General features: G+C 63.2%; 48 protein-coding genes and 3 tRNA genes (2 of these 51 cut by a window edge). 15 read left to right on the forward strand and 36 right to left on the reverse strand.

Annotated elements, in window-relative coordinates:
• The 7 genes in view from EC912_RS10220 to EC912_RS10250 are tightly spaced (at most 54 nt apart) and all read right to left on the reverse strand, a layout consistent with a single transcriptional unit that may run on beyond the window.
• Positions 1 to 791: the beginning of a hypothetical protein gene (locus EC912_RS10220; protein WP_132143568.1), read on the reverse strand. 1,594 nt of this gene lie to the left of the window's left edge; 791 of the gene's 2,385 nt are visible here — the first part of the coding sequence; it begins with the start codon at positions 789 to 791; its stop codon lies off the left edge, out of view.
• Entirely contained in the window at positions 788 to 2,017 is a 1,230-nt protein-coding gene (locus EC912_RS10225) for a DUF3142 domain-containing protein (RefSeq protein WP_132143570.1), read from the reverse strand. The genes EC912_RS10220 and EC912_RS10225 overlap by 4 nt, the downstream gene beginning before the upstream one ends.
• Positions 2,018 to 2,071: 54 nt before the next feature.
• Positions 2,072 to 2,674, reverse strand: a complete 603-nt coding sequence (locus EC912_RS10230) for a response regulator transcription factor (protein ID WP_132143572.1) — start codon at positions 2,672 to 2,674, stop codon at positions 2,072 to 2,074.
• Positions 2,671 to 3,816, reverse strand: coding sequence for a sensor histidine kinase (locus EC912_RS10235; RefSeq protein WP_132143574.1), 1,146 nt, complete (start codon positions 3,814 to 3,816; stop codon positions 2,671 to 2,673). The genes EC912_RS10230 and EC912_RS10235 overlap by 4 nt, the downstream gene beginning before the upstream one ends.
• A complete protein-coding gene (locus tag EC912_RS10240) occupies positions 3,813 to 4,991 on the reverse strand; it encodes a sensor histidine kinase (protein ID WP_132143576.1) in 1,179 nt (392 codons plus the stop codon). The genes EC912_RS10235 and EC912_RS10240 overlap by 4 nt, the downstream gene beginning before the upstream one ends.
• A 39-nt stretch (positions 4,992 to 5,030) precedes the next feature.
• Positions 5,031 to 5,813: an ABC transporter permease gene (locus EC912_RS10245; protein ID WP_165973563.1), complete on the reverse strand. Its 783-nt coding sequence runs from the start codon at positions 5,811 to 5,813 to the stop codon at positions 5,031 to 5,033.
• A complete protein-coding gene (locus EC912_RS10250; protein WP_132143580.1) occupies positions 5,813 to 6,736 on the reverse strand; it encodes an ABC transporter ATP-binding protein in 924 nt (307 codons plus the stop codon). The genes EC912_RS10245 and EC912_RS10250 overlap by 1 nt, the downstream gene beginning before the upstream one ends.
• Positions 6,737 to 6,942: 206 nt before the next feature.
• Here EC912_RS10250 and EC912_RS10255 point away from each other — a divergent pair, with 206 nt between their 5' ends.
• From EC912_RS10255 to EC912_RS10270, 4 genes are all read left to right on the forward strand, one after another.
• Positions 6,943 to 8,442: an aminotransferase class III-fold pyridoxal phosphate-dependent enzyme gene (locus EC912_RS10255; RefSeq protein WP_132143590.1), complete on the forward strand. Its 1,500-nt coding sequence runs from the start codon at positions 6,943 to 6,945 to the stop codon at positions 8,440 to 8,442.
• 69 nt (positions 8,443 to 8,511) lie between these two features.
• Positions 8,512 to 8,844 (forward strand): PsiF family protein, encoded by a 333-nt coding sequence (locus tag EC912_RS10260; RefSeq protein ID WP_132143592.1) that lies wholly within the window; start codon positions 8,512 to 8,514, stop codon positions 8,842 to 8,844.
• 226 nt (positions 8,845 to 9,070) lie between these two features.
• Complete coding sequence (gene upp, locus EC912_RS10265) at positions 9,071 to 9,700, forward strand: uracil phosphoribosyltransferase (protein WP_132143594.1); 630 nt, start codon at positions 9,071 to 9,073, stop codon at positions 9,698 to 9,700.
• A gap of 149 nt (positions 9,701 to 9,849) precedes the next feature.
• A complete protein-coding gene (locus EC912_RS10270) occupies positions 9,850 to 12,642 on the forward strand; it encodes a lamin tail domain-containing protein (RefSeq protein ID WP_132143596.1) in 2,793 nt (930 codons plus the stop codon).
• Between the two features lie 113 nt (positions 12,643 to 12,755).
• Here EC912_RS10270 and pip read toward each other — a convergent pair whose 3' ends face one another.
• Positions 12,756 to 13,712 carry a prolyl aminopeptidase gene (gene pip / locus EC912_RS10275; protein ID WP_132143598.1) on the reverse strand — a complete coding sequence of 319 codons (957 nt, stop codon included), beginning with the start codon at positions 13,710 to 13,712 and terminating at the stop codon, positions 12,756 to 12,758.
• A gap of 61 nt (positions 13,713 to 13,773) precedes the next feature.
• Complete coding sequence (locus EC912_RS10280) at positions 13,774 to 15,156, reverse strand: FAD-binding oxidoreductase (protein ID WP_132143600.1); 1,383 nt, start codon at positions 15,154 to 15,156, stop codon at positions 13,774 to 13,776.
• A gap of 122 nt (positions 15,157 to 15,278) precedes the next feature.
• Between EC912_RS10280 and serA the strand changes: the two genes are divergently transcribed.
• The 3 genes from serA (at position 15,279) to EC912_RS10295 (ending at position 18,803) form a co-directional block, all read left to right on the forward strand.
• On the forward strand, positions 15,279 to 16,514 hold the full coding sequence (gene serA, locus EC912_RS10285; protein WP_132143602.1) for a phosphoglycerate dehydrogenase: 1,236 nt from the start codon (positions 15,279 to 15,281) through the stop codon (positions 16,512 to 16,514).
• Between the two features lie 375 nt (positions 16,515 to 16,889).
• On the forward strand, positions 16,890 to 18,323 hold the full coding sequence (locus EC912_RS10290) for an N-acetylmuramoyl-L-alanine amidase family protein (RefSeq protein WP_165973564.1): 1,434 nt from the start codon (positions 16,890 to 16,892) through the stop codon (positions 18,321 to 18,323).
• Positions 18,324 to 18,326: 3 nt separating this feature from the next.
• On the forward strand, positions 18,327 to 18,803 hold the full coding sequence (locus EC912_RS10295) for a hypothetical protein (RefSeq protein WP_132143606.1): 477 nt from the start codon (positions 18,327 to 18,329) through the stop codon (positions 18,801 to 18,803).
• A 60-nt stretch (positions 18,804 to 18,863) separates the two neighbouring features.
• On the opposite strand, the gene EC912_RS10300 is transcribed toward EC912_RS10295, so the two are convergent.
• From EC912_RS10300 to thrS, 9 genes are all read right to left on the reverse strand, one after another.
• A tRNA-Pro gene (locus EC912_RS10300) sits at positions 18,864 to 18,940 on the reverse strand.
• Between the two features lie 58 nt (positions 18,941 to 18,998).
• Positions 18,999 to 19,355 (reverse strand): MerR family transcriptional regulator, encoded by a 357-nt coding sequence (locus tag EC912_RS10305; protein WP_132143608.1) that lies wholly within the window; start codon positions 19,353 to 19,355, stop codon positions 18,999 to 19,001.
• The gene (gene ihfA, locus EC912_RS10310) at positions 19,336 to 19,635 is read right to left on the reverse strand and encodes an integration host factor subunit alpha (protein WP_036140472.1); all 300 of its coding nucleotides are present in this window, start codon (positions 19,633 to 19,635) and stop codon (positions 19,336 to 19,338) included. Before ihfA ends, EC912_RS10305 begins: the two co-directional genes overlap by 20 nt.
• A 1-nt stretch (position 19,636) precedes the next feature.
• Positions 19,637 to 22,018 carry a phenylalanine--tRNA ligase subunit beta gene (gene pheT / locus EC912_RS10315; RefSeq protein ID WP_132143610.1) on the reverse strand — a complete coding sequence of 794 codons (2,382 nt, stop codon included), beginning with the start codon at positions 22,016 to 22,018 and terminating at the stop codon, positions 19,637 to 19,639.
• A gap of 66 nt (positions 22,019 to 22,084) precedes the next feature.
• Positions 22,085 to 23,077: a phenylalanine--tRNA ligase subunit alpha gene (gene pheS / locus EC912_RS10320; RefSeq protein ID WP_132143612.1), complete on the reverse strand. Its 993-nt coding sequence runs from the start codon at positions 23,075 to 23,077 to the stop codon at positions 22,085 to 22,087.
• A gap of 118 nt (positions 23,078 to 23,195) precedes the next feature.
• Positions 23,196 to 23,555: a 50S ribosomal protein L20 gene (gene rplT / locus EC912_RS10325; protein WP_132143614.1), complete on the reverse strand. Its 360-nt coding sequence runs from the start codon at positions 23,553 to 23,555 to the stop codon at positions 23,196 to 23,198.
• Positions 23,556 to 23,571: 16 nt separating this feature from the next.
• Positions 23,572 to 23,769 (reverse strand): 50S ribosomal protein L35, encoded by a 198-nt coding sequence (gene rpmI / locus EC912_RS10330; protein ID WP_046966439.1) that lies wholly within the window; start codon positions 23,767 to 23,769, stop codon positions 23,572 to 23,574.
• Positions 23,770 to 24,072: 303 nt separating this feature from the next.
• Positions 24,073 to 24,615, reverse strand: coding sequence for a translation initiation factor IF-3 (gene infC, locus EC912_RS10335; protein WP_132143616.1), 543 nt, complete (start codon positions 24,613 to 24,615; stop codon positions 24,073 to 24,075).
• 29 nt (positions 24,616 to 24,644) lie between these two features.
• Positions 24,645 to 26,546, reverse strand: a complete 1,902-nt coding sequence (thrS, locus tag EC912_RS10340; protein ID WP_132143618.1) for a threonine--tRNA ligase — start codon at positions 26,544 to 26,546, stop codon at positions 24,645 to 24,647.
• Positions 26,547 to 26,800: 254 nt separating this feature from the next.
• Between thrS and EC912_RS10345 the strand changes: the two genes are divergently transcribed.
• Positions 26,801 to 27,808, forward strand: coding sequence for an NAD-dependent epimerase (locus EC912_RS10345; RefSeq protein WP_132143620.1), 1,008 nt, complete (start codon positions 26,801 to 26,803; stop codon positions 27,806 to 27,808).
• Between the two features lie 212 nt (positions 27,809 to 28,020).
• On the opposite strand, the gene recD is transcribed toward EC912_RS10345, so the two are convergent.
• The 9 genes from recD to uvrB all read right to left on the reverse strand — a co-directional run bounded on the left by recD (position 28,021) and on the right by uvrB (position 41,221).
• On the reverse strand, positions 28,021 to 29,904 hold the full coding sequence (gene recD, locus EC912_RS10350) for an exodeoxyribonuclease V subunit alpha (protein ID WP_132143622.1): 1,884 nt from the start codon (positions 29,902 to 29,904) through the stop codon (positions 28,021 to 28,023).
• Positions 29,901 to 33,569 (reverse strand): exodeoxyribonuclease V subunit beta, encoded by a 3,669-nt coding sequence (recB, locus tag EC912_RS10355; protein ID WP_207906814.1) that lies wholly within the window; start codon positions 33,567 to 33,569, stop codon positions 29,901 to 29,903. The genes recD and recB overlap by 4 nt, the downstream gene beginning before the upstream one ends.
• Positions 33,566 to 37,021, reverse strand: coding sequence for an exodeoxyribonuclease V subunit gamma (gene recC / locus EC912_RS10360; protein ID WP_243649221.1), 3,456 nt, complete (start codon positions 37,019 to 37,021; stop codon positions 33,566 to 33,568). Before recC ends, recB begins: the two co-directional genes overlap by 4 nt.
• A 67-nt stretch (positions 37,022 to 37,088) precedes the next feature.
• On the reverse strand, positions 37,089 to 37,508 hold the full coding sequence (locus tag EC912_RS10365; RefSeq protein ID WP_132143624.1) for a CopD family protein: 420 nt from the start codon (positions 37,506 to 37,508) through the stop codon (positions 37,089 to 37,091).
• Between the two features lie 102 nt (positions 37,509 to 37,610).
• Positions 37,611 to 37,766, reverse strand: a complete 156-nt coding sequence (locus EC912_RS10370) for a PhnA domain-containing protein (RefSeq protein WP_132143626.1) — start codon at positions 37,764 to 37,766, stop codon at positions 37,611 to 37,613.
• Between the two features lie 14 nt (positions 37,767 to 37,780).
• Entirely contained in the window at positions 37,781 to 38,299 is a 519-nt protein-coding gene (locus EC912_RS10375; RefSeq protein ID WP_132143628.1) for a hypothetical protein, read from the reverse strand.
• Complete coding sequence (locus EC912_RS10380; RefSeq protein ID WP_132143630.1) at positions 38,296 to 38,859, reverse strand: hypothetical protein; 564 nt, start codon at positions 38,857 to 38,859, stop codon at positions 38,296 to 38,298. Before EC912_RS10380 ends, EC912_RS10375 begins: the two co-directional genes overlap by 4 nt.
• 183 nt (positions 38,860 to 39,042) lie before the next feature.
• A tRNA-Val gene (locus EC912_RS10385) sits at positions 39,043 to 39,117 on the reverse strand.
• Between the two features lie 76 nt (positions 39,118 to 39,193).
• Entirely contained in the window at positions 39,194 to 41,221 is a 2,028-nt protein-coding gene (gene uvrB / locus EC912_RS10390; RefSeq protein WP_132143877.1) for an excinuclease ABC subunit UvrB, read from the reverse strand.
• Positions 41,222 to 41,372: 151 nt separating this feature from the next.
• Here uvrB and EC912_RS10395 point away from each other — a divergent pair, with 151 nt between their 5' ends.
• Both EC912_RS10395 and EC912_RS10400 read left to right on the forward strand, forming a co-directional pair.
• Positions 41,373 to 41,927: a GspH/FimT family pseudopilin gene (locus EC912_RS10395; protein ID WP_165973565.1), complete on the forward strand. Its 555-nt coding sequence runs from the start codon at positions 41,373 to 41,375 to the stop codon at positions 41,925 to 41,927.
• Positions 41,928 to 41,964: 37 nt separating this feature from the next.
• A tRNA-Asn gene (locus tag EC912_RS10400) sits at positions 41,965 to 42,041 on the forward strand.
• 58 nt (positions 42,042 to 42,099) lie between these two features.
• On the opposite strand, the gene map is transcribed toward EC912_RS10400, so the two are convergent.
• Positions 42,100 to 42,846: a type I methionyl aminopeptidase gene (gene map / locus EC912_RS10405; protein WP_132143634.1), complete on the reverse strand. Its 747-nt coding sequence runs from the start codon at positions 42,844 to 42,846 to the stop codon at positions 42,100 to 42,102.
• A 389-nt stretch (positions 42,847 to 43,235) separates the two neighbouring features.
• Here map and EC912_RS10410 point away from each other — a divergent pair, with 389 nt between their 5' ends.
• Positions 43,236 to 43,421 carry a hypothetical protein gene (locus EC912_RS10410; RefSeq protein WP_132143636.1) on the forward strand — a complete coding sequence of 62 codons (186 nt, stop codon included), beginning with the start codon at positions 43,236 to 43,238 and terminating at the stop codon, positions 43,419 to 43,421.
• Positions 43,422 to 43,454: 33 nt separating this feature from the next.
• Here the strand turns inward: EC912_RS10410 and ppnN are convergent, their stop codons facing one another.
• From ppnN to grxD, 6 genes are all read right to left on the reverse strand, one after another.
• On the reverse strand, positions 43,455 to 44,855 hold the full coding sequence (gene ppnN, locus EC912_RS10415) for a nucleotide 5'-monophosphate nucleosidase PpnN (protein ID WP_132143638.1): 1,401 nt from the start codon (positions 44,853 to 44,855) through the stop codon (positions 43,455 to 43,457).
• Between the two features lie 164 nt (positions 44,856 to 45,019).
• A complete protein-coding gene (locus EC912_RS10420; RefSeq protein ID WP_132143640.1) occupies positions 45,020 to 48,370 on the reverse strand; it encodes a TonB-dependent receptor in 3,351 nt (1,116 codons plus the stop codon).
• A 271-nt stretch (positions 48,371 to 48,641) separates the two neighbouring features.
• Complete coding sequence (locus tag EC912_RS10425) at positions 48,642 to 50,354, reverse strand: lysophospholipid acyltransferase family protein (protein ID WP_132143642.1); 1,713 nt, start codon at positions 50,352 to 50,354, stop codon at positions 48,642 to 48,644.
• A 251-nt stretch (positions 50,355 to 50,605) separates the two neighbouring features.
• Positions 50,606 to 51,202, reverse strand: a complete 597-nt coding sequence (locus EC912_RS10430; protein ID WP_132143644.1) for a YhgN family NAAT transporter — start codon at positions 51,200 to 51,202, stop codon at positions 50,606 to 50,608.
• Positions 51,203 to 51,239: 37 nt separating this feature from the next.
• A complete protein-coding gene (locus EC912_RS10435) occupies positions 51,240 to 52,013 on the reverse strand; it encodes an SDR family NAD(P)-dependent oxidoreductase (RefSeq protein WP_132143646.1) in 774 nt (257 codons plus the stop codon).
• On the reverse strand, positions 52,010 to 52,333 hold the full coding sequence (gene grxD, locus EC912_RS10440; protein WP_132143648.1) for a Grx4 family monothiol glutaredoxin: 324 nt from the start codon (positions 52,331 to 52,333) through the stop codon (positions 52,010 to 52,012). The genes EC912_RS10435 and grxD overlap by 4 nt, the downstream gene beginning before the upstream one ends.
• A gap of 106 nt (positions 52,334 to 52,439) precedes the next feature.
• Here grxD and EC912_RS10445 point away from each other — a divergent pair, with 106 nt between their 5' ends.
• Complete coding sequence (locus tag EC912_RS10445; RefSeq protein WP_132143650.1) at positions 52,440 to 53,018, forward strand: superoxide dismutase; 579 nt, start codon at positions 52,440 to 52,442, stop codon at positions 53,016 to 53,018.
• 249 nt (positions 53,019 to 53,267) lie between these two features.
• Here EC912_RS10445 and EC912_RS10450 read toward each other — a convergent pair whose 3' ends face one another.
• Together EC912_RS10450 and purE are read right to left on the reverse strand one after the other, a co-directional pair.
• Positions 53,268 to 54,368 carry a 5-(carboxyamino)imidazole ribonucleotide synthase gene (locus tag EC912_RS10450; protein ID WP_243649236.1) on the reverse strand — a complete coding sequence of 367 codons (1,101 nt, stop codon included), beginning with the start codon at positions 54,366 to 54,368 and terminating at the stop codon, positions 53,268 to 53,270.
• 50 nt (positions 54,369 to 54,418) lie between these two features.
• Positions 54,419 to 54,934: a 5-(carboxyamino)imidazole ribonucleotide mutase gene (purE, locus tag EC912_RS10455; RefSeq protein ID WP_132143654.1), complete on the reverse strand. Its 516-nt coding sequence runs from the start codon at positions 54,932 to 54,934 to the stop codon at positions 54,419 to 54,421.
• Between the two features lie 71 nt (positions 54,935 to 55,005).
• On the opposite strand from purE, the gene EC912_RS10460 reads away from it, so the two are divergent.
• On the forward strand, positions 55,006 to 55,296 hold the full coding sequence (locus EC912_RS10460; RefSeq protein ID WP_132143656.1) for a Trm112 family protein: 291 nt from the start codon (positions 55,006 to 55,008) through the stop codon (positions 55,294 to 55,296).
• A 77-nt stretch (positions 55,297 to 55,373) separates the two neighbouring features.
• On the forward strand, positions 55,374 to 57,671 hold the full coding sequence (locus EC912_RS10465; protein ID WP_132143658.1) for a DUF1631 domain-containing protein: 2,298 nt from the start codon (positions 55,374 to 55,376) through the stop codon (positions 57,669 to 57,671).
• A protein-coding gene (gene nadC, locus EC912_RS10470; protein WP_132143660.1) for a carboxylating nicotinate-nucleotide diphosphorylase crosses the window boundary here: on the forward strand, positions 57,668 to 57,671 show its 5' portion. Its footprint extends 872 nt past the window's final position; the window shows 4 of its 876 coding nt (coding positions 1-4); it begins with the start codon at positions 57,668 to 57,670; the stop codon falls past the right edge of the window. Before EC912_RS10465 ends, nadC begins: the two co-directional genes overlap by 4 nt.

Here is a 57,671-nt window from a genome sequence, read left to right on the forward strand (position 1 = left end):
TTATCGTTATACAGATCGGCCCATTCGCAGGGCTCGCCCTTAACGACCAGGTACAGGCGCGCCTCTTCACCGAAACTGGCGACCGCCAATCCCTGATTATCCGAACCTCCGGCCACGGCACGCGAGCGGGCCTCTCCAAACGCCTTCGCCGCCGCGTCGCGCTCTTTCGCGAAGTCCTCGATTTCTTCTGCCCGTACCGCACGCAGCGCGTGGATCTCGCCGAGCATATAAGCCGCCCACACGCCACGCAGCATCGAACTGTCGGCCGGCATGGCCACGACGGTTTCGAAGGTGGTCTGCGCCTGGTCGAGTGCGTCCGTGTCACCGAGATGACAGACACGGCGAGGGCTGGCCTGGTCCTCCGTATCGGTCCCTTCGACGGGTGTCGGAGTGACGCCACTGCATTCGCCGACCCCAAGACGGTAATCGATCGCGCCCGCCACGTAGCCGCGCACGTCCGCCGGAAGGTCGCCACTGTCCTTCATCGATGCGGCGCCCGATTCGGATTGACGCAATGTCTTGACGCGTTCTTCCTGTGCCGGCGTCAGGTCCGGCATGGCCGGCGGCTTCGCATCGTTGAACCGGTAAGGAGCGTCCTCGACCGCCACCAGTTTGTCCGTCGCCGGCAGCAGATGCTGCGCTTCGAAAGCAAACGTGTTCTGCGGCACCGTCTTGAGCGTGCTCGCACGGTCGTCCAGCAACTGGCTGGGGAACATCGGACCGCAGGCCCACGCAACGGCGCCTCCGAACAGGAGGGCGACAGCGATGGCGACTGATTTGCGTCGGATCATGAGGGGCTACTTGGCAAGGGACGGGAAGCGTCGCGACGGTCGTTCGCGACGGCGGAGGAAACGGACGGCGGGGCACAACGTATCCAGCCGATCGTGCGCTGGGTATGTGCACGCAGAAAACGCGAATCGCCGGTGGCGAGCTGTACGGCGTGGCCATCGCGGCGCAACGCGTAACCGCCGATGCCATCGGCCAGCGGGCAGCCGTCCGGCAACGCGACTTCGGCCGGCGCCACGGCATCGATGTCGCCATCGTTACGCAGCACGACATCCATCGCGCCGGGAGTGGCGCTTTCGCTGAAAACGGTCGCGATCCGGCCTTCGACATACTCGCCGCGCATGACCGCCCGCCAGGTCGACAGGCTCCAGGCGCGTCGATCGTCGGTCGTCGGAAGGCGAAACCACACGATGCCTGCAAGACCGCGCGGCGGGTCGTCGCGAAGCGAGCCGAGAAGCAGGGCGACATCGCGTGGCGCGGCGGAAAGCTCGGCTGACGACGCACCCGGCGCCAGTCCCGCCTTCTCGCTTTCCACCGCCAGCATGCGCCCCTCTCCGTCCCAGCTGACGCGAGAACCATAGGTCGGCAACGCCACGCGGAAAGGCTTGTGCATTCGGCTGGCGAAATCGTCCACCCAGCGCCGCGCCAGCACGGGATCGAATAAGCCGGCCTTCGGCGATTGCACGGCATGCACCTGCAATACGACTTCGTCGACCGATGCGGTCACGGCATCCAGCTCGCCCGACGAAAGCCAGGTCGGTAACGCCGTGATGGACAGGTGCACGCCGGGAAGGCGCGATTTAAGCGTCGACAGGAAATGCGCATACGCCGGAAGCCGGGCCGTCGCGCAGTCGTAGTCGATTTCCATGCCTGCGATCTTGCCGCTCCACTGCCGGCTCAGGGCAGCGATGCGGTCGACGAAGGCCGGGCGATCCATATCGGCAAGGCGGCCATCGATACGCACAACCGCGACGACTGGCCGCCCGCTCGCAGCCAGTGCGCCGAGATCGGGCGCGAAGATATTCAGCTGCCCATCGCCATCGGCCTGCGCGACGAGAACGCGCCACCGGCCGACGATGTCTTTCGAATCGGTTACCGCCAGGCGAAGCGCAGGCGTCCATTGGCGCTGCCAGATATAGGCGTCCTGCGTCAGCGGCGGCGCTACGCCATGACACGCGGCAAGCAGCGCCGCGATAAAGACGATGACGATCGAGCGCAAGCTGCGCGACATGCCCACTCCCTGGAAGCCCCTTGGCCCTGCCGCGTATTCTATGCCATCACGGGCTCACAGCCAGCCTTTCTGCCGGGCCAGCCGATACGCCTCGATACGGTTAGCCGCACCGAGCTTGCCTATCGCCTCGGAAAGATAGTTGCGAATCGTGCCGTGCGAGAGATTCAGCTGGGTCGCGATGTCGTTCGCCGACTGCCCCTCGCCCGCCAGGCGCAGTACCTGCCGCTCGCGATCGTTCAGCGGGTCGGCTTCCGACCAGGCTTCCAGTGCCAGCTGCGGGTCGATGGCCCGGCCGCCGCGATGCACCGTGCGGAGGGCTTCGGCGAGATTCTCGGCCGGTGCGTCCTTCAGCAGGTATCCGCCCACACCCGCGTCCAGCGCACGGCGCAGGAAGCCCGGACGCGCGAACGTCGTCACGATGATGACCTTGATCGGCAGTTCCTGGCGCCGCACACGCTGGGCGATTTCCAGACCGGTCAGCCCGGGCATTTCGATATCCGTGACCAGGACGTCGGGCTTCAGCCGCTGCAATTCGCGCCACGCGATCTCTCCATCGGCAGCCGTACCCAGCACCTCGATATCCGACTCCAGATTCAACAACGCCGAAAGTGCACCGCGCACCATCGCCTGATCTTCGGCAAGCAATACACGGATCATGCGGCGTTCTCCCGTGATATCCGCGGCGCCGTATCGGCGACGGGCATCGTGATATCCAGCGTCGTACCTTTGCGCGGCGGCGAATCGATGCGCAATGCGCCGCCTGCCGCGCGGACGCGTTCGCGCATACCGTTCACTCCGTTGCCGTGCGCGGCGAGTCCGCCGCAACCGTTGTCGACAATCCGTACTGACATGGTGTTCCCTTCAAACGTTACGAGGACGCGCGCATCGGTCGCGCGCGAATGTCGATGGATATTGGTGACAGCCTCGCGCACCACCAGCGACAACGCAGCTTCGGTAGCCTGCGGCAGGTCGATGGAGTCGGGCAGTTCCACTCTCAGCGAAATACCCGAGGCTTCGAGCATCAGACGCGCGGAAACGAGTTCGGAGCGAAGATCGCCCACGCGCAATCCGGTGACCGCGGCGCGCACTTCGCCCAGCGTATGCCGTGCGACGCGCTCGACTTCCTCCATCTCCTGACGGGCACGTTCCGGATCGGCCAGCGCAAGACGCTTCGCCAGTTCCGACTTCAACGTAATCAGCGACAGCGTATGACCCAGCAGATCGTGCAAATCGCGCCCAATGCGTTCGCGCTCGGCCAGCGTGGCGAGCCGGCGCACTTCGGACTGGGACAGACGCAGCTCGAGATCCCGTCGGGCCGAACGGACATAGACATAGTTGCCCAATCCGCCCAGGAAACCGCCCAGGACCACGACCACCATGCGCGCTTGATCCGTATGCAACAGCAACGTTAGTCCGCCCACCACCACGAACGTTATACCCGCGGCCGTCAGCCATATCCGCAAACGGCCGGTGTAGCTAGGAATCATGCAGCCGTAAAGCAAATACCCCAATCCGACCGGATTGATATCCCACAGGACCAGACCGAGCAATCCGATAGCGATCGCATGCATCGGCAATTGCCGGACCGGCCCGGTGAACGTCCGCAGATAGCAGTACAGAAAAACGGGGATCGTCGCGATCGTCGGGCCAAACCAGCTCCAGGCGAATCCCCGCGCCATCAGCGGCGCCTGAATCAGCGCGATAAGCCAGAAAACCTGTACTCCCGCCTGCCAGCGAAGATACGGCGCGCCCAGGCTGCCAAGCAGCGAATCGGGCGTGGGCGTCGCGATGCGCATCATGACGCGAGTCGTTTTTCGTCGGGCAACGCGGAGGGTGCCGGCGCGGCCAGGCGGTCGGCGACAGTCAGCGGAATGGAAACGCGAATCCGCGTGCCTTGTCCACGCGCCGATTCGACGACGAGCGTTCCCGACATCGCACGCACGCGCTCGCGCATGCCACACATGCCATTGCCTTCGACCGTCGCGCCACCCTTGCCGTCATCGGCGATGCAGAAACGCAGTTCGTCGTCGCCCCATTCGATCTTCGCTTCCGCACGATTCGCGGTCGCGTGCCGGTGGATATTCGTCACCGCTTCGCGCAGCACCAGTGCCAGTCCGGCTTCCACACGCGCCGGCAACGCGGGCACGTCGCTTTCGTACTCGAAATGTACCAGCGAGGCATTGAGCAACAGTTTCGCGGATGCCAGTTCCGCCGCCAGGCCGGTCGCACGGATACCGGTTACCGCAGCGCGCACTTCGGCGAGCGCGTGACGCGTGACCTGCTCGGCTTCTTCCATCTCGCGCCGCGCGGCTTCGCCATCGCGATCGAACAGGCGCCGCGACAGTTCCAGCTTCAACGCGATCAACGACAGCGTATGGCCGAGCAAATCGTGCAGATCGCGGCCGATGCGTTCGCGCTCCGCCATCGCTGCCAGACGGCGCACTTCTTCGTGCGACAGTTTCAATTCCGCGTCTTTTTCGGCATTCACGCGATACATGACATTGCCCATGCCTACCGATAGCGCCACGAGGCTCATGGTGATCATCACGGGCATGGGCCAGTTCAGCAGGAAGGCCTCGATAACGAAGACGACGACGGCGACGAACATATACGCGATCGAACGCCGCGTCCGGGCACTGAACGCCAGATAGGCGCAGGCGAAAATCACATAGCAGCAACCACCGCTCGAATTCCAGTTCATCGTCACCAGCCCGAGCAGGACCATGACGAGGGCATACCAACCGATGTGCCGCAGGGGGCGAACGTATGCGAGAAAGTAGAGCACCATGAAAATCGGAAAACTTATCGCGGTGGCAACGATCCAGCTGACGCTGACCGTCCGCTGGAACAGCAGGTCGCCAAAGATCCAGACCGCCCAGATCAGGTTGAACAACTGAACGTAGCGCAGCTTCCCCTGCCGCCTGTGCCGCTCCACAAGCGAGTCCGGCGAGAAGGTGAACCACGAAGCGGCCATGGGGGAAGTTTCCGAGGAAAGTCGACGAACCATGCTACTTCAACCGTACCGGCGCAGGCGGCGCGCGGCGAGCAGGACGAAGGCAACCGTGTAGATCGCCAGTACGCCGATATGTCCCCACTCGCCGCCCTGCCCCAGACCGATCGCGGACAGCGCCAGCTGGTTCAGATGATAGCTCGGCCATACCGGCGCCAGCCGCTGGATAAAGGCCGGCAGCATCGACAGCGGAAACCACAGTCCCGACAGGAAGGCCATCGGCAGGTAGATCATGTTGATCAGGCCCGGCGCACCTTGTCCCTTGATCAGGCTTCCGATCAGCAGACCCATCGCGCAGAACGGAAGTACGCCAAGCAGCTGCACGACGAACAGCGTCGCGATCTGGCTGCCGCTCAGCTGCACATGCGCCAGGAACAGCGCCATGCACAGAAGGAAGACCGAGATGACCGTCGCGACACCCATCGCCATCGTCATCTTGCCGATCAGGTACGCTCCCGGCGGCATCGGCATCGCGCGTTTCAGGGTCAGCAAACCCGAGTCGCGCTCCAGCGCCAGCGACACGCCGAAGCCGAAGAGGCCCGGCGCCATCACGCCGAACACGCCATAAGCGGCCAGCAGGATACGCGGCACCTCGGGACCATTCGATCGCGCAAGAAAAATGCCGAACATCAGATAGAAGACCGACGGGAAAAGCAGCGTCGGAAGCAGGAAGCCCGGGTTACGCAGATAACGCAGGCATTCCGCCTTTGCCTCCTGCACGTAGGCGTTGAAGACGCGTCCCCGCGACATGGATGGGGGAGCGATAGGTGTGGCGATCGCGTTCATCAGGCAGCTTCCTTCTCGACAACGGGAACATCGTCGTTATCGCGGGTCAGTTCGGTGAATGCTTCGGCCAGGCCCGCACGCAGCACTTCGAGGTCGGTAAGCGCGGCGTCGGCGGCAAGCAATCGACGTACGACGTTTTCCGGCTGTGCGGTCGAAACGAACATGCGTCCCTGCTCGATATGGCACTCGGCGACACCCGGCCATGCGGCGACTACTCCGGTATCGAGCGATGTCGTGCAACGGATGCGGCGGTAGGCGACACGCGCCCGTAGCGCATCGACGCTGCCTTCGCTGATGACCTTGCCGTGGGCGATCACGCAGACGCGGTCGGCAAGCGCTTCGGCTTCCTCCAGATAGTGCGTCGTGAGCACCACGGAGCAGCCGTCGGCAACAAGCTGCCGGATCGCGGTCCACAGCTTCTGCCGCGCATCGATGTCCATGCCCACGGTAGGCTCGTCCAGAAACAGCAGCTCCGGGCGTCCGCACAATGCCATCGCGAACTGCACGCGCCGCTGCTGGCCACCGGAAAGCGCCGCGTAACGACGGCCGAGCAGATCGTCGACGCCGGCCATCGCGGCGGCCTCGCCCGTATCTCGCGGCGACGGGTAATAGCTGGCGGTCAGTTTCAGCAGCTCGCCCACTTTCAGCGTGGGCGGCAACGCGGCCGACTGGAGCATCACCCCGATGCGGCGGCGCGCTTCGATGTCCTGCGGGTCGCGACCGAATAACGAAACCGAGCCCGAATCCGCGCGATGCAGGCCCAGCAGCAGGCCGATGGCCGTGCTCTTGCCCGCGCCGTTGGGGCCAAGCAGTGCCAGCAGCTCGCCTCGGCGCAGGCCGAGATCGATGCCGTCCAGCGCCACGAGTTGTCCGTAGCGCTTGGTCACGCCGTCTAGCTGTGCAATGTATGAGTCGTTGTGCATGGTGTCCTCCCTTGCAACGCACCATATTCCTGCGCAAGCCCTTGTCCGTAGTCGCTTGCGTCATTGTGCGAATGTGACAAGCGTCACCCGGGGGTTACGCCGCTTGAACCGGAGTGATATGCTCAGGAAAGAAATCCTTTACATATATACACTTAGCGGCATAACGAGAGTATTCGTCGCCGCGTTCCAATGACGAGGAGTGGGTTATGGACGTGATCGGTCAGCTGCGCGAACTGCGCGATTTCGGCGGTACGCCGCGCACGCACGGTCTGGACGACGCGACCATCGAGCGCTTCGCGTCGATCGATGCGACGCTGGGCGAGGCCATTGCTGCCGCCGTCGAATACCACCGCGCGCTGCGTGCGGATATGTCCGACTTCCTTAAACTGGACGAAGCCGAGCAGATCCAGCGCGTCCAGGCAGGCATCGTCAATTTCTATCCCGAAGACGGCCTGAACCCGTATATGCCGGCTGCCGCCGGCGGCCCGTGGGTCGTTACGCTGAAGGGCGCCGTGGTGCACGACAACGGTGGCTACGGCATGCTCGGTTTCGGCCACAATCCCAAAGCCATCATCGAAGCCATGTCGGGCCCGCAGGTCATGGCCAATGTCATGACGGCGAACGTCGCCCAGCTTCGGTTCACCGATGCGCTGCGCCGGGAACTGGGCCATCGCCGGGGCGGCAGTCCGTACTCGCACTTCCTTTGCCTTAACTCCGGGTCCGAGTCCGTCACGCTGGCCGGCCGCATCGCCGACGTCAACGCGCGCCTGATGACCGATCCCGGCGCTCGTCACGCGGGACGTACGATCAAGCGTCTCGCCGTGAAGGGTGCGTTCCACGGCCGGACGGAACGCCCCGCCATCTATTCCGATTCGTCGCGTCGCAACTACCAGCAGTATCTGGCGAGCTTCCGCAACGAAGACACCCTGATCACGGTCGATCCCTATAACGTCGCGCAGCTGAAATCGGTATTCGCCGACGCCGAACGCAATGGCTGGTTCATCGAGGCCATGTTCCTCGAGCCGGTCATGGGCGAAGGCGATCCGGGCCGCGCACTTACGCCGGAGTTCTACCAGGCGGCACGCGAACTCACGATAGAGCACGGCACCCTGTTGCTGGTCGATTCGATCCAGGCAGGTCTGCGCGCGCATGGCGTGCTTTCGATCATCGATTACCCGGGCTTCGAATCGCTCGATCCGCCCGACCTGGAAACGTTCTCCAAGGCGCTCAACGCCGGCCAGTATCCGCTCTCGGTGCTCGCCGTCTCCGAGCGTGTGGCGGGCCTGTACCGCAAGGGCATTTACGGCAACACCATGACGGCCAACCCGCGCGCGCTGGACGTCGCCGTGGCCACCATGGCGGCGCTGACCGACGAGGTCCGGGCCAACATACGCGAACGCGGCAAGGAATTCGTCGACAAGCTCAATGCGCTTAAGGACGAACTGGGCGGCCTGATTACCCGCGTGCAGGGTACGGGGCTGCTGTTCTCCTGCGAGCTGGCCCCCGAGTTCAAGTGCTTCGGCGCCGGTTCCACCGAGGAATACATGCGCGAGCGCGGCGTCGGCGTCATCCATGGCGGCGTCAATTCGCTGCGTTTCACGCCGCATTTCAACGTAACCAGCGCGGAAGTGGACCTGATCGTCGAGCAGGTTCGCCATGCACTTCGGGAAGGTCCGCGTAAGGCGGCGGAATCCAAGGCCGCCTGACAGATTAGACCGATTCCGGCGTAGACTCTTCTGCGCCGGCATCGGCCGGCGCCATGGGAGAGGGTCGTCATGCGTTCGTATCTTCGTCTTGTCTGTACTACCGTTCTGCTCGCCGCCTCGGCCACCGCACTCGCCGCCCCGCAGGCCGCGCAGACCCAGCCCAAGAAAGAACTTACTCCGCAGCAACAGCGCATGTCCTCCTGCAACACGGAAGCCACGGGGAAGAAAGGCGACACTCGCAAAGAGTTCATGAGCCACTGCCTGAAGGGCGAAAGCACCACCGCCGCCCCTGCAAAAACGACCCAGCAGCAAAAGATGGTCACTTGCAACAAAGACGCATCGGCCAAGGCGCTGAAAGGCGACGATCGCAAGAAGTTCATGAGCACCTGCCTCAAGGGCTGACAAAACCAAGCGGTCGGCTCCCTGTGGGAGCGCGCCTGCGCGCGAAAGCCAACGGAGCGCGGATGCAATGAACAGCATCCGCAGCCGGGAACACGGGCTAGCGATGGATGCGATTCCGCTTCATCGCTCCGTTGGCTTTCGCGCGCAGGCGCGCTCCCACAGTCTCGGATTCCGTCGAAACGATCCGGCAATGGCACAATGCCGCTTTGCCCTGCCCGGTTCCCGCATGAAAATCGTCGAAGTTCGCCACCCCCTCATCCAGCACAAGCTCGGCCTCATGCGCCGGGCCGGTATCAGCACGAAGGAGTTTCGCGAACTAGCCTCCGAAGTCGCCTCCCTGCTGACCTACGAGGCCACGGCGGATCTCGAAACCGAGACGAAAACCATCGACGGCTGGGCCGGCCCGGTGGAGGTCAAACATATCAAGGGCAAGAAGATCACCATCGTGCCCATCCTGCGTGCAGGCATCGGCATGCTGCCCGGCGTCCTCGATCTCATTCCCTCGGCCAAGGTCAGTGTGGTCGGCCTGCAGCGCGACGAAGAAACCCTGAAGCCCGTGACGTACTACGAGAAGCTGAGCGGCCGGATGGACGAACGCACCGCCCTCATCGTCGACCCGATGCTGGCCACGGCCGGTACGCTCATCGCCACCGTCGACATGCTCAAGGCCGCTGGCGCAAAGCGCATCAAAGGCCTGTTCCTGGTTGCGGCACCGGAAGGGCTTGCGCGCATCGAAGCCGTGCATCCCGATATCGAGATCTACACGGCATCGATCGACGAACGCCTGAACGAACTGGGCTACATCCTGCCGGGCCTGGGCGACGCGGGCGACAAGATCTTCGGGACCAAGCAGTAAGGCCGGGAGCCACTCCTCACTTCCCTGTCACAAACTTACGGCAAACTTCGTGTTGCGGCGCCCGGTCAGGGGGAACGCGACGCGGGGATCCGTGCGCGCTGTTCCGGTTTCCCGCGAATCGATCGATCAAACATCGAGGGGACAATCGAATGCGTTCGAAACACACGTGGCGCGCCTCATGGGCGGCGCTGGCAGGACTGCTTGTCATATTGCCGCTGCAAGCGGCCGATCTCACCGTCAGCCAGTTCCGCCTTCGCGGCCCGGCGGGCGGCAATGACGAATTCGTCGAGGTCTATAACAGCGGCGTCACGCCGCTCGACCTCAGCGGTTACAAACTCAATGCGTCCAATGCGAGTGGCACGACCGGCACACGCCTGACCTTTCCGGCGGGCATCTCGGTCGCGCCGGGCTGCTATCTGCTGCTGGCCAATTCCGGCAGCGCCGGATATTCGGGCAGCGTCGTACCGGACCTGAAGTACGGCACGGGTGTCACCGACGATGGTGGCCTCGCACTGCTCTCCGCCACCGGCCAGATCGTCGACCAGATCGGCCTCAGCGCCGGTTCGGCCTATAAAGCCGGCACGCCGCTTGCCAGTCTCGGTAGTTCGAATACCGACCAGGGCTACGGCCGCAAGACGAATGCCGCGGGCGTTCCGCAGAACACTGGCGACAACAGTGCCGACTTCGTGAAGGTCGCACCCACCGTGCCGCACAACAGCGGATCGACCTGCGTTGCGCAGGGTCGCAGTCTGAGCATCGCGGACGCCACCGTCGGCATCACGAATGCCAGCGATGTCCGCATGCCGTTCACGGTCACGCTGAGCGAGCCTTCCCCCGCCGATATCACGGTTCATGCCGCGACCGCCGACGACACGGCGACTGTCGCCGCGGGCGACTACGATGCTGTCGATACAACGCTGACGTTGCCGGCAGGTACGACAACCGCAGCCTTCGATGTCGTGGTGCATGGCAAGTCGACGGCAGGTCCGGACAAAGCCTTCCGCGTCAATCTCGACAATGTCACTGGCGATGCGACCATCGCGAAGGGCGGTGCCATCGGCGCGATCCTCAACCAGATTCCGGTCAACGCGGAGATCTGGCAGATCCAGGGTCGCGGACAGATTTCGCCGTTGCTCGGAAAGCGCGTCACCACGCACGGCAATATCGTCACCGCCGTCGGTCCGGCCGGCTTCACCATCCAGACACCAGATGCGCGTGCCGACGACGATGCCCTGACCTCGAACGGCATCTATGTCTTCACCAGCACCCAGCCGACCGTCGCCATCGGCGATGTGGTCGACGTCGACGCTACGGTGGACAACTACTACAACCTGCCGGAACTGAAATCGGCCACGGTCACGGTCACCAGTAAACGTGCCCGCCTGCCGCGCGCCATCGCGTTCGGCAACCGGACGCCTTCGGCCGATCCGACTGCGCTTTCCTGCGGCGAGACGAACTTCCAGTGTTTCGTCGGCATGCGCGTCACGATCGACGACGGCATGATCACCACCGGCAACCGGCGCTTCAGCAGCGAGCCGTTCGCCGAGGTGTTCATTACCGCCAACGGACAGCGTTCGCTGCGCAAGCCGGGCGTCCGTTACACCGTTCCCGTTCCCGATGGCGTCACGCTGCCGAACTGGTCGGGCAACCCCGAAGTGCTGAAGATGAACACGGCCGACTTCGGCGCCGTGGCCGCCAATACACCCTTCGTCGCTGGCACGACGTTCCGTGCGGAAGGCGTGATCTCCTACGACTTCGGCGCGTATACATTCATTCCGACGAAGATCCAGATCGTGCATGCGGCGCCCCTGCCCCGTCCGGTCGATCCGAAACCGTTCTTCGCCGTACGCGTCGGCGCGCTGAATACCGAGCGTTTCTGCGATACGGAATTCAATACGACGTTTACCTGCAGCGGCGGCAGCACCGAGCCGACTGCCGATGAAGTGAAGCTCAAGACGCAGCGTCTTTCGGCCTATGTCGGCAGCGTGCTCAAACTTCCGGACATTCTTTCCGTCGAGGAAGTGAAGAGCCTCGCCGTCCTGCAAGGCCTGGCCAAGCAGCTTGGCGACGACTATCCGGCCCGCTACGAGGCGTACCTGATTCCGGGTCACGACCCGAGCGGTATCAACGTCGGTTTCCTCGTACGCAGCGACCGCGTACGCGTGCTCGGCGTGCGCCAGCTTGCCGCCGACGAGACCTGGCAGGACCAGGGTGGCACGTCGTTCATCCACGACCATCCGCCTCTGCTGCTGACCGCCGAAGTGCCGAGCGCCGGCCGCATGCGCGTCAACGTGATCTCAGTGCACACCAAGGCACGGCAGAACGTCGACAAGACGGGAACCACCGCCGACCGCGATCGCATGAAGCGTTTCCTGCAAGCCAAGTCGCTGGCGACGCAGGTGCAGGCATTGCAGACCGATCGTACGACGGCGCAGATTCCGCTGCTCGTCGTCGGCGACTTCAACTCCTATGAGTTCAGTGATGGCTTCGTCGACATGGTGAACCTGATCGCCGGCCGCTACGACGACACTCAGAACCTGTTGAAGCTGGGCGCGAACATCGTCAAGCCGGCGCTGTGGAACGCCGTGGAATCGGTGCCGCGCAACGATCGCTACTCGTTCCTGTTCACTGAGAAGTTCGGTGCGATCCAGGGCTATACGGGCACGAACGGCCGCGAGGTTCCGACGCATCAGGTACTGGATCACGCGCTGCTGAACAATGCCGCGCGTGCCCGCTTCCTGCGCATGCAGTATGGCCGCGCGGATCTGGACGCTCCGGTCCAGTCGCTGGACGATTCGGCGAAGGCCACCGACTGGCGCAAGGCGATCGGTGCGTCGGACCACGATGGCTTCGTGGTCGATCTGCTGGCGTTGCCTTTGGGGCTGGGGATTCTCCAGTCGCACGATCATGACGATCGCAATGGGTCGGAGCAGCATCACTGACGCAAGTCTGAAACGGCTTGCTTCGCAGGGATCGCGGTCAAGCCCGCTCCTACACAAGTCAGACGCAAGAAGGCCGCCCCTTGGCGGCCTTCTTCTTTATGCATATGGCTGGCTTAGCGCGCGAAGCGATCCGTCGCCTTCACCAGCTCGCTCGCAATACCCGGCTCGAATGCCGAATGACCCGCGTCCTGTACGACATGCAGATCGGCTTCCGGGAACGCGCGGTGCAGATCCCATGCGCTGCGCATCGGGCAGACGACGTCGTAGCGGCCCTGCACGATCACGGTCGGGATATGGCGGATGCGATCCACGTCGCGCAGCAACTGCCCGTCGACTTCGAAGAAACCGGCATTGACGAAGTAGTGGCATTCGATCCGCGCGAACGCGAGCGCGAATTCGTCTTCCCCGCTGGACGCGATGTGGCTGGTGTCCTGATACAGATAGCTGGTCGCGCCTTCCCAGACAGACCATGCGCGCGCCGCGGCGACACGGACAGCCGGATCGGCGTGAGTGAGGCGGCGGTGATACGCACTGATAAGGTCGCCGTGCTCGGCCTGCGGGATAGCGGAGAGATAGGTTTCCCACGCATCCGGATACAGCGCACTGCAGCCTTCCTGGTAGAACCACTCCAGCTCCGAGCGACGCAGCATGAAGATGCCGCGCAGCACGAGTTCGCTGACTTTCTCCGGATGGGTCTGCGCATAGGCCAACGCCAGCGTCGAACCCCACGAACCGCCGAAGACCTGCCAGCGGTCGATGCCCAGGTGTCCGCGCACGCGCTCGATGTCGGCGACGAGATCCCAGGTAGTGTTATCGGTCAGTTCGGCGTGCGGCGTGGACTTGCCGCAACCGCGCTGGTCGAACAGGACGATGCGGTACTTCTTCGGATCGAAGAAGCGCCGGCACTTCGGATTGGTGCCGCCGCCCGGGCCGCCATGCAGGAAAACGACCGGCTTGCCGTTCGGGTTGCCGCTCTGCTCGTAATAGACTGTGTGCAGCGGCGACACCTTGAGAAAACCGGTGTCGTAGGCTTCGATCTCGGGGTAAAGGCTACGCTGATCCTGTGCCATATCGTTCTTGAAAGTCTCGGGGGAACGGTAAGGCTAATGCCCCCGGCCCTCGATAGCCAACCTAAAGCAGCTTTCCGGGGTTCATGATGCCCGCGGGGTCCCATACGGCCTTGATGCCGCGCATCAGGGCGATCTCCGCCTCGCTGCGTACGCTGCCCAGGTACGGCTTCTTGACCAGACCGATGCCGTGCTCGGCGGAAATGCTTCCGCCGTGGCGTGTCAGCGTGTCGCACAGAAGCTTCGTCACGTGCTCGCACTGGGCCACGAAACGGTCATCGTCGACATCGGCCGGTTTGAGTACGTTGATGTGCAGGTTGCCGTCGCCGATGTGACCGAACCAGACCACGTCGAACTGCGGATACTCCGCATCCAGCAAGGCCTGCATGTCGCGCATGAAGTCCGGCACCGACGAAATACGCACCGATACGTCGTTCTTGTACGGCCGGTACTGCGCCAGGCTTTCCGTGATGCCTTCGCGCAGGCGCCACAATGCGGCGGCCTGCGCTTCACTGGAACTGATCGCGCCGTCCGTCACCCAGCCTTCGCCTAGACAGAATTCGAAAAGCTCCAGCGCCGCGGCCTGCTGGGCCTCGTCCTGCGCGTCGAATTCGGTCACGACGTAATAAGGCGATATCTCGCCGAAGGGTCGCTGTGCGCCGTGGGCCAGCACGTGATGCAGGGCGCGGTCGGTAAAGAACTCGAATGCACCCAGCGTCAGCCGATGGCGCGCCTCGGCGAACACGCGCATGAGCGCATCCATCGCGGGTACCGCCAGCAGCATCACCTGGGACGGCGGCGGCGGCGACGTAAGCGACAGCGTCGCTTCCACCACGATCCCGAGCGTACCTTCGGAGCCGATCACCAGATGACGCAGATCGTAACCCGAGGCGTTCTTGATGAGCCCGCGATTGAGATCCAGAAGCTCGCCCGTACCCGTGACCACTTTCAGACCGGCGATCCACTGCCGCGTATTGCCGTAGCGAATCACGCGGATGCCGCCCGCGTTCGTGGCGATATTGCCGCCGACCTGGCAAGAGCCGCGTGCCGCGAAGTCCACCGGATAAATCAGCCCGTGCTCGCGAGCCGCCTTATGCACAGCCTCCAGCGGCATGCCGGGCTGGACGGTCAGCGTGCGGTCGATGGGATCGAATGCCAGGACGCGATTCATGCGATCCAGGCTGACGACGATTTCACCGTTGGCGGCAACCGCGCCGCCGGACAACCCGGTGCGTCCTCCCGAAGGAACGACCGCGACGCCCTCCGCGAAGGCCCACAGAACGATGGCCTGAACCTCGTCGACCGTCGCCGGAAAGGCGATAGCCAGCGGTGCGGGATGCCAGCGACGGGTCCAGTCGCGCCCGTAATGCTCCAGGTCGCCGGAGTCGGTCGTCAGTTTCAGGTCGGGCAATGCACGGGACAGTTCGGCTAGGCGCGGATCGTTCATGCGGGTTCCGGATGGTTAGGGACCCAGCCTGCCAGTGGCGCGACCTTCCGTCCACTGCTGCGGTGCCGCATTCGTTCGCGGCATCTGGCATAGTTGCCCTTTCGTTCCCAGACTCGGCGGTCATGAAACGTACTTCCTATCCGAAAGAGGACATCAAGGTGCTGCTGCTGGAAGGTGTCAGCCGCAGCGCGCTGGATACGTTTCGCCACGCCGGTTATTCCCATATCGAGTTCCACGAGAAGGCCCTCCCGGAAGACGAACTGAAGCGGGCCATCGCCGATGCGCATATCGTAGGCATCCGCTCGCGCACCCACCTCAGCGAAGAGGTACTCGCCGAAGCCAAGCGCCTGATCGCGGTCGGCTGCTTCTGCATCGGCACGAACCAGGTGGACAACGTGACGGCCGAGAAGCTCGGCGTACCCGTGTTCAATGCCCCCTACTCCAATACCCGCAGCGTCGCCGAGCTGGTCATCGCCGAGACGATCCTGCTGATCCGTCGCATTCCCGAAAAGAATGCCGAATGCCATCGCGGCGGCTGGGCGAAGTCGGCCAGCGGCAGTTTCGAAGTGCGCGACAAGGTCCTCGGCATCGTGGGCTACGGCCATATCGGCACCCAGGTCGGCGTCCTTGCCGAAAGCCTGGGCATGCGCGTGATTTTCTACGACATCGAACCCAAGCTGTCGCTGGGTAACGCCCGCCCGGCCGCCAGCCTGGACGAGCTGCTCAAGCGAGCGGACGTCGTCACGCTGCATGTGCCGGAAACGCCCCAGACGAAACTGATGATCGGCAACGCGCAGTTGCAGCGCATGCGCGCCGGCGCGATGCTGGTCAACGCGTCGCGAGGCACCGTCGTCGACATCGAAGCCCTCGCGACCAATTTGCGCAACGGCCATATCTCCGGCGCCGCTATCGATGTCTTCCCCGTCGAGCCGAAAGGCAACGACGACCCGTTCGTCTCGCCGCTGGTCGGCATGGACAACGTGATCCTCACGCCGCATATCGGCGGCAGCACGCTCGAAGCCCAGGAAAACATCGGTATCGAGGTCGCGTCCAAGCTGGTGCGTTACAGCGATAACGGTTCGACGCTTTCGGCCGTGAATTTCCCCGAGGTCTCGCTGCCCGGCCATCCGGAAAGCCGCCGCCTGCTGCATATCCACCGTAATGTTCCCGGCATCCTGTCGCGCATCAATGATGTGTTTTCGCGCGCGAAGATCAATATCGATGGCCAGTACCTGCAGACCTCGCCGCAGGTCGGCTACGTCGTGATCGACGTGTCCACCAGCGAAGAGCATGCGGTGGCGCTGAAGGACGAGCTGGCGGCGATTCCCGATACGTTGCGGGCACGCGTCCTATATTGATACGGCATCGCGATAAGCGCGTAAATGAAGGCCCCGCCTATTGATTGGCGGGGCTTTTTTTTATCCACGGTGTTGCGCATTACGACTCGGATACCGAGGAAGGCCGGGCGTGGTGTCGCCCTCATGTGCACGGGAATTCGTCTTCGCGACGAAGCGGGCACTTGCCACTGAGCTGTCGCACTTGTGCCTCCTACGCTTATTTGCCACTTCGGCAAACGGAGGAGGGACAACAAAATGCACATTCATAGATATTCAGGGCCACTTACAAAGGCTTTCGTACAGGCTACCGACTTTAAGCCTCGGAAGGCCGTTCTCGGATTCTTGCTCGCGCTGGCATCCCTAGCCTGCATGTCTGTGACGGCTGAAGAGACTTCGATGTCGCAGCTGACCGAAGATCGCCGCGCCGAACTTGAAATCGCGCTTACTCATGACATCGGACGAACGGTAAATACGTCCCGCCATTTCAGCGAACAAGTGAAGGACATCAACCTCTTGATCTCCTTTGACATCCCCGAGAACGAGATAGTTGTCGAACTTGGCGAAGAGTACGGAATGCTCTCCAGAGGCTCCGAAATGGAGGACCTTGAAGATCTGATTTCAAACGATATCCGCTTTCAGCTCGAGGGAGTCGTATCGTTCGACCTGATCGACTTCCGTTTTGGCGGAAAGGATATGTACTTCTACTTTCCTGAAGAGCGTCCAGAGCCTGAGTCCAAGCCAGCCATGCAGGTCTCTACATTGACTGGTCCGCTGATGGAGTCACCCCCTCGGGTTGTCGTGACGGCAGGACACGGGGTATACCGCAACTATCAGTGGAACGACTGGCGCGCACAACGTGACGAACACAACGGAATAACAGAGGACTACCTGACGCCCGCATATGCCGACGTGCTTGAACAGCTATTGAAGCTGCGAAGCGGCGTGGATGTTTTACGGGCAAGGACATTCAGAGGACCGCCTCATTATTCGAACAGGCTCTGGGCTGATCTTTCAGCTCGGTACCACCTTCAGGCGCTGTATCCAGAGTTGCCAGCGATATGGCACTCGCTCCCGCAATCCACGGACAGTATGCGAGAACGCGATGAAGGCCTCAGAACTACGCCTCTCTACGCAAATCACATTGGAGCAAAAGCACTGATCAACCTGCACACGAACGGCGGAGAGACTTCAGCCACGGGCGTACAAGTACTTTTCCACGAGAAGAAAATCGAGAGCGCTAAACTAGCAGACAGCATCTTGTGTGCCATGAAGGAGCAGATTCACACGGATGACCGCTGGAAGGGCTATCGCGTTCCGGACAAAGGCCACGCCGTAAGAAACAAAGCCGAAACTCGTCTCGGAAACATGCCATCCGTGATTGTCGAGGCTGGATTCCATACGAATCCAAACGACGCCGAAATGTTGACTAACCGACGATTCCAACTGCTGTCGATGCGCGGTGTCGAGAAGGGGTATCGCCTCTACTCCGAAGGCAAAACCTGCGCCCCGCTTGAACTCAAGGAGATCGTCAGCGCGCCGGGCAACACTGGCAGCAAGGTGCCCGTCGCAGTGCATTTCAATGGCCATCCACAGTTTCCAGTCAGGGTGATCAAAGAGACACTGAGTTGCCCCGAAGGCTGGAGCTGTCTCAAGGAAAAAACTGATCGCTACGAACTACCCCAGCCCTCTCCGCTCGCCTACGAATCCAACTGCCCTTCGTACCAGTCGCAGGACACGGTCACAGCCGTGCAGAGGCTAACGATGATCGACACCGACGGTGTTATCACATCAGCAGAGCACAGCTTTGTGTGCAACAAGGGCGGAGCGTAACCCATGGTGCATATGATTCGCCCCACGATCGTTCGCGTTCATACTGGCCGCGCTACAGACCAAAAGGCATGTCGCTGGCCAATGGCCCTGCTGACTCTGTGTTTAACGCTTGCGGCTACCACAGCCTCGGCGACCGATCCAGAAGTCTCGGATTACGCGATCATGCATCCGAGGGAACTGGAGGCATTCCTGAGCAGTAAGCTGACCCACCGTGTGAAGCATCAGCAGTTCGAAGGGAAGAAGGACGATATGAAGGTTCACGCTAGACTCGAAGTCGAGCATCGCACCTTGTACATCGATCTGGATGAATCCCTGGGGCCTCTCGCGTCGAACCCAGGGGTCACCGAACTGCGCCGCGTACTCGCTATTGAAGCGGAGCACGTGCTGGCAGGGGACGTAGATACCCCCCGGATACTGTTCGAGTTTGGCCACGAAGGAGCGGAACAGTATTTGCAGCCGCGTCCTTCGCCGGAGAACTGACGATCTGCCGGGCACAAAAAAGGCGCCCATGGGGCGCCTTTTCTTGATTTCGTGCCGAAATGGTCGGGGTGGCGAGATTCGAACTCGCGACCACTACACCCCCAGCGTAGTGCGCTACCAGGCTGCGCTACACCCCGACAATACGGCAAGCGATCATTCTAACAGCTTCGCTATCCAGGGCGGAAGCCTTGCGGATCAGCGACGCAGCAGAGTAAGAACCTCTTCCAGTTCCAGACGTACCTGACGGACGATCTGGTGCGACATGCTAGCCTCCATACGCGCCTGCGGACCTTCCAGACGAGCACGTGCACCCGTGATGGTGAAGCCCTCGTCGTATAGCAACGAGCGGATCTGACGGATCATCAGCACATCGTGGCGCTGGTAATAGCGCCGGTTGCCACGTCGCTTGACGGGCTTGAGCGCGGGGAATTCCTGCTCCCAGTACCGAAGTACGTGCGGCTTTACCCCGCAAAGTTCGCTGACTTCGCCGATAGTGAAGTAACGCTTCGCCGGGATTGCCGGTAGTTCGGTGTTATTCCCTTGGTCCAGCATAGCCCTCGACCCGTACCTTCAGTTTCTGTCCCGGACGGAAGGTGACAACCCGTCGGGCAGAGATGGGAATTTCCTCACCGGTCTTGGGATTGCGACCGGGCCGCTGATTCTTCTGCCGCAGATCGAAATTGCCGAAACCCGACAACTTCACCTGTTCTCCACGTTCGAGCGCCTCGCGTACAACCTCGAAGTACGCGTCCACGAATTCCTTGGCCTCGCGTTTATTGAGGCCTACGTCGAGGAAAAGCCGCTCGGCCATTTCCGCCTTGGTCAGCGCCATCTTATCCTCGCAGTCTTGCCTTGCATGTCTTCTCCAACGCGGCGACGGCGTTAGCTACGCATCCGTCCGCGTCGTCGTCGGTAAGGGTGCGTGAAGCGTCCTGTAAAATCAAGCCCATAGCGAGACTCTTTCGACCGTCGTCGATGCCCTTCCCGGCGTACCGGTCGAACAGACGAATATCCTTGAGTACTTCGCCCAAAGCCTGACGCACGGTCGCCTCGACACGGGCCCAGGAGACCTCCTCGGGCAGATCGACGGCGATATCGCGACGCACGGCCGGGAAACGCGCCACACGCGACGCCTGAGGCAAGCGCCGGGCCAGGATCGGTTCCAGCGCGAGTTCGGCAACATGAACGTCGCTGGCGAGGTCGAGCGTCTTGGCCAGCGCCGGATGCAAGGCACCCAGGAAACCGACCGGCTGACCGTCGCGCAATACGCGTGCCGAGCGCCCGGGATGCAGCCACGCGGGCAGACCCTCGGCATCGACGCTCCAGCGCGCGGACTCGCCCGTGTGCGCGACGAGGGCATCGATGTCGCCCTTCAGATCGTAGAAATCGAATGTGCGCGAGGCCTCGCCCCACTGCTCCGCCCGGGCCGAACCGCAGGCGACCATGGCGACACGGCCGACTTCGTCCGGCGCATCGCCCGTCGCATGGAAGCTGCGGGCAACCTCGAACAGACGGATGCGATCCTGCTGGCGCGCCCGGTTATGGCGCAGCGCTTCGATCAGGCCCGGCAACAAGGACGTGCGCATAACCGCCAGATCGGCGGACAGCGGATTCGCCAGCGGCACCCATGCCTGATCCAGACCCCAGGTCCGGAGAAGGTCCGCGCTGACGAAGGACAGCGTCACTGCCTCGAAATAGCCGCGAGCGGCAAGCTGGTCACGCAGGTTCATCTCGTGCAGGCGCGCTTCCGGATCGGCCGCAAGGGCGATTTCGCCAGCGGGAAGGCTGGTCGGAATGCGCTCGTAGCCGTGGATGCGGGCAACTTCTTCGATCAGGTCTTCTTCGCGCTCGATATCGAAACGGCTGCTCGGCGGCGTGACCAGCCAGCCATCGGCCGTCGTCGTTACCGTCATGCCCAGGGCGGCGAAGATCCGCGCCACTTCGCTATCGGCGACGTCGATGCCCAGTACACGGGCAAGGCGAGCGCGACGCAGGGCGACGGCCTGGTGCGCGCGCAGGTCGTCGGCACGCTCCGCGATCGTGATCGGACCGGCGCTGCCGCCCGCGATCTGCAGCAGCAGCGTCGTGGCACGTTCAATAGCACGCTTCGGAAGATTCGGATCGACGCCACGCTCGAAGCGGTGCGACGCATCGGTATGCAGACCGAGCTTGCGCGCGCGCCCCATGATGGCCGCAGGCGCGAAATGCGCGGCTTCGAGGAAGACGTTACGCGTCGCATCCGTAACACGCGAATCGTTGCCGCCCATGACGCCGGCGACGGCGAGCGGTCGCGCGCTATCGGCGATCACCACGAACGAGGTGTCGAGTTTCGCCTCGCTACCGTCCAGAAGCACCAGCGGCTCGTTCTGGGCCGCGTGGCGCACGACGATGTCGCCCGAAAGCGTGTCGTTGTCGAAGGCATGCAGGGGCTGACCGAGTTCCAGCATGACGTAGTTGGTGACGTCGACGATCGCGCTGATCGGACGCACACCCGAACGGCGCAGCCGCTCGGCCATCCAGAACGGCGTCGGCGCGGTGGCGTCCAGGCCTTCGATAATGCGGCCCAGATAACGCGGCGCATCGGAACCTGCCTCCAGACGCACGCCGCGCGTGGCGCTGGCCGTGACCGGCGCATCGACGATGGCTTCGCCCTTCACATGGCTACCGAACAGGGCCGCCACATCGTGCGCAAGACCAAACAGACCAAGGCAATCGGGACGGTTCGGCGTGATCTTGAGTTCGATGCTGGCATCGGGCAGACCGAGATAGTCGCTGAGCGACTGTCCGACCGGCGCGTCCAGCGGCAGCTCGAGCAGCCCGGACGCGTCGGCGTCGATGCCCAGTTCCTTCGCCGAACACAGCATGCCCGACGATTCGACGCCACGAAGCTTCGCGGCCTTGATCGCGATACCGCCGGGCAGCGTGGCGCCCACGATAGCCAGCGGAATCTTGATGCCGACGCGTGCATTCGGCGCACCGCAGACGATCTGCAGCGGTTCGCCCTGCCCCGCGTCGACCCGGCATACCTGCAGCCGGTCGGCTTCGGGATGTTTTTCGGCGGCGACAATCTCGGCGACGACGACACCGCCCAGGCTTTCGCCCAGTGCCGTGACTTCTTCGACCTCGAGACCGGACATGGTCAGCGCGTGAACCAGCGCGGCGCGATCCGCAGAGACATCGACCAGTTCGCGCAGCCAGTTTTCGGAGAATTTCATGGAAGCGTGCTCACTTTATTCGCGGGGCCGGCCATATGAGCCAGGCCCCCGGCGGGCCACAAGCGATCAGGCGAACTGCCGCAGGAAGCGCAGATCGTTCTCGAAGAACGCGCGGAGATCGCTTACGCCATAACGCAGCATGGCGAAACGCTCCACACCCAGACCGAACGCAAAGCCCGTATAGCGCTCCGGATCGATACCGCAGTTGGCGAGCACGTTCGGATGAACCATGCCGCAGCCAAGCACTTCGAGCCAGCGCGTCGAGCCGTCCTCGGCATCCCAGCGGATATCCACCTCGGCCGATGGCTCGGTGAAGGGGAAATAGCTGGGGCGGAAACGCATCTCGAAATCGCGTTCGAAGAACGCGCGGACGAATTCGGCAAGCGTGCCCTTCAGATCGGCGAAGCTGGAGGTCTCGTCGACCAGCAGTCCTTCGATCTGGTGGAACATCGGCGAATGCGTCTGATCCGAATCGCTGCGATAGACCTTGCCCGGCGCGATGATGCGGATGGGCGGCTGACGCCCCTGCATCGAACGGATCTGCACCGGCGAGGTATGCGTGCGCAGCAAGCGGCCGTCACCGAAGTAGAAGGTGTCGTGCATGGCGCGCGCGGGATGATGCGGCGGGAAGTTCAGCGCTTCGAAGTTGTGCCAGTCGTCCTCGATCTCCGGACCGTCGGCGCGCTGGTAACCCAGGCGACCGAATATGTCCGCGATGCGCTCCAGCGCACGGGTGATCGGGTGGATACCGCCGTATTCGCCGTCGCGTCCCGGCAGGGTGACGTCGATACGTTCGGAGGCAAGGCGGTGGTCGAGCTCGGCCTGCTCCAGCGCCTGCTTGCGTACCGCGATAGCGTCGGTCAGGCGCTCTTTCGCGCGATTGACCTCCGCGCCGCGCGCCTTGCGCTCGTCGCCCTGCAACTGCCCCAGCGCTTTCAGCGCCGCGGTGATCGCGCCGTTCTTGCCCAGCAGGGCCACGCGTACGGCGTCCAGCGCCTCAAGAGAGGCGGCGCCTTCGATGTCGCGTAGCGACGCGTCGATATGTTCTACCGATTCCATCGACTTTCCCGGTGTGGACCCCGAAATCGGGAGCCCCAAAAAAGTTGTGGGGAGAAGGCAAGGCCTTCTCCCCACGTCATCCATCATCGCGCGACATCAAGCCGCGCGTGGATTCGGATTACGCAGCCAGATGGGCCTTGGCCTTCTCTGCGATCGCACCGAATGCCTTGATGTCGTGCACGGCCAGATCGGCGAGGACCTTGCGGTCGACCGTGATCTGAGCCTTGGCCAGGCCATTGATCAGACGGCTGTAGGACAGACCGAACTGACGGGCGGCGGCATTGATACGCACGATCCACAGAGCGCGGAACTGACGCTTACGCTGCTTGCGGCCGATGTACGCATACTGGCCAGCCTTGATGACGGCCTGGTTGGCTACGCGGAATACCTTGCGACGGGCATTGTAGTAGCCCTTCGCACGGCCGATGATTTTCTTATGACGACGACGGGCAGTTACGCCGCGCTTTACACGAGCCATGGTCTATTCCTCCGACTCAGAGATACGGCAACATGCGAGCAACACTCTTGGTGTCGCAAGCTTTGACGTGGTTCGGAGCACGCAGGCCGCGCTTACGCTTGGTCGACTTCTTCGTCAGGATGTGCGACTTGAAGGCGTGACCGGCCTTGAACTTACCGGAGGCGGTTTTGCGAAAACGCTTCGCCGCCGCCCGGTTGGTCTTGATCTTGGGCATGGGAATGCTCCGTATTCGGTGACTGACTGATCCGGCGGTGGGCCATGAGGACCACGCTTTCCTTCCTGCCGGGTACGGTGTTCAACCCCTTCCAGATGGGGCGAGCCGGCGAGTTTACACGAGGGGACGGCCCGTTGCCACTGGGTCCGGGCTTCGTACGGCGGGCCGGAGCCGTGCCGATCCTGTCTTCGTGCGCTGCGCGCTTTGTCTTCACTGGGTTCCCGCCTTCGCGGGGATGACGATCGGCGGTCTCGTGCTGAGCCGCACCCCATAAGAAAACGGCGCCCTGGGGCGCCGTTTTCATCAGATCTTCTTCTTGGGACCGATCATCATGACCATCTGGCGGCCTTCCAGGCGGGGGAACTGTTCCACCACGCCGTTCTCGCCGACATCTTCCTGGATCTTGCGAGCCAGGTTCTGGCCGAGGTCCTGATGGGACATCTCGCGACCACGGAAGCGGATCGTGACCTTGACCTTGTCGCCTTCCTCGAGGAACCGAAGCATGTTGCGCAGCTTGATCTGGTAGTCGCCCACGTCCGTGACCGGACGGAACTTCACTTCCTTGATTTCGACCTGCTTCTGCTTCTTCTTGGCGGCCTGGGCCTTCTTCTGGGCCTCGAACTTGAACTTGCCGAAATCCATGATGCGGCAGACCGGCGGGTCGCCGTTCGGCTGGATTTCCACGAGGTCCATGCCCGCCTCGTTGGCGAGAGCCTGGGCCTCGGCGGTCGTCATGACGCCCAGCTGCTCCTGATCGACGCCCAGCACGCGAACGCGCGGCACCTTGATCTCGTGGTTCTTGCGATTGCCCTTGTTATCGGTCGTAGCGATACCGCTATCCTCCAGAAGAATTCAAATAATTGCAGAAACGACGGTCACCGCCGCGTTTCGGCTTCCAGCCGTTCGACGAACTGGGCCAGCGGCATGCTGCCGAGGTCTTCGCCACCACGGGTACGTACGGAAACGGACCCCGTTTCCTTCTCGCGGTCTCCGACCACGATGAGATAGGGCACTTTCTGCAACGTATGTTCGCGGATTTTATATCCGACCTTTTCATTGCGCAAATCGGCTTCCACCCGGAAGCCTTTTCCGACAAGGGTTTGCGTGACTTCACGCACATAGTCGGCCTGCGCATCGGTAATACTGAATACCGTGGCCTGTATGGGGGCGAGCCAGGGCGGCAACAAGCCTGCATGGTGCTCGATCAGAATGCCGATAAAGCGCTCCATCGAGCCCACGATGGCACGGTGCAGCATAACCGGATGCCGACGCTGGGAGTGCTCGTCGACGTATTCGGCCCCCAGGCGCTCGGGCATCATGAAGTCGACCTGCATCGTACCCACCTGCCAGGCCCGGCCAATGGAGTCCTTCATGTGGTACTCGATCTTCGGACCGTAGAAGGCGCCCTCACCCGGCAACTCCTCCCATTCTACGCCCGCAGCCGACAGCGCCGTACGCAGGGCGTCCTCGGCGCGATCCCACACGTCGTCCGTGCCGATGCGCTTTTCGGGACGCAGCGCGATCTTCATGGCGATGTCGTTGAACCCGAAGTCCGCATAGACCTTCATGGCCTGGGCATGGAATGCGGTGACTTCGCTCTCGATCTGCTGCGACGTGCAGAAAATATGGCCGTCGTCCTGCGTGAACGCACGCACGCGCATGATGCCGTGCAGCGCACCGGACGGCTCGTTGCGGTGGCAGCCGCCGAACTCGCCGTAGCGGATCGGCAGGTCGCGATAGCTATGCAGGCTGGTATTGAATATCTGGATGTGGCCCGGGCAGTTCATCGGCTTCAGCGCATAGGTGCGCTTTTCCGACTCCGTGAAGAACATGTTTTCCTGGTAGTTATCCCAGTGACCGGACTTCTTCCACAGGCTGACGTCCATGATCTGGGGACCGCGGACTTCCTTGTAACCGCTGCTGCGATAGACGCCGCGGACGTACTGCTCCACCGCCTGCCAGATCGCCCAGCCCTTCGGGTGCCAGAAAATCATGCCCGGCGCTTCTTCCTGCATGTGGAAGAGGTCGAGCTGTTTGCCGATGCGGCGATGGTCGCGCTTTTCGGCTTCTTCAAGCTGGAACAGATAGGCCTTCAGGTCTTTGTCGTTCAGCCAGGACGTGCCGTAAATGCGCGTCAGCATCGCGTTATTCGAATCGCCGCGCCAATAGGCACCCGCGACCTTCATCAGCTTGAACGCGCGCAGACGGCCCGTATTAGGCACGTGCGGACCGCGGCACAGGTCGGTGAACTCGCCCTGCGTATACAGCGAAAGATCCTGGTCGGCAGGAATGCTTTCGATGATTTCCGCCTTGTACTCCTCGCCGATGCCACGGAAAAACGCCACGGCTTCGTCGCGCGACTTCACCGAGCGGGTGACCGGCAGCTGTTCCTTGACGATCTTCTCCATCTCGGCCTCGATGGCCGTGAGGTCGTCGGGCGTGAAGGGACGCTCGTACGCGAAGTCGTAGTAGAAGCCGTTATCGATAACCGGGCCGATCGTGACCTGCGCACCGGGAAACAGGCGCTGCACGGCCTGCGCAAGCAGATGGGCCGTCGAATGACGGAGGATATCGAGCGCTTCGGGGCTCTTCTCGGTGACGATTTCGAGGCTGGCGTCGTGGTCGATGGCGAAACTTGCATCGACAAGCTTGCCGTCGACCTTGCCGGCAAGCGTGGCCTTGGCAAGACCGGCGCCGATGGAGGCGGCCACATCCTGCACGGAAACGGGGTGTTCGAACGGACGCTTGCTGCCGTCGGGTAGCGTGATCTGGATCATCGGGACGTTTTCTCGGACAAACAAAAAGGGCGCCATGCGCCCTTCGGTGAACACACAAGGCGTGGCGGGAAACTAGGTTGGGGAGCGCGTAGTCCGCATGTCGCACACTCGGCCGGCGTTACCGCGGGCCACCTCTGGTCGTGACTATCTGCGGGAAAGCTAGACCAGGGCGCGGAACCTGTCAAATCCGGGGGTCTGACGGGCGGGCGCCGTCCGTTACAATGGGCGTCCGCTCCATGCTGGATGTTCCCCCCATGCGCATTCTGGTTACCGGCAGCGCCGGTTTCGTCGGTGCAGCCCTCACCGAGCGACTGCTCGCGCGTGGCGACGAGGTCCTCGGCTTCGACAACCACAACGATTATTACGACCCGGCGCTGAAAGAAGCCCGCGTCGCCCGCTTCGCGAACCACCCGAACTACACCCATCGTCGCGCCGACCTTGCCGACGGCGCCGCCGTCGACGAGGCTTTCGAAGGTTTCCGCCCCGAACGCGTGGCGAACCTGGCCGCCCAGGCCGGCGTGCGCTATTCGCTGACGAACCCGCACGCCTATGTGCAAAGCAACCTCGTCGGCTTCGTGAACATCCTCGAAGCGTGCCGCCAGCATGAGGTCGGGCACCTGGTCTATGCGTCGTCCAGTTCGGTCTACGGCGCGAACCGCAAACTGCCCTTCGCGGTGGAAGACTCGGTCGACCATCCGGTCAGCCTGTACGCGGCAACGAAAAAATCGAACGAGCTGATGGCGCATACGTACAGCCATCTCTTCGGGCTACCCACGACCGGCCTGCGCTTTTTTACCGTTTACGGACCCTGGGGCCGACCGGACATGTCGCCCTTCCTCTTCGCCAAACGCATCCTGGCCGGCGAGCCGATCGATGTATTCAACCACGGCCAGCACAGCCGCGATTTCACCTATATCGACGATATCGTCGAGGGTGTCATCCATGCGCTGGACCGTCCCGCCGCGCCGGACCCGTCATACGACCCCGTCGCGCCGAATCCCGGCACATCCTCCGCGCCGTATCGCGTCTACAACATCGGCAACGACCAGCCGGTCGAACTGCTGCATTTCATCGACCTGCTCGAGAAGCATCTCGGGCACACTGTCGAAAAGCGTCTTCTGCCCATGCAGCCGGGCGATGTGCCCGATACCTGGGCCGACGTATCCGCGCTGCGTCGCGACGTGGGTTATGCACCGTCGACGTCGGTAGAGGTTGGCGTGGAGCGTTTCGCGAAGTGGTATCGGGAGTTTTACGGCGTTTGAGACGCATGGCCTAGCGCCGCCCTGGCTCTCTGGCTCTCTGTGGGAGCGCGCCTGCGCGCGAAAGCCTACGGAGCGCAGAAGCCGGGCATGACGATCGCAAGCCTGGATTCTGGGCTTGCGACCCAAACCACCGGCATCATAGCTCCGTAGGCTTTCGCGCGCAGGCGCGCTCCCACAGAAAGCAAAGCTAAAGCAACGCAACGCGCGGGCTCCTACAACAGTCGTTCCAGCAGGCCGGACGAGCGTCTTGTCCTGCGCGTTACCGCCACATCCAGCACCTCGCGCGAGGCCAGCAGCGTGAAATGCCGACGCGCACGGGTCACGCCCGTATAGAGCAACTCTCGTGTAAGCACCGGACTGATCTGCGCGGGAAGCACCAGCGCCGCGTGTACGAATTCGGAACCCTGCGACTTGTGCACCGTCATGGCGAACACGGTTTCCACGGACGCCAGACGACTGGGCACCACGTAGCGAATCCGGTCGCCGCCAGCTTCGGCTGCCACGCGGAACACCACACGCAAGGTCGTACCGCCCTGCCCGTCCGGAACGGCAAGCGCGATCCCGACATCGCCATTCATAAGGCCGAGCCCGTAATCGTTGCGCGCCACCAGCACGGGACGTCCTTCGTACCAGCCCTGACCGGAGGGAATCAGATCCCTTTCGCGAAGAGCGTGTGCAATGGCTTCGTTCAATACCGTCGTGCCCTCGTCGCCATGCCGCACAGCGCACAGGAGCTGAAAATTCGCGAAGGCATCCAGTACACCGCGCGCCCAGGCATCGACATCCCCGGGCAACGCATCGATGGACGGGCGATGCGCATGCATCCACTGCAGATACGCCCCGTATCCGACTGCATCGCCGCGTCCGTCGATGGCCAGTGCGGCGATCGCGGCGATGGACATCGCACCGGCCGTATGAAGATCGGCATGGTCTTCCGCCAGCACCGCGCCAACGCGCTTCACGTCGCCCGCATTCACCGCCGTCGCCAGCGCGCCGATGCCGCTACCCGCACCGAATCGATGGCTTTCGCGCAGCATGACCACGTGCTGATCGAGCGCGCGCGCATCCGCCGGATCGACCCACTCGTCGATGGTCTCGGCACACGTCCGTGCTATCCAAGCACCGGTCTCCATGGAGTAGTGACCCACTTCCGCTCGCGCGCACAGATCGCCCAGCACCGCACCAGCTTCCACCGACGACAGCTGGTCTTTGTCGCCCAGCAGGATCAAGCGTGCGTCGTCGGGCAAGGCGTCCAGCACGGCGGCCATCATTTCCAGATCGATCATCGACGCCTCGTCGACGACCAGCACGTCCAGATGCAGCGGATTGTCGCGGTTATGCCGGAAATGACGCGTATCCGGCCGACTGCCGAGCAGGCGATGCAAGGTCGTGACTTCGGCCGGGATCGCCGCTTTCACGTCGTCGTCGACAGCCAGCCGCTCGATCTGCCCGGCAATCGATTCGTTAAGCCGGGCAGCCGCCTTGCCCGTCGGCGCGGCCAGCCGAATCCTCAAACGCGGCTCTCCCGAACGTAACGCCAACGTCTGGAGCAAGCCGAGCAGGCGCACGACAGTCGTCGTCTTGCCCGTGCCGGGCCCACCCGTAATGACGGAGAACGCACTGCGCGCCGCAATCGCACAGGCGATTTTCTGCCAATCGCGCCTATCGCCATTGCGCGGGAAAAGCCGCGTCAGTTCGGCCGACAGGCCCTGCGCTTCGATAGCCGGTCCAAGACGCCGACCGATAATCGCGGCGACGTCGCCTTCGTAACGCCAGTAACGGCGCAGATACAGACGCTGGCCATCCAGCACCAGCGGCGCATTGCCAGCCTCGCCAGCACGCCCTACGAGCGCCGACCGGAGCAGCCACGCATCCCATCCGTCGAACGTCGAACCCTCGTCTCGCGCAAGCTCGAGCATATCCACACAGATGTGTCCGTCGCCGAGCTGCCTGCTTGCCAGCGCGGCTACCATCAGCACCCGGCGATCGGTGGCTTCATCCAGCGTCGCGAGGAAACGCGCGAAGGCACGATCGAGCGGACGAAGCCGTTCGTCCGCGACACGCTCGCCAAGCCAGTCGTCGATGAATGACGTCATACGCCGCTCCCTGCAAATAGCGCATCGAGCGCCTCTACCATCGCACGCGGCGGCCGCTCCGTATGAACGCCCATCCCGCTACCGTCGATGCCGCGTAAATAGAGATAAACCGCCCCACCCACGTGACGGTCGTAGTCGTAACTGTCGCCAAGACGCGCCCGCAACTGGCGATGCAGCGCAAGCAGGTAGATGGCGTACTGCAGCTCGTAGCGCGATTCGAGAATCGACGCACGCATAGCTGCAGGCGTATAAGCGTGCTCGTCGGCACCCAGCCAGTTCGACTTGTAATCCACCACATAGTAGCGCCCGTCGTGTTCGACGATCAGATCGATAAAGCCCTTGAGCATGCCATTCAGGCGATCCGCGTCCAGCGGCGGACGGCGCGCCGCATCCAGCGTGTGACGAACCACGATGGCGTCCAGTTCACGCGTATCGACGTCGCGGGCTTCGAACCAGAATTCGAGTTCGGCGCGATAGCGCATCGGGTCGTCGAGAGACGCCAGCGTCACGGCACCGCCATCGGGCAAGGCCAGCGGTGTCGTCAGCAACGCGAACAGCCACTCATAAAGCGGTTCGATGAAAGCCGTCCAGACGCGTCGCTCGCAACGGCGCGCCACCGCATCGCGCAGGCCAGCGGGATCGGCGGCGACATGGGCGAAGCCTTCTTCCGCGATCCATTCCAGCAGGTCATGCAGGAAGGTGCCCGGCTCGGCACCCCGAGGGAATGCATGGATACCCTGGCTTTCCCTTGCCGGCTCGACAAGTTCGCTCACGTACTCGGCGACGATATCTTCCTCGGGCGTATCCGGCGCCGGATAGTCGGCAACCGGCTCGTCCCCGTGGCGCAACGCGCTGTAGCTTGCGATCCACCAGCGCGGGGGCGGCGGAAGCGTACTTACACGCGCGGGGCCCGGCACCGGAAGCGCGGTACGCGGCGAGAATGCACGATCGTCCGGCGCGGGCATGTAAGTCACGGCGATGGAGGGCTCACCCGAGGCAAGCGCCGTTAGCAAACCGGCGATCTGCCCGTTGTCGATTTCCGCGCCCCCCGTCAGCAGGTGGCCGAATGCACTCTTGTGCAATTGCGGCTTGTTCGCCCGTTGCGCGCAGACCGGCGCGATGCCGAGCCAGCACGCATGACGCGCACGCGTAAGTGCGACGTACAGGAGTCGAAGATCTTCCTGCAGCGCCGCGCGCTCCGCTGCCTCCTTGGCGTGCGCGACACCATCCCCGGCGTCGCTGGCGGAAGCACCGAGCAGTTCGATACGCGTACCGGCTTCCGCATCGTGATAACGGTAACCGCCACCCGACGACCTGCCGAACGCACAAACGAAGGGAAGGAAAACCAGTGGGTACTCGAGTCCTTTGGATTTGTGCACGGTGACGACCTTCACCAGATCGGCATCGCTTTCCAGACGCACAATGGTTTCGTCGCCCGTCGCAGCCCGTGCGTCCGAAAGCGCCTCGCCCAGATAGCGAATAAGCGCGAGCTCACCGTCGAGCGTCGAGGCCGCCTGCTGCAACAATTCAGCCAGATGCAGCAGATTGGTCAACGCACGCTCGCCGCCGTCGCTGGCGAGCAACCGCGACGGCAGGTCGAAAATGTGCAGCAGCCGATGCAGCATGGCCAGCACGCCGCGCTGCTGCCATGTATCGCGCAGTTCGAGAAATTCGCGACCGCGACGTTCCCAATGCCGTTCGTCCGCGTTGAGCCGCGCCAGCTCACCCAGACCCAACGCCAGCGTCCGGGTAGCGAGCGCCGCACGCATATGGCGATCGGACGCCGGTTCGGCGCAGGCGCGCAACCAGAACAGCACGTCGCGGGCTTCCTGACTGTCGAGCACCGAATCGCGATCCGACAGGAATACGCTGCGGACACGGCGTGCGGATAGCGCACTGCGAATCTCCGCAGCTTCGACATGACTGCGAACGAGTACGGCGATATCGCGCGGGAGCAACGGCGTCAGCACGCCGGACGCATCGACGAAGCCTCCCTGCCCTTCATCGGCGGCGGTGAGCAGCCGCACGATCTCGCTCGCGCATGCTTCGGCCATCTGTGCGCGATAGTCGCGCACGCCGACCGGCGCCTCGTCGTCGAGCAGCCAGAGAGTCAGCGCTTTCTGCTCCGTGCCGTGAACGACGAAGCGCTCGTCGCGCCCCTTCGCCTGGACGGAAGCGAACGGCAGGCCCCGATCGTCGAAATGGAACGCGCCGGTCGCATGCCGTTCGCCATGCGCGAATACCGCATTGACCGCGGCTACCATGGCATGCGTCGAGCGATGATTCGTATCGAGCCCGTAGCGCGGCGACATGGCTTCGTCGCGCGCTCCCAGGTAAGTATGGATATCCGCGCCGCGAAAAGCGTAGATCGCCTGCTTCGGGTCGCCGATAAGCAGCAACGCCGTGCCGGCTCCGGTCGATTCGTGCATGTAGATGGCGCGGAAAATCCGGTATTGCAGCGGATCGGTGTCCTGGAACTCATCGATCAGCGCCAGCAGATACTGCTCGCGAATCGTGCCGGCCAGTTCCGGCCCGGCGGGTCCGGCAAGTGCGCGATCCAGCCGCAACAGAAGATCGTCGAAACCCATCTGCGCGCGGCGACGCTTCTGGGCCTCGAAGCGTTCGCGCACCCGGTCGAGCGCATCGGCCAGCACGGCATGCCGGATTTCGGGACGTGCCGCGCGGCCTTCGGCCCAATGCTCCAGCGCGGCGAACACGGGATGCTCGGGCCGTACGGCTTTCTTGCCCGTGGCCTTCGCAAGTCGCGATACCGAGAAGCGTGCGGGGTCCACACCGGCCATATCGCCGGTCGCGGCCCAATGCCGCATCGCCACCAGTTCGGCTGCCACACGGTCGGGCTTGTACCAACCGTTATGCAGCGTCTTATTGCGGACCGCCTCTGTAAGCAACGCCTCGATACGTGCAGCATCGGCCAACCAGGATGCCCGTGCGTCCGATGCGCGCGCCTCGTCCTCTTGCCGCCAGCGAGCGCGATCGGCGAACAATGCCTGCAGATCGTCCGCCGCGGGTAGCGGCTCGCCGTTGACAAGCAGGGTCGCCTCGCCACGCGAGAGCAGCGGCCGAAGCGACCGCAGCAAGGCGTCGGGCGACGACCATTCGGAAAGTACGGCTTCCACTTCGGCGTCGGCTAACGGGTAGAAGGTCTGGCGCCAGTAATCGCGAACGCACTCGGCGAGCAATTCGCCATCTTCCGGTTCCAGCGTCTGCGCGAAAGGGTGACCGCTGCCAAACGCATGCTGGGTAAGCATGCGCTGGGACCATCCGTGAATGGTGAAGATGGCGGCTTCGTCCATCCACTGCGCTGCCAGCTCGAGCTGTCGTGCACATCCCGCGTGCTGTTCCGAGGGATATGCCGCCATCAGATCGACAAGAAATTCATCCGGTTTTGCGCGCCCGCGAAACGCACGCGCCGCATGAACCAGCCGTGCGCGGATACGTTCGCGCAATTCCTGCGTGGCGGCTTCCGTAAACGTGACGACAAGAATGCGCGGCGGCAGCAGCGGCTCGCGCAGTCCGTGACCGAGTACGGCGCGCACGTAGAGTGCCGCGATCGTCCAGGTCTTGCCCGTGCCGGCGCTGGCCTCGATGAGCCGGACGCCCGCAAGCGGAAGCTCCAGCGGACGCAGGATTTCCATGGCGCTCATGCGCCGCCCTCCACGCGCGCGATGTCGAACACATCGCGATACGGTGCCAGCCAGCGCGAAAGACCGGCGCGATCCAGCGACGTGAAATCCGGATAGCTGCGAATGAGATAGGGGTCGTCATCCACTTCGCCGCGGCGCCAGTCGCTGGACGATTCATACGTCGCACGTGCCGCGTCGCGACCACTCTGCGGATCGTCCGGCCGTTCCGCCGCCACCCAGGCCAGCGCCGTCTTCGCGGCAACCGGCAACGGCCCACGCATGCCTTCGCGCCATGCCGCGATCAATGTCTGGAGCATCGCGCGCGCCATGTCCGTGTCGACCGGATCGAGAACGACGGTAGCGTCGGGTCCGATAAAGCGCGTCTGCAAGGCCATGCCTGCCGCTTGCGCAACGAGATGGTCGACCCAAGGCGCCAGCAGCCGATGCCACTTCGGCTTGCCCTCCGTATCGAGTACCGACGAGGGCGAAAGAATGAACGATGCAAGCTCGTTCGCCGCGCTGGAACGCAGATCGGCCAGCCAGTCCTCGATGACGACATCCCCGACTACGACGCGAAGCTCACGCTTGCCGGCGTCGTTCGGCCATGCGCGGCAAGCCGTCAGATATCGCGCGTGCACCGCCGTGGCTGTCGCCTCGATATCGCGCAGTACCGGTGTCGCGAATCCGGCGAGCGGCAACACACCTTGCCGGCGCAGCGCCGTCGCGGCATCGGCGATGGCCGCTTCCGCTGTTGCTGCATCGCCACGCAATGCGGCGCGCAGCAACGTGTCCGCCATGGTGTGCCGGTCGAGGCCGTTGGCGACGAATGGCTCGATATCGTCGTTACCGACATCGTCCAGATCGAAGCGAACGCCCAGACGCAGATTGAAGAATTCGCGTACGGGATGGCGGAGGAATCGCCGCAGCACCCCTAACGACACCGGCCCTTCGACAACCAGCGGCGGCAACGCATCGACGGATGCGACCGCGGCCGCTTCGTGCGCCTGTCGCCATTCGCGCGCATAAGTGAACAGGCGGGCATCGCCGCCAACGAAATAGTCGCGACTGAAGGGCTGCAGCGGATGAACCACCGTGAGCTGGGCCAGCACGTCGTCGGACGCCGCACCACGCCAGCCCGCCGCGAGATAGTCGCGCAGCTGCCCGAGCAGCACCGAGGGCGCGCGTTCGGAATTGTCCCGCGCGCTTCGCCCCACCCAGCCGATGTGCAGCGCGTCGCGGGCGGAAAGCAACGCTTCGAGGAAAAGATAGCGGTCGTCCTCGCGACGCGACCGGTCGCCGGGACGCCATGCACCCGCCCGCGACATCAGGTCGAAATCCATGGGTGGACGGGCACGCGGATAGTCCCCGTCGTTCATCCCCAGCAGGCATACGACACGAAACGGAATCGCACGCATCGGCATCAGCGTGCCGAAACTCACGGCGCCGGCGAGAAAACGCTGCGATAGCGACCCCTGGTCGAACAGGGTCAGCCATGCTTCGCGGACCACGGCCAGCGGAAGCGCCTCGACCAGACCGCCGTCCGCGCAGGCGCGCTGCCATTGTTCCAGCGCATCCTCGAGACGGACGATCCGTGCGGCATCTTCCCGGTCGATACCACTGAAGAAGTCGCCAAGCAGCGCACGCAGACGCACGCCCCACTCCTCCGGCGTGGCAGGCGTCGTCATCGCCGCCCAGTGCACGGCGAGACGATCGAGCAGATCGGCCAGCGGGCCGACAAGCGCGGCGTCGAGGCCACCGACCTCGTCATAGGGTTCGATATCGCCCCAGGCCTCGCCCGAGCCCACGGCATAACCCAGCAACATGCGACGCAAGCCGAAGAGCCAGGTGTTCTGCGTCACGGCGGGCAGGTCCAGCGAGGAACGCTGCGCCGCATCCAGTCCCCAGCGAATACCGGCGCCTTCGATCCAGCGATGCAGGACAGGCAATGCGGCGGCGTCCAGATTAAAGCGCGCGCGAACGGCGGCGACATCGATCAGGTCGATCACATCGCTGACGGTGAAGCGCGATTCGGGCATGCCGAGCAACATATCCAGCGCCATCACCAGCGGCACCGTGCCGCGCGCGGTACGGTCGGCGACGCTGAAGGGAATGAATCGCGGATCGTCGCGATCGATGCGGCCGAATACCGCCTCGATGTGCGGTCCGTAGGTTTCGATATCCGGCACCATGACGATGACATCGCGCGGCATGATCGGATCGCCACGGCTCGCCGCGTCGGCGAAGCGCGCCAGCAACTGGTCGTGCAGGATTTCCACTTCTCGCTGCGGACCGTGCGCGACGTGGAAGGCGATCGACGTATCGGAGATAGCCACCACGGGACGCGATGCGTCGTCGACAGGCAACGGTTCCAGATCGAGCACCGCGCGCTGCACCTGCGCCAGCAGATGTTGTCCCTCCGGTTCGTCGAACAGGTCGATGCGCTGCTCCCACGCCGTGAACCGCTCGCGATAACCGTCCGCGTGATCGAATTCGTCCAGCAGGCGGATATAGTCGCGCCCCTGCTTCCCCCATGCCGCGAGCAGCGGATGCGCGTGCAAATGCAGGTCGTCGCCGGAAGGCAGCGCCGGCATCCCCGGTTTCTGCGTCTGACGGCGGCGCTCGGCGCGCAGCAGTTCGCGATCTTCGACGATGTCCGCCCAGTAATGCCGGCACGGATTCATCACGACCATCAGCACCTGACACCAGCGGGATAGCGCGGACAACGCCTCCAGCGTCTGTCGCGGCAGGGACGACATACCGAAAACGACGATGCGTCGCGGGAGCGCGCGCGGACGGCTATCCGCCGTGCTTACCGCATGCAGGAACGCCTGATGTACCGCCGCGCGATGGCTGTGCGCAGCGTCGGGGCCGACGTCCTCCAGCAGCACGCGCCACAACGCGGCCTGCCAGCGATCGTTCGGCGGCATGGCGAGGCGGCTGCCGCGAGCATCGTCGCGAAGTACGTCCTCGCCAGCCGCCCAATCGTCGAGCCAGTCCGCCCGGTAAACCTGGTACTGGTCGTAAAGATCGGCGAGACGTTCGGCCAGTTGGTAGCGCTTACGCGCATCGTCGTCGCCGCCGAGGAACGCGGCCAGCGGCGCGAACACGGGCTCGTCGAGACGATGCGGCAGCAATCGCATTAACCGCCAGACGAGGCGCGACTTGTCGAATGGCGATTCCGGCGGCACGGCGTCGCGGCCCAGGACGGCGCGATAGGCCACCCAGAGGAAACGCCCGGGCAACTGCACGTCCACCGCCGCGCTGATACCGAGGCCTCCCGTATCGCGGTCGCGCGCCAGCGCCAGTTTGAACCACTGGGCAATACCGTTGCTCTGGACGAGGACGACCTCGTTCTCCAGCGGCGCCAGCGGCTCGCGCTGTAGCCAGGCCGCGAGCACGTCGCGCAGTTCCTCCAGGCGATTGCCGTGAAGAACCATGAATCCCGGCGTTACCGCCTCGCTGCGCTCGATCAAGTCCAGGCTCCGTATGACCTCGTGGCCCGCCCATGGTCGCCCCGGACGGTCTTGGATTCCGCGATCGTCAGAACGGCTTGGCGATCACCAGGAAGATGATCGCCAGCAGCAGGAACACCGGAAGTTCGTTGAGGATGCGCAGCGTGCGCACGACGGGCAAGGCACCGCCGGCGGCATACCGCTTCAACATGCGTCCCGACAGGATGTAGGAAATGAACAGGATGACCACGAGGGTCAGTTTCGCGTGCAACCAGCCACCGCCAATGCCGAAATACAGCCGGAGCGTCAGGCCGAAGATCAGCGCGAAGCCGAACATGATGTGCCCGAAGCGATACAACCGGCGCCCCATCAGATCCAGCCGTGCACGCACCGCCGGTTCGTCGCCCGCTTCAGCCAGGTTGATCAGGATGCGCGGCAGATAGAAAGCCGCCGCCATCCAGGCCATGACGAAGAGGATGTGCAGGGACTTGATCCACTGATAGGCCACGGCGCGCTCCGACGAATAAAACCGAAGTGTACCGCCCCGGCCGGGGGCCCTGGGGCAACACCCCGAAACGCTTGCCTCATCCTGCAGGAGCGCCCCACCGTGTCAGGCTTTCTTGAGGAACTCGGTCTTCAGCACCAGTACGCTCTTGCCCTCGCGAACCTCGACGGCCGCCTTGTCGTCGGTGAGGTGGATACCCCTGAACAGCTTGCCGCGCTTGAGCGTCAACGAGGCGCCCTTGACCTTCAGATCCTTGATCACGGTGACCGAACGGACTAGCTGCCAGGAACGAAAACGTCGACGTACGGCGCTTCACCAGGCCGCTTGAGATAGTGCATTTCCAGACGGACCTGCGAAGGATCGTGGAAAAAACCGGGCTTCAGTTCGACGACGAATTCGCTGGAAAGATTGAAGCGGGGAGCAAATCCGGCAAAGTTGTAGCTGAAGCTACCCTCCGCCCCATCGGAAATCGAGCGCACGGGCTGGGTCGGATCCTCGTCGGTGAACGGATCGAAGCCCCACGAATAGAGGGCAGGTGGACTGATGAACAGCGTCCACGACGCTACACGGACCGCTTTGTCGCCGATACTGTAGACAAGCAGACCGTCATCCGACAGTCCGAGCCCTTCTAACGATTCGGGACTGTGTGTCGACATGCCCGAAAGCTGGTAACGAATCCGGTATGGCGCCACGGAAACCACCTCTTCCGTGTACGTCGAGTATTCGCTGAATGCCTCCTCGGCGGAAGCTGAAAACGAAAAAGCGGCAATCGTGGCTACGGCAAGCATCTTCATAGCCGCGGCTCCCATCCCGAAAAAACCGATTGAGTGCCGTCCGCGCGAAGAAAGACATCGATGTATGGTGCGTTCGGATCGGCCAGATAGACCATTTGCAAACGAACGAGCGAGGGATCGTGGAAGAAGCCAGGCTTCAGCTCTACGACGAATTCGCTTGAGAGGCGAAGGCTGGGGACTTCACCATGCATTTCGATATCGAAGCCTCCGCCGGCAACACTCGAAACCGAACGGATCGGATGGGTGGGATCGGCGTCGACGGCTGGGTCGAAACCCCATGCATAGGATGCCGGACCCGCGACGACGAGCGCCCGCGAATGCAGCATGATTTCCTTGCCCGCCACGGCATAAACCACCGTGCCATCCCCCGAAAGCCCAAGCCGCCCCAGGTCGTCCGGCCCGTGGGGCGTCTGGCCGGCAAGACGATAACGAACACGGAAAGGAGCGACGGAAAGCACTTCTTCCGTATAGCTAGTGCCAGTACTGAACGACGTGGCGCCGACGACAGGCGCATCGAACGCGGCGAATGCCGCCATGGTCGTTGCAAAAAGTAACTTCATGCGTGACTTCCGTTTGCCGAGGAGGCACGCATCGTGCCCGCATGGCGGATACGCGACGACGGAAAGCGTCACATTCCTCGCATGAACAACCCGGACGTCTCAGAGACCACAAACGAAAAGAGGAACCATCGCTGGCTCCTCTTTGCTGGTCTTTCTGGCTTCTTCCCACTTTCCTGCAGAAAGTGGTGGGCGGTACAAGGATCGAACTTGTGACCCCTACCATGTCAAGGTAGTGCTCTACCGCTGAGCTAACCGCCCGGAAGAGCTGCGCAGTTTACCGGCCGTCCAGGGCCTTCGCAAGAGGTCCGCCGGATTTTTTTCCCGGCAAAACCGGTCAGCGCAGCGCCCGCTCCCGCAAGCGGTGGATTTCGTCGCGGATTTTGCCCGCTTCCTCGAACTCCAGGTTTTCCGCGTGCTTATACATCTTCGCCTCAAGCTTCTTGATGGCGGATGAGGCCTGCTCGGGGCTGAGCGCGGCGTAATCGGCGGCCTCTTCCGCAATTTTCCGACGTTCCTTGGCCTGCTTCCCGCCACGGCCGCCGCGCGAGCCCACATCGGCACGCGCTCCCTCCATGATGTCGGCAATGCGCCGGACCACCGTCGTGGGGGTGATGCCGTTGGCCTCGTTGTATTCGACCTGCTTCTCGCGGCGCCGGGCGGTTTCGTCGATCGCCGCCTTCATGGACTTGGTAATCTCGTCGGCGTAGAGAATCGCCTTGCCGCGCACGTTACGCGCCGCACGGCCGATGGTCTGGATCAGCGAACCGGTCGAGCGCAGGAAGCCCTCCTTGTCGGCATCCAGGATCGCCACGAGCGACACCTCGGGCATGTCGAGACCTTCGCGCAGGAGGTTGATGCCCACCAGCACGTCGAATTCGCCCAGGCGGAGGTCGCGAATGATTTCCGTACGCTCCACCGTTTCGATGTCCGAGTGGAGATAGCGGACCTTCACGTCGTGCTCGGACAAATAATCGGTGAGGTTTTCCGACATGCGCTTGGTCAGCGTCGTCACCAATACGCGGTCGCCTATCGCGACGCGTTTGCGAATCTCGCCGAGCAGGTCGTCGACCTGCGTACGCACCGGCCGCACTTCCACCTCGGGATCGATCAGGCCGGTCGGGCGCACGACCAGTTCGACGATATTGTCGTCCGAGCGATCCAGTTCGTACATGCGCGGCGTGGCCGACACATAAATGGCACGTGGCGCACGACGCTCCCATTCTTCGAAACGTAGCGGACGATTGTCCATCGCCGACGGCAGGCGGAAACCGAACTCCACCAGCGTCTCCTTGCGCGACCGGTCGCCTTTGTACATGGCGCCCAGCTGCGGCACCGTGACATGCGATTCGTCGACCACCATCAAGGCGTCCGGCGGCAGGTAATCGAACAAGGTCGGCGGCGGCTCGCCGGCACCGCGACGTGTCAGATGACGCGAGTAGTTCTCGATGCCCTGGCAGTAACCCACTTCCAGCATCATCTCCAGATCGAAACGCGTGCGCTGTTCCAGGCGCTGCGCTTCGACGAGTTTGTTGTCGCGATACAGCTGCTCCAGACGCTCGGACAGTTCGACCTTGATGGTCTCCATCGCGTTGAGCACACTTTCGCGGGTACTCGCGTAATGTGTTTTCGGATACACCGTATAACGCGGCACCTTGCGCAGCACTTCGCCGGTCAGCGGGTCGAACAGCGACAGGTTCTCGACCTCGCCGTCGAACAGTTCGATGCGAAGCGCTTCGGTTTCCGACTCGGCCGGAAAGACATCCACGATTTCGCCGCGCACGCGATAAGTACCGCGACGCAGCTCCATTTCGTTGCGCGAGTACTGCAGCTCGGTCAGCTGGCGGATCAGTGCACGCTGCTCGATCCGCTCGCCGCGCGCGAGGATCAGGCGCAGGCTGAGGTAATCCTCCGGATCGCCCAGACCGTAGATCGCGGACACGGTGGCCACGATCAACGAATCCTTGCGCGACAGCAGGGCCTTCGTCGCCGCGAGCCGCATCTGTTCGATGTGGTCGTTGATGCTGGCGTCCTTCTCGATGAAGGTATCCGACGCGACCACATAGGCTTCGGGCTGGTAGTAGTCGTAATAGCTGACGAAGTACTCCACCGCGTTATGCGGGAAGAACTCCTTGAACTCGCCATATAGCTGCGCCGCCAGCGTCTTGTTCGGCGCGAGCACCAGCGTCGGCTTCTGGATCTGCTCGACGACGTTCGCAATGGTGAAAGTCTTGCCGGAACCGGTCACGCCGAGCAGGGTCTGGGCGGCGAGGCCCGACTCGAAACCATCGGTCAGTCGACGAATCGCTTCGGGCTGATCGCCCGACGGCTTGTAAGGGGAAACGAGCTGGAATCGGTCGGTCATGGCGGCTGACATGGGGGCTCGGCCCCTGAGTTTAAATCGAGAATGCCCACCGAGTGTGGGGGCCTTGTCACGCCCGCCTCAGGCCGCTAGCCCGATGCCCTGCCCCTGGCCGCCAAGCGAGGATGGCCGCTTTCACATGGAAGTCAGGGCCGTGGATCGCAAGCGCCAGCAAGGCTTCACCTGGATCGAACTCATGGTGGCGCTGGCCATCGTAGGCATGCTCGTCGCGATGGCTGCGCCGTCTCTTTCGCGAATGAGCGCGGAATGGCGGATCCGGAGCGTTCGCGACGCCCTGCTGGAATCCGTACAACAGGCGCGCGCCATGGCGCTATTCGGCCGAACAAAAGTACGGATTTGCCCCAACGATGCGCAACGGCACTGCGAGCCATCCTCACGCGACTGGCAACAGGGCTGGAGTATCGAGGTGGAGCGTGCTGACAAATGGTCGCCCTGGCGGATACGCCAGCCCCTGCCCCGGGGAATTCAGGCAATCACGCTAAAGCGAAGGACATTGCCCGCATTCACCCCCAAGGGAGCGGCCTCCGGCACCAATCTGACCATCGCCATCTGCGCGCCCGGCAAGGCGGTCCACGCGGAAGTCGTCAGGATCGCCATGTCCGGCCGGGCCCGCAGCGAGCGCGCTACGGACGAAGAGATACGGCACTGCGTGCAGAAAGTTGCACATTTCGATGAACCAGACTCTTGACACCCACCCGACAGTTCCACAAAATACGCGACTCGCTGCCCGAATAGCTCAGCTGGTTAGAGCACTTGACTGTTAATCAGGGGGTCGCTGGTTCGAGTCCAGCTTCGGGCGCCATATAAGAAAAGGCTTGCAGAGATGCAGGCCTTTTTCTTTTGTCTATAGCAGGGGTTATCTACGGAACCGTCATAAGCAACGGACCGTCCCGCGTCACTACCAACGTATGTTCGTACTGAGCGGCTATATGTCCGGGCTCCCCGTACAAGGTCCAGCCATCATCGCCGTCATGTGCCCAACGTCCTCCTGTCGAGAGGAACGGTTCGATGGTAATAACCTGTCCTTCGTGCAGGCGTCGACGCTCGCGGGGATCGTCAAAGCCCGGAATAAATTCGGGCTCTTCGTGCAACGCGCGACCCACGCCATGACTGCCGAGATTGCGCACGCACTGCAGCCCGTGAGCGCGGGCCGTTCGCTCGATCGCCGCGCCAATGCCCCTCAACGGCGCACCGGTGCGCACCTGATCGAGCGCTGCCTGCAGCGCCGCCTTCGCACCGACGCAGACGCGACGCTGGGCATCGGTAGGCGTTCCCAGAACGAAACTCCCGCCCGTATCGCCGAAAAAACCATCCAGTTCGGCGGAAACGTCGACATTGACCAGATCGCCATGTTGCAGCCGATAACTTCCCGGCACGCCATGGGCAAGCTGCTCGTTGACGCTGATGCAGGTCGCACCGGGGAAGTTATAGGTCAGTTCGGGTGCGGAGCGCGCGCCAGCCTGTTCCAACAGCCGACGGCCGTATTGATCGAGCGACAACGTCGTCATGCCAGGCTGCGCATGACGCTGCATCGCATCGAGTACACGAGCGACGAGCTTACCTACACGCTGCAGACCGGCGAGTTCTTCCGGAGTTTGGATCGTCATGGACGCGGCCAGATAGTGGGCCTGCAGTCTATGTGCTGAATACACGATCTGGTATCCGATTGTAAGAACTGAATTTTTTGCCACCACAGCTATGCCGAAGGCACGCCATCCGTATCCGGATCAGGACCCGGCTTCTCGATGGGCCTGTCCGCATAATCGTCGGGCTCTGGCACAGGCGCGCCCTTATCCGTCTCTCGTACTTTGCGATGTTCGTGCGCCATATCGCTCACCTCCTCAGTTCACGGAACATCCTCGTCCCCTGCGCGTTTCAGTGAGGTGAGCGGGACGACGCGTCGTCCATCCACGTTCAGCGAACAGTCTGCTATCCATCACCGAATAGGCACACGCAACACTCCAAGGTATTCGCCAACGGAATGGCGGGAGTGCCCATGAGCGAGAAGGTATTTGTGTACAAAGGATGCCGGGCCGATATCCGCTACGACACCGAACGCGACGAGTACTTCGCAACGATCGAAGTGCGCGGCTGGCGCTTCAAAGCGCGGGGAGCGACAGCGCCGGCGGTCGCCTCGGAAGTCCAGGCGATCGTCGATCGGCTGGATCCTCATCGCCGCTGAATCGGGGCGCCGCATTGCGCGGCGCCCCGCTTATTACGCTGTGCGAACGACGTAGCAGGGTTCGTACGCGGAGCCGCCGGGCAGCTTCATGCGGTGCTGCACGACGAACGCTTTAAGCAGATCGTCCAGCGCACGCATGATGTCGGCTTCGCCGTCGATCACGAACGGGCCGTTCTGCTCGATGGCGCGAACGCCCTCCTCCTTCACGTTGCCCGCGACGATGCCCGAGAACGCGCGACGCAGATCGGCCGCCAGCTCATGACGCGGACGGCCGCGATGCAGTGCAAGTGCCGCCATGGCTTCGTGCGTCGGACGGAACGGACGCTGGAAGGCGAGAGGAATATTCAGCGCCCAGTTGAAGAAGAACGCGTCCTTGTTATCGAGGCGGTGATTGCGCACCTTGTCGATGCCCGCAACCATTGCATGCGCCACTGCCGCCGGATCGTCGACGATGATCTGGTAATACTTCGCCACCTCGTCGCCGAGCGCCAGCCGCAGGAAACGGTCGATCTGCTCGAAATAGGCGGCGGACGCACGCGGCCCCGTGAAGATCAGCGGGAACGGACGCCCCTGATTGTCCGGATGCAGCAGGATGCCCAGCATGTAGAGGATTTCCTCTGCCGTGCCGACGCCGCCCGGGAAAACGATGATGCCATGCCCCAGACGCACGAACGCTTCGAGACGCTTCTCGATGTCCGGCATGATCACGAGGTTGTTCACGATCGGATTCGGCGACTCCGCGGCGATGATGCCCGGCTCCGTGATGCCGATGTAACGATTGTTGCGGCGACGCTGCTTGGCGTGCGCAATGGTCGCGCCCTTCATCGGGCCCTTCATCGCGCCCGGGCCGCAACCCGTGCAGATATCCATGCCGCGCAGGCCGAGCTGATACCCGACGCGCTTGGTGTATTCGTATTCGTCGCGATTGATCGAATGACCGCCCCAGCACACCACCAGGTTCGGATCGACCTGCGGACGCATCATGCGCGCGTTGCGCAGGATCTCGAAAACCGCGTGGGTGATACCGACGGTATCGTCCAGATCGAAACCGCCCGATTCAAGCTGCGCGGCGACATAGACGATATCGCGCACGACAGCGACCAGCAGCTCGTTGATACCGCGGATGATGCGGCCATCGACGAACGCCTGATCCGGCGCGTTCTTCAGCTCGATCTTGATGCCGCGATCTTCCTGCAACACCTGGATATCGAAGTTCGGGTACTGCTCGAAGATGGTGCCCGGGTCGTCACTGAGATTGCCCGACGTGAGTACCGCCAGCGCGCAGCGCCGCAGCAGCGCATGCAGGCCCGATCCGCTCGCGTCGCGCAGGCGCGCAACCTCGTTGCGGGAAAGGATGTCGAGACCACCGGCCGGCGAGATACGGGCACTTACCGTCTTACCCGACACTGGCGCCACCGCTTGATATGCATTCATCGAATTACTTCTCCTGACCGCGTCTTAGCGGCGAACCCGGCTCCGGTACGGGAGCCGACCGCATAGGATCACGCGTGGTTTGGCCTGGGTCAAGGCAAAGACAGGCAAAAAAAAGCCGGTGCCCTTTCGGACACCGGCATTCCTATCGCTGTAAAGCCAATGACTTAGAACGTGTACTTCAGCGTCGCCAGCACCGACCAGCGCTGGGTCGGGCCGTTCAGCTCGTCGGCGCGCGGGAGGTCAAGCGGCTTGTAGTTGCCGTTGCCGTCCTGGTAGGTCGACTTGCTGAGGTCGTAGATGTACTGACCCTGCGCGTTCACACCGGCCACGTCGGCCAGGTTGCGGACGAGTGGGAAGCTGGCGCGGTGATCGACGCCCCACGACTTCTTGATCATGTTGCCGACGTTGTAGATGTCGAAACGGATCTCGCCCTTGTTGCCCTTGAACAGGCCCGGGATTTCCTGACGGAAGCTCAGGTCGATCTGGTTGATCCAGGGAGAACGAGCGCCGTTGCGGCGAGCAACCGAGCCAGAGTGATCGTTGAGGTAGCTGTTGTTCTCGATGTAGTTGAAGAACGAATCACGAACCGACTGCGGCGTATTGGCGGTGAAGGCCACTTCGCCACGCTTCGGGATATACGCGAGGTCGGAGACGAAACCGTCGCCGTTCGCGTCGTTACCGAAGCGCCAGCTGTACGGAGCACCGGAGTGACCGTCGTAGAACATCGACGCGCTGGTCGCGTAGTCGCCGAAGAAGCGATGCTGCCAGGTCAGCGAAGCGATGACGCGCTTAGGCACCGAGTAGTTCGAGGTCTCGGCATTTTCGGTGTTCGGGTTGACCCACACGTTGTTGCTGAAGTTCGAACGCGCGACGCTCGACGTACCCGGATTCAGTTCGGTCGAGCGGCTCCAGGTGAAGCCGATCATGCCGAAGAGGTCCTGGTTGAACGTCTTCTTCAACGACAGGGCGAGGCTGTCCGCGCTGCCGCGGCTGCTGTTACCCAGGTTGATGACGGCGTCGGAGAACGACTTGTTCGAGTTGGCGCGAGCCGTATTGCCTGTCGCGTTCGGACTTGCATTCCACGTCTTCAGGTAAACGTTACGGCCATCGGGCAGCGTACCCGTCGGCGTACCGATGTTCAGATCGGTATAGAAGATCGCGTTGCGGTTCTTCAGGTGCTCGTAGTCGGCCGTGAAAATCAGGCCCCACCACGGCAGCTCCTTGTCGAGGCCGATGGACATCTTCCAGACGCTGGGCAGCTGAATGTTCTGCGAGACGGTATTGACCGTCATCGTCGCGCCGTTCTGACCCAGGACCGGGTTGCGGCCCGGAGCATTCTGGTTGTTCGGATCGGCGCTGAATGCAGGCAGCTGAGCCAACGTGTTGCAGGACGTCTGCGTCGTACCGCAGTTGTACTGCACCTGCTGCACACCCGTGTTCTGATAGATGTTGCCGAGCCAGACGCTGGGCGGGCTGGCGATGAACAGGCCGGCGCCACCACGCAGCTGCATCATGCGTTCGGTGTTGAAGTTGTAGTTGAACGACATGCGCGGCTGAACCTGACGGTTGCCGTTGATCGTGTACTGGTTCGTCTGGCCGAAACCGCCCTGACCGTAGCCGCCCGAAACAGCGCAGTTGATGCTGGGGTCGGCAAAAGCCACACCCGGCGCAGCGTTGAAGCACGAGTTGTATGTCGGCTTGTCGCTCGTGCGCGGGATGTCGACACGGAAGCCGTACTGCACGGACAGGTTAGGCGTTACCGCCCAAGTGTCCTGCAGGAAGATACCGTAGTTCTTCATCTGGAAGTTCGCGGCAACGTCGTTCAGACCGAAACCCGGCGCCGGCGCGTTGTAGCGATACTGGAAGTACGTGCCGGTCGGGCTGGTGGCCGCCTTCTGGAAGTCCGCGATGCTATTGAAGATATAGCTACCGAACGCGTTCTGCAGGAACAGGTTGTAGTAGTTGCCGCGTTCGAAATCGGCACCACCCTTAAGGGTGTGGTCGCCGAGATACAGGGTACCGGCCCACGCGGCGTTGAACGTCTTCACGCGCAGGATATTGGCCTGGCTGGAATACTCCGTACCGAACTCGACGCCGGGCTGCGATGTGCTGGAACCCTGACCCGTCGGACGAACCGTAATATCCGGCGCGTTAACGCCGTTGTACGGACCACGGACCTGATTGAAGTCCGAGTACGAAATGGTCGTGTCGGTCGAGAAGACATCGGACCAGTCGTCGTAGAAGTGCAGTGCATAGCCCTTGTTGTCGACGTTGGTCTTGTACCAGCCGCTCGACAGCACCAGAGTGGTGTTCGTGCCCGTGATGATGGGCTTGTTTTCTTTGGTCTGGTTGTACGTGAAGCTGGCACGGTGGTTGTCCGTGATGTTCCAGTCGATCTTGGCGAGGTAACGCTTGTCCTGCAGATCGCTGTTGCCGCCGCTGGTCGAGCCCGGATCAAGACCCATGCCCTTCGCAATGTTGGTGATCTGATCGACATCGCTCTGCTTCAGACCCTTGACCTCGGTCGCCGCACCCGAACCCTGCACGCCGTACTGCGACGACGGGCCGATCTGCTTGCTCTTCTCGTACGAAGCGAAGAAGAACAGCTTGTCCTTGATGATGGGACCGCCCAACGTCGCACCGGCCGTCCACTGGCGACGGAAGCCGCCGTACGACTGGTTGTTGTAGTCGGCGATCATGTCGTCGCGGTTCTGGAACGCGTAGTACGTCGAACCGTGGAACTCGTTCGTGCCGCTCTTGGTGACGGCATTGACGATGGCGCCCACGCCGCGGCGGGTGGCCACGTCGTAGTTGGCCGTCGAGATGTTGTATTCCTCGATCGTGTCCTGCGAGATCGGCGTGCCAAGTGTCGGCAGGCCGTTCGCGTTCAGGCCGAACGGATCGTTCGCGCTGACGGAGTCGACCGTGATGTTGTTGTAACGGCTGTTCTGGCCCACGGCCGAAATCTCGCCGCGGTCGCGGTCGGAGATGACGATGCGCGGATCCATGCGGACGATGTTCTGGATCGAACGACCCGGGGTCGGCTGCGCTTCGATCTCGCGACGCGAGATGTTCGTGCTGATGCCCTTGTTTTCCGGCGTGAACGTCTGACCGAGCGTGCTGGCCGACACCGTCACGCCTTCGAGCGCCTGCGCGGACGCCGAAGCGGCGGTGGCGGCGCTGAGGTTGATCGACGAGGTCTGCGCAAGCTGCAGGTAGACGTCGTGCTGCTCGGCGACCGACTGGCCACTGGCATTGGTTGCGGTCACATCGAACGGACCGCCGACGCGCAGGCCCTGCGCGGCGTAACGACCGTCGGCATCGGTGGTTACGACCTTGGTGGTGCCCGACGGTTCATGGACGACGCGCACGGTTGCATTGGCAACCGGCTTGCCGCTCGCATCGACGACGCGGCCGGCGATAGCGGACGAGGTGTCCTGGGCGAAAGCGGGAGCGGCGGCCAGCAGCGATGCGATGGCGAGCGGCAACAGTTTGGCGCGGATTCGGCTATTCATTAATGGTCGACCCTGTGGCTTCTTAACGAGATTTTTTTGGCCGGACGACGCCGATGCCTGGCAAGGGCCAGGCATTTCGGGTCTTCGGGCTATTCCCCAACTATCTGACTTACACCGCGCCCGTGATGCCGATCACGTTCCTATGGATGACGCGCAAGTTGTTAAGCCGACTTTAACGGCATTGTATGACAGATTTGTAACCGTTTCACGCCAAATCTACGAAATACCACTTTTTCATGCGGCAGCACCCCTGGCCGCATAAGACTGATTCCTAAGAATTTTTACCCAGGTACCGGGCGCGTTTCGCAGGCTTGAGAGAAGCCAGATCAAGCATAACCAATCCGTCGACGCATCCGGAGAAGCCGGGATCCTCGCCGAAGTCAAGAAATTGCACGCCTTCCGGATCGACCAGGTCGACGTACTGGCGATAAAGCACCGGCAGGGTCACGCCAAGGGCGTCCAGACGATGCTTGAGGCGAACCAGGCCCGTTGCCGGGTCGAGGCCCGCCAGTTCGGCGCGCACGACGTCGATGACGGCTGGCGAGATGACGAACGGCTGCCGCGCGGCGGCAAGGCCCGAGACGCCGAAGTAATGCTGATGGGCAGCGGCAATCCATTCGCGGGCTTCGCGCGGCATGCTGACCGACATGCTCACGGGACCGAACAGGTAGCGCAATTCGGGACGACGCTGCAGATACAGGCCGATGCCCTGCCACAGCTGATCCAGCGCACGCGAACGCCAGTACGCCGGAGCGATGAAGCTGCGACCCAGCTCCAGACCCTGCGCCAGGCGCGATTCGAGCGCCGGCGAATAATCGAAGAGGCTCGACGTATACAGCGCGGACATGCCCCGCTCGCCGATCAACTTGCCGCCGTGCCCGAAGCGGTACGCACCGACGATGCGCAACGCCTTGGCGTCCCACAGCACAAGGTGTTCGTAATGCGGATCGTAGGCGTCCAGATCGCGGCGCATGCCGGTCCCCTCGCCCACGCGACGGAACGTCAGCTCGCGCAGACGTCCGATTTCGCGCAAGGCGGGACTGTCGACCGATCCCTGCAGGAGCAGAATCTGTTTGTTGTCCGGCAGATCGGCCAGCACCTCGGCCTTCGCCAGATCGGCAACGATTCGCTCGACCGGTTCGGGATGGGCGAGCGGCGTCTGTCCGCCGAAGATCAGGCCGCGATGACGGCCCACGCGATAAACGTGGCGACGCATCAGCTTCGCCGCACGCTCGGCGGAACCGCCGCTGCGAAGCTTGAGTTCGTCGGCACCGATCAGCGCGCCGATACGGAAGCCCACGCGCTGACGACGCTGCGCCGTGGCTTCGCGCGGCAGCATGGCGGTGCCCAGCGGCTTCGCCAGCATCGACAAGCCATAGAACATCGCGGAGTTGCGCGCGGCGATATGCACGGGCAGCACGGGCACGCCCATGCGCATGGCGATGCGCGCGAAACCGTCGGACCACTGCCCGTCGCGCACGCCGCCGGGACGGACGCGCGACACTTCGCCGGCAGGGAAAATAACCAGGACTTCGTTCGCTTCTAGGGCACGGAAAATACCGCGCATTTTCGACGCTGCGCCCTTGCCGAAGACGTCGACCGGCAACAGCAGCGGGCCGAGTTGCGGCACCGCCGCGAGTACGTCGTTACCCAGGATGCGCACATCGCGACGCACCGAACCGATCAACTGCAACAGCGCGATGGCGTCGACCATCCCAAGCGGATGATTCGCGACGACGATCAGCGGACCTTCGACGGGAATGTTCTCGCGCTCGCGTTCGGTGACGCGGCAGCTGACGCCCAGATAGTCCAGCGTGCGCTCGCAGAAGTCGAAACCCTGCGCCGTGCCGGCATGATCCAGCGTCTGGTTGAAGCGGGTTTCGTGGGCCAGCTTTTCCAGCATGCCGGCCACGGGCTTGAAGATGCGTGGATGCTGCGCCAGCCACGGAATACGATCGGTAAGAGCCTGTTCGATACTCAGCATGACCTGCTCCTTGAATTTGAACGGCCGTCGTGGCCCGGGGCGCATCTTGCGTGACGGAACATAAAGGCGGACATCCTTTTCGTCGATGTCGCACGAACCGGGTCGTGTATCGGCATGGCTTTGTTTCGCTGGTCCAGACAACCTCCCCGCCGTACGGCCCATCCCGGCCACTCCCCGGCATGCTGCTGCCCAATTATGACAGCAAGGTGATCGTTAGGGGCCGGATGAGGTCGAAGGGGCCGAAAAAGCCGTCAGACCCCGGTATGCAGGTAGGCGGACAGCCCGGTCAGGAACATCTGCACGGATAGCGCGATGAGGAGCATGCCCATCAGGCGCTCCATGGCCGTGAGCACGCTTTCGCCCAGCCATTTGAACAGATAAGTGGAGCTCAGCAGGATCACCGCCGTGGCCAGCCACGCCAGGAACAGCGCCATCCCCCACTCGGCCGTGCGTCCGGGCTGCGAATTGGTCAGGAGCAGCAACGCCGCCATGGCCGACGGCCCGGCCACGCCGGGGATCGCCATGGGCACGATAAAGGGCTCGCCCTCACCCGGCTTACCGAACACGCCGCCATCGACAGGCGGGAACACCATCCGGATACCGATAAGGAAAAGCACAATGCCGCCGGCGATGCTTACCGACTCCTGCCGCAGCTGCAGCAATTTGAGGATGTACTGACCGCCGAGCAGAAAGGCCACCAGCACGAACAGCGCGATCAGCAGCTCGCGCACCATGACCTTGCGGCGCCGCTGCGGAGGCACGTCTTTCAACAGGGCCAGGAACAACGGGATATTGCCCAGCGGGTCCATGATCAGGAACAGCAGGATTCCTGCGGACAACGTGGTCATCTGCGCTTCCATGGAATGCTTCCTCCTTTAAGGATGCTCAGTGGGCGTCGCGCAGGTTGAGGATGCTGCCGCGAGCGGCGGCACCCCCGGCGGACAGCAGCCACACCGCCGCCTCGGCGGCTTCGGTCGGCTGCGGTTTCTGCAAGGTGTCTTCGCCGTAATAAGCGGAGCGGCGCAACGACGTGCGCATCGGCATGGGCAGCAGCGCGTGGATGCGCAGGGTGCCTTTGCCGTTTTCCGCGTGCAGGATCGTGGCCATGCGCTCGAGACCAGCCTTCGACACGCCGTAAGCACCCCAATGCGCGCGCGACACCAGGTCCGCGTCGTCGAGCACGAAGACGACAGCGCTGTCCGGCGCCGCATTGAGCAACGGCATGCATGCCTGGGTAAGCGCGAACGGCGCCGATACATTGACCTGCATGGCACGCAGCCAATCGTCCGGCTTGTGCATGGCGATGGGCGTCAGCTCGTTGAAATGCGCGGCGGCATGCACGATGCCGTCGAGCCTGCCCAGGTCCGCCTCGATGCCATCGGCCAGCGCGGCATAGTCGGCCGGCGTCGCGCTTTCCAGATCCAGCGGATGGATCACCGGCTGCGGGCCACCCAGCGCGACGAGTTCGTCATACAGCTTTTCGAGCGAACGCAGCTTGCGGCCGGAGATCACCACGGTGGCGCCCGCGCGTACCGCGGCGCGGGCCACTTCGCCACCAAGGCCACCCGTTACGCCGGTAACCAGGATCACGCGACCGCTCAGCGAGTCCGCCGCGGGCGCGAACTCCGACGGCAGACGCGAGGACACAAGCCCGCTCACGAATCCTGCTCCGACACATCGGCCGCCATGCGCTTCAGCTCGCCCGCCTTGTGTAAATCCTCGATGATGTCGCACCCGCCGATCAGTTCACCCTGGATGAACAATTGCGGGAAGGTCGGCCAGTTCGAATACTGCGGCAGGCTGGCGCGGATCTGCGGTTCTTCCAGCACGTTGACCGCGAAGAAGGCTGCACCGGCGGCTTCCAGAGCCTGGACGGCGCGGCTGGAGAATCCGCACATGGGGAATTCCGGCGTGCCCTTCATGAAAAGAACGATGGGATGATCTTTCATGATGCGCTTGATTTGATCGACAACGTCCATAGCTCAAATTCATCATTAGAATGCTGATAGTCCCGTAGTGTAGCAGTGAGCGCACCCGCGCCCTGCTCCGCTTATTCAACCCCAGCCAACGCTAAGGAGTCCCCTGATGGCGATCGAGCTTCCCCCGCTTCCCTATGAAAAGAACGCCCTCGAGCCGAATATTTCGGCCGAGACGCTCGAGTACCACTACGGCAAGCATCATCAGGCGTATGTGACCAATCTCAACAACCTCATCAAGGGTACGGAGTTCGAGAACGCCGGCCTTGTCGACATCGTGAAGAAGTCGTCGGGCGGTATTTTCAACAACGCGGCCCAGGTCTGGAACCACACGTTCTACTGGAATTCGATGTCGCCCAAGTCGACGGGCGCACCCAGCGGCAAGCTGGCCGATGCCATCGACAAGGCCTTCGGTTCGTTCGACAAGTTCAAGGAAGAATTCACCAAGAGCGCCGTCGGCAACTTCGGCTCTGGCTGGACCTGGCTGGTGCAGCGCCCGGATGGCTCGCTCGGCATCGTCAACACGTCGAACGCCGCCACGCCGATCACCGGCAGCGACAAGCCGCTGTTCACCGCCGACGTGTGGGAACACGCTTACTACATCGACTACCGCAACGCCCGTCCGAAGTATCTGGAGGCGTTCTGGAACCTGGTCAACTGGGAATTCGCGGCCAGCAACCTGGCCTGATTCCGAAAAAAAGGGCGGCCTCGGCCGCCCTTTTTTTGCCATGAATTTACTCAGGATATTGATCCCTGATCTCTGCTCTCTGCTCTCTGTGGGAGCGCGCCTGCGCGCGAAAGCCTACGGAGCGAGGAAGCCCGATACTCGCATCGCAAGCCCAAACTACAGGCTACGGATGTCACGAACGGCATCTCCGCTCCGTAGGCTTTCGCGCGCAGGCGCGCTCCCACGGAAGGGCAAGAAGCAGACGCCCGCTCAGCCCAGCAAATCAACCGCCGGCTGCGCCTGCTCTTCCCGCCCAAGCGCTCCGGCAATACTCACCAGCCGCTCGCGCAGCGAGCCGGCATCCGGCGCGCAAATCGTCGCGTGACCCACCTTCCGGCCGACGCGCGCTTCCTTGCCGTAGTCGTGCCAGTGACCGTCGACCGCTTCCAGCACCGGACGCGCATCGGGCATGTCGCCGATCCAGTTGAACATCGCCGCGCAGCCGCGCGCTCCCGTATCGCCCAGCGGCATGCCGAGTACGGCGCGAATGTGATTTTCGAACTGGCTGGTATGCGCGCCTTCGATGGTCCAGTGCCCCGAGTTATGCACTCGCGGCGCCATTTCGTTGCCCAGCAGCTCGCCGTTGCGGACGAAAAGCTCCAGCGCGAAAACGCCAACGTAATTCAGGCGCTCGGCCAGCGTCCGCGCATGAGCGGTCGCGGCTTCGTGCAGCGCGTCGGACGTATCCGGCGCCGGTGCCAGGCTAAGCGACAGCACGCCGTCGGTATGCCAGTTGCGCGTCAGCGGCCAGATGCGGAATTCGCCATGGCGGCCACGCACCGCCACGACGGAAAGCTCCCGCTCGAACGGCACGAACGCTTCCAGAATCAGCCCATGGGCCGCCGCGGGCGCGCCCAGCGCTTCCCATGCGGCATCGGCGTCCGCCGCCGAACGCAGCCGGAACTGCCCTTTGCCGTCATAGCCCAGGCGTCGCGTCTTCAGAATGGCCGGCGCACCGACCACAGCCAGGGCGCGGTCAAGGTCTTCGCGGGTATCCACCGGCATGAATTCCGGCGTATTCAGGCCGCATTCGCGGAAAAGCGTCTTTTCGGCAAGACGGTCCTGCGCGATAGCCAACGCCTGCGGCGCCGGGAATACGCCGACCTGGCTGGCCAATCGCTCGGCCGTCTCGGCCGGCACGTTCTCGAAATCGAAGGTCACGACGTCGACCTGCGAGGCGAAGTCAGCCAGCGCGGCATCGTCGTTCCAGTCGGCGACCAGCAACTGGGTCACCTGACCGGCGCAAGCATCCGCCGAGCTGTCGACGACCAGCGTACGCACCCCGAGCGGCGCGGCGGCGATGCTGAGCATACGGGCCAGCTGGCCGCCGCCCAGAATGCCCACTACGGGAAGGCGGCGGGTCACTTGCGCGGGTCCGGGTTGTCCAGCACGGTCTGGGTCTGTTCGTCGCGGAACGCGTCGAGCGCGGCGGCAACCGCGGGATCGTGCAGGGCGAGTACCGAGGCCGCCATCAGGGCGGCGTTGATCGCGCCAGCCCGGCCGATAGCCAGCGTACCTACGGGCACGCCCGCCGGCATCTGGGCGATCGACAGCAGGGAATCCATGCCGTTCAGCGCCTTGGACTGCACCGGCACGCCGAAAACCGGAAGACGGGTCTTGGCCGAGATCATGCCCGGGAGGTGGGCTGCCCCGCCCGCGCCGGCGATGATGACCTGGATTCCCCGGCCGATCGCGGTGTCCGCGTAGTCGAAGAGCAGGTCCGGCGTCCGGTGCGCCGAGACGACGCGAACCTCGTGCACGATGCCCAGCCGGGTCAGGGTGGCGGAGGCATGCTCCATCGTTTCCCAGTCCGAACGCGAACCCATTACCACGCCGACACGCGGTGCCGTCGCCTCGTCTGCTGCATTGGAAGTCATGGCCGGAGCACCCAAAAATCGCTATTGTAAGGACATTCCCGGCTACAGGCATGGGCTAGACAGCCCACCATATGGACAAGCGTCTCCTAGACATCCTCTGCTGCCCGGTCAGCAAGCGCCCTCTGCGCCCTTTGACGACCGCTGAACTCGAATCCCTCAACGCCGCCATTCGCGCCGATTCCGTCGATACGGTGGCGGGCGAACGTGTCGTCGAAGCCCTGGGCGAAGGTCTGGTAACCACCGACGTCAAAGTAATCTATCGTGTGGACGACGGCATTCCTGTCATGCTGCCCGAGCAGGGTATCGGCACCACCCAGCTCAATGGCTTTCCATCGGCCGCGGGTGTTGCACAGAATCCGTGACCGTGGTCACAACTGAAGTTCGAACTGCCCGGACAATGAGTTTCCGGGCGGGGGCCAAGCAAAATCCAGGGTGAGCGATGAGTAACGCCAGCGAGCCGTCCAACGTCGTTGACCTGAGCCAGCGGCTCGACCCGCGGAGCGAGCGCGTGGGCGCTCTCCTCGTCACCGTTCGCGGCATCGCCACCAAGCGGCTGCACGCGCTTGCCAGCAACATGTTCGAGAACATCGACGACGCCTTGTTCGACCTGGCCGAAAAAGCCGAGAACAATGCGGCCCAGACCCAGTTCTTCGACGGCATGCGCGAAGTTCGCAAAAAGCGGGCGATCGTCGAACGCACCTTCCTCGGCCAGGTCGCTCGCGACCTCGCCGATTTCTCCACCGGCCGCCTGCGCAGCACGGATGGCGAAGGCTCCTCGCGTCCGCCCGCGAACGTCGAACTCAGCCTCGTCGGCGAGAGCGAACTGGAAGAAACGCTGGCCATCACCAGCATGATCGGCAAGAACGAGTCGCGCCTGGCGCGCGCCCTTTTCGCCGTGAATCAGCGCCTGTCCGTCATCTGCGGCGGCAATCGCATGGACGACGCCACGAACCCGGTGGGTCCGGCATCGCTGGCCAACGCATTCAAGCAGGCCATGCGCGAGCTGACCGTCGAGGTCCGCGTCCGCCTCATCATCTACAAGCTCTTCGACCGTTATGTGCTTGCCGGTATCGACGAGCTCTACGACGACATCAATAACGAACTGGCGAACGCCGGTGTGTTGCCGCAGCTGCGGCACGAAGTGGCCGGCCGACGCACCGACGCGCCGACACCCAGCTCCGTTGCGTCCGGCGAAGCTCGCCCTGTCGCCGGTGCCAGTGCCGATCATGGCGCCCCCATTACCGACGCGGCCGCCGCCGAATTCATGCAGTCGCTGCATGCGCTGTTCATCGCGCGCCGCGGTGCGATGCACGATGGCCTCGTTGCCGCGGCCCCGGTACCGACGGGTCCGATGCCCAGTGCAGCGGAGCTGCTCGGCGCACTGACGCTGTTGCAAAGCCAGATCGCCAGCCTGCCGCTCGCGAGCGGGCCGATCGTGACGCAGGCCGACGTCTCCCGGGATGTTGCCCACCTGAAGGAACAACTGCTCACGCAGATCGGGCAGTTGCGCGGCCAGAGCTCCGCCCAGGTATCGGGCGTGGACGAGGACACCATCGATCTGGTGGGCATGCTCTTCGAGTTCATCCTCGAGGATCACAACCTGCCCGCCGAAATGCAGGTCCTGCTTGCACGTCTGCAGATCCCCTACCTCAAGGTCGCCCTGCTCGACCGGCGCATGTTCGCGCACAAGTCTCATCCGGCGCGGCAACTGCTCGATGCCCTGGCGGATGCCGCCAAGGGCTGGTCCACCGAATCCGATCGCGATGGGCGCCTGTTCGACAAGACGAAGTCCATCGTCGAACAGCTGCTGCACGACTTCGACGACGACGTCGACATCTTCAATCGTCTGGCCACCGAGCTTCAGGAATTCCTCGACGTCAGCCGCCGCCGTGCGGAACTGGCCGAACAGCGCGTCGCCGAATCCACCCGTGGCCGCGAGAAACTGGAGCAGGCGCGTCGCCGCGCCGCGCAGGAAATCGTCGGTCGCATTGGCGAAGAGTCGCTGCCGCCGCTGATCTACGGCGTGCTGACTCGCGCCTGGGCCAACTACATTGTCCTCACCCTGCTCCGCCAGGGCGAGGACTCCAACGAATTCCGCGAATCGCTGCGCTTTATCGCCGACTTCATCACCAGCGCACGCCCGGCTCACGATGCGGCCGACCGCCGCGAACTTCGCCTGATGCTACCCGGCATCGAGCGTTCGCTGCGCAAGGGACTCGCCAGCGTCGCGTTCCAGGACGCCGATACCGAACAGCTCCTCGGCCAGTTGCACGCCTTCTACCGGCAGCAGTTGGGCGAAACGGCGACCGATGCCGACTCCGAAACGATCATCGCCAGTGTCATGCCGCTGCCCGACGCCATTGCCGCCATCGACGTACCCGTCGTCGAGCCGGTCGAGGAAGACGAGGCCGACACACTGTCCGATGAAGCCTTCGACGAACGTTATCTCGCCCAGGCCCGCGAACTGAAGGTCGGTCAGTGGCTGGAATTCGTCGCCGAGGACGGTGCTGCCGAACGCGCCAAGCTTTCGTGGGTCAGCCCGATCAGCGGGCGCTATCTCTTCGTCAATCGCCGCGGCCTCAAGGTCGCGGACCACAGCCTTGCCGGCCTTGCCGCCGCCTTCGGCTCGGGCGCGGCACGGGTCCTCGACTCGTCGCTGCTCTTCGATCGCGCGATGGATGCCATCGTCGAACGTCTGCGCAAGCCCGAACCCGCTCCGGAATCGACTACCGAATGA

This window comes from Luteibacter rhizovicinus (assembly GCF_004342265.1).
Lineage (GTDB): Bacteria > Pseudomonadota > Gammaproteobacteria > Xanthomonadales > Rhodanobacteraceae > Luteibacter > Luteibacter rhizovicinus_B.

Coding starts and splice junctions, on each gene's coding strand:
- EC912_RS10225 (WP_132143570.1), bottom strand. CDS start 2,017: ATGTCGCGCAGCTTGCGCTCGATCGTCATCGTCTTTATCGCGGCGCTG.
- EC912_RS10230 (WP_132143572.1), bottom strand. CDS start 2,674: ATGATCCGTGTATTGCTTGCCGAAGATCAGGCGATGGTGCGCGGTGCA.
- EC912_RS10235 (WP_132143574.1), bottom strand. CDS start 3,816: ATGATGCGCATCGCGACGCCCACGCCCGATTCGCTGCTTGGCAGCCTG.
- EC912_RS10240 (WP_132143576.1), bottom strand. CDS start 4,991: ATGGCCGCTTCGTGGTTCACCTTCTCGCCGGACTCGCTTGTGGAGCGG.
- EC912_RS10245 (WP_165973563.1), bottom strand. CDS start 5,813: ATGAACGCGATCGCCACACCTATCGCTCCCCCATCCATGTCGCGGGGA.
- EC912_RS10250 (WP_132143580.1), bottom strand. CDS start 6,736: ATGCACAACGACTCATACATTGCACAGCTAGACGGCGTGACCAAGCGC.
- EC912_RS10255 (WP_132143590.1), top strand. CDS start 6,943: ATGGACGTGATCGGTCAGCTGCGCGAACTGCGCGATTTCGGCGGTACG.
- EC912_RS10260 (WP_132143592.1), top strand. CDS start 8,512: ATGCGTTCGTATCTTCGTCTTGTCTGTACTACCGTTCTGCTCGCCGCC.
- upp (WP_132143594.1), top strand. CDS start 9,071: ATGAAAATCGTCGAAGTTCGCCACCCCCTCATCCAGCACAAGCTCGGC.
- EC912_RS10270 (WP_132143596.1), top strand. CDS start 9,850: ATGCGTTCGAAACACACGTGGCGCGCCTCATGGGCGGCGCTGGCAGGA.
- pip (WP_132143598.1), bottom strand. CDS start 13,712: ATGGCACAGGATCAGCGTAGCCTTTACCCCGAGATCGAAGCCTACGAC.
- EC912_RS10280 (WP_132143600.1), bottom strand. CDS start 15,156: ATGAACGATCCGCGCCTAGCCGAACTGTCCCGTGCATTGCCCGACCTG.
- serA (WP_132143602.1), top strand. CDS start 15,279: ATGAAACGTACTTCCTATCCGAAAGAGGACATCAAGGTGCTGCTGCTG.
- EC912_RS10290 (WP_165973564.1), top strand. CDS start 16,890: ATGTCGCAGCTGACCGAAGATCGCCGCGCCGAACTTGAAATCGCGCTT.
- EC912_RS10295 (WP_132143606.1), top strand. CDS start 18,327: ATGGTGCATATGATTCGCCCCACGATCGTTCGCGTTCATACTGGCCGC.
- EC912_RS10305 (WP_132143608.1), bottom strand. CDS start 19,355: ATGCTGGACCAAGGGAATAACACCGAACTACCGGCAATCCCGGCGAAG.
- ihfA (WP_036140472.1), bottom strand. CDS start 19,635: ATGGCGCTGACCAAGGCGGAAATGGCCGAGCGGCTTTTCCTCGACGTA.
- pheT (WP_132143610.1), bottom strand. CDS start 22,018: ATGAAATTCTCCGAAAACTGGCTGCGCGAACTGGTCGATGTCTCTGCG.
- pheS (WP_132143612.1), bottom strand. CDS start 23,077: ATGGAATCGGTAGAACATATCGACGCGTCGCTACGCGACATCGAAGGC.
- rplT (WP_132143614.1), bottom strand. CDS start 23,555: ATGGCTCGTGTAAAGCGCGGCGTAACTGCCCGTCGTCGTCATAAGAAA.
- rpmI (WP_046966439.1), bottom strand. CDS start 23,769: ATGCCCAAGATCAAGACCAACCGGGCGGCGGCGAAGCGTTTTCGCAAA.
- thrS (WP_132143618.1), bottom strand. CDS start 26,546: ATGATCCAGATCACGCTACCCGACGGCAGCAAGCGTCCGTTCGAACAC.
- EC912_RS10345 (WP_132143620.1), top strand. CDS start 26,801: ATGCGCATTCTGGTTACCGGCAGCGCCGGTTTCGTCGGTGCAGCCCTC.
- recD (WP_132143622.1), bottom strand. CDS start 29,904: ATGACGTCATTCATCGACGACTGGCTTGGCGAGCGTGTCGCGGACGAA.
- recB (WP_207906814.1), bottom strand. CDS start 33,569: ATGAGCGCCATGGAAATCCTGCGTCCGCTGGAGCTTCCGCTTGCGGGC.
- EC912_RS10375 (WP_132143628.1), bottom strand. CDS start 38,299: ATGAAGATGCTTGCCGTAGCCACGATTGCCGCTTTTTCGTTTTCAGCT.
- EC912_RS10380 (WP_132143630.1), bottom strand. CDS start 38,859: ATGAAGTTACTTTTTGCAACGACCATGGCGGCATTCGCCGCGTTCGAT.
- uvrB (WP_132143877.1), bottom strand. CDS start 41,221: ATGACCGACCGATTCCAGCTCGTTTCCCCTTACAAGCCGTCGGGCGAT.
- map (WP_132143634.1), bottom strand. CDS start 42,846: ATGACGATCCAAACTCCGGAAGAACTCGCCGGTCTGCAGCGTGTAGGT.
- EC912_RS10410 (WP_132143636.1), top strand. CDS start 43,236: ATGAGCGAGAAGGTATTTGTGTACAAAGGATGCCGGGCCGATATCCGC.
- ppnN (WP_132143638.1), bottom strand. CDS start 44,855: ATGAATGCATATCAAGCGGTGGCGCCAGTGTCGGGTAAGACGGTAAGT.
- EC912_RS10420 (WP_132143640.1), bottom strand. CDS start 48,370: ATGAATAGCCGAATCCGCGCCAAACTGTTGCCGCTCGCCATCGCATCG.
- EC912_RS10425 (WP_132143642.1), bottom strand. CDS start 50,354: ATGCTGAGTATCGAACAGGCTCTTACCGATCGTATTCCGTGGCTGGCG.
- EC912_RS10430 (WP_132143644.1), bottom strand. CDS start 51,202: ATGACCACGTTGTCCGCAGGAATCCTGCTGTTCCTGATCATGGACCCG.
- grxD (WP_132143648.1), bottom strand. CDS start 52,333: ATGGACGTTGTCGATCAAATCAAGCGCATCATGAAAGATCATCCCATC.
- EC912_RS10445 (WP_132143650.1), top strand. CDS start 52,440: ATGGCGATCGAGCTTCCCCCGCTTCCCTATGAAAAGAACGCCCTCGAG.
- EC912_RS10450 (WP_243649236.1), bottom strand. CDS start 54,368: ATGCTCAGCATCGCCGCCGCGCCGCTCGGGGTGCGTACGCTGGTCGTC.
- purE (WP_132143654.1), bottom strand. CDS start 54,934: ATGACTTCCAATGCAGCAGACGAGGCGACGGCACCGCGTGTCGGCGTG.
- EC912_RS10460 (WP_132143656.1), top strand. CDS start 55,006: ATGGACAAGCGTCTCCTAGACATCCTCTGCTGCCCGGTCAGCAAGCGC.
- EC912_RS10465 (WP_132143658.1), top strand. CDS start 55,374: ATGAGTAACGCCAGCGAGCCGTCCAACGTCGTTGACCTGAGCCAGCGG.